This window comes from Psychrobacillus sp. FSL H8-0483 (genome assembly GCF_038637725.1).
GTDB lineage: Bacteria > Bacillota > Bacilli > Bacillales_A > Planococcaceae > Psychrobacillus.
Genome location: NZ_CP152052.1, coordinates 1,686,273 through 1,743,943, shown reverse-complemented (window position 1 = coordinate 1,743,943; position 57,671 = coordinate 1,686,273). Strand labels below are relative to the sequence as shown.

The 57,671-nt window shown below is 36.0% G+C and carries 57 protein-coding genes (2 of these 57 cut by a window edge); 17 read left to right on the top strand and 40 right to left on the bottom strand.

Going from position 1 to position 57,671, the window contains the following annotated elements; translation table 11 throughout:
- From MHB48_RS08165 to MHB48_RS08145, 5 genes are all read right to left on the bottom strand, one after another.
- Positions 1-694, bottom strand: the 5' portion of a protein-coding gene (locus tag MHB48_RS08165) for a nitronate monooxygenase (protein ID WP_342600976.1). Its footprint begins 386 nt before the window's first position; the window shows 694 of its 1,080 coding nt (coding positions 1-694); its start codon is at positions 692-694; the stop codon falls past the left edge of the window.
- Positions 695-1,372: 678 nt separating this feature from the next.
- Entirely contained in the window at positions 1,373-2,485 is a 1,113-nt protein-coding gene (locus MHB48_RS08160) for a conserved virulence factor C family protein (protein ID WP_342600975.1), read from the bottom strand.
- A 17-nt stretch (positions 2,486-2,502) separates the two neighbouring features.
- Complete coding sequence (gene abc-f / locus MHB48_RS08155) at positions 2,503-4,383, bottom strand: ABC-F type ribosomal protection protein (protein WP_342600974.1); 1,881 nt, start codon at positions 4,381-4,383, stop codon at positions 2,503-2,505.
- A complete protein-coding gene (locus MHB48_RS08150) occupies positions 4,380-5,015 on the bottom strand; it encodes an HD domain-containing protein (RefSeq protein ID WP_342600973.1) in 636 nt (211 codons plus the stop codon). The genes abc-f and MHB48_RS08150 overlap by 4 nt, the downstream gene beginning before the upstream one ends.
- 86 nt (positions 5,016-5,101) lie before the next feature.
- Positions 5,102-6,781 (bottom strand): formate--tetrahydrofolate ligase, encoded by a 1,680-nt coding sequence (locus MHB48_RS08145; RefSeq protein WP_342600972.1) that lies wholly within the window; start codon positions 6,779-6,781, stop codon positions 5,102-5,104.
- 150 nt (positions 6,782-6,931) lie between these two features.
- Between MHB48_RS08145 and MHB48_RS08140 the strand changes: the two genes are divergently transcribed.
- Positions 6,932-7,135 carry a cold shock domain-containing protein gene (locus MHB48_RS08140; protein WP_340919854.1) on the top strand — a complete coding sequence of 68 codons (204 nt, stop codon included), beginning with the start codon at positions 6,932-6,934 and terminating at the stop codon, positions 7,133-7,135.
- A gap of 38 nt (positions 7,136-7,173) precedes the next feature.
- On the opposite strand, the gene MHB48_RS08135 is transcribed toward MHB48_RS08140, so the two are convergent.
- Positions 7,174-7,359, bottom strand: a complete 186-nt coding sequence (locus MHB48_RS08135; protein WP_342600971.1) for a zinc-finger domain-containing protein — start codon at positions 7,357-7,359, stop codon at positions 7,174-7,176.
- Between the two features lie 118 nt (positions 7,360-7,477).
- Between MHB48_RS08135 and MHB48_RS08130 the strand changes: the two genes are divergently transcribed.
- Positions 7,478-7,876 (top strand): reverse transcriptase-like protein, encoded by a 399-nt coding sequence (locus MHB48_RS08130; RefSeq protein ID WP_342600970.1) that lies wholly within the window; start codon positions 7,478-7,480, stop codon positions 7,874-7,876.
- A gap of 1 nt (position 7,877) precedes the next feature.
- On the opposite strand, the gene MHB48_RS08125 is transcribed toward MHB48_RS08130, so the two are convergent.
- The 7 genes from MHB48_RS08125 to MHB48_RS08095 all read right to left on the bottom strand — a co-directional run bounded on the left by MHB48_RS08125 (position 7,878) and on the right by MHB48_RS08095 (position 12,705).
- The gene (locus tag MHB48_RS08125; protein ID WP_342600969.1) at positions 7,878-8,477 is read right to left on the bottom strand and encodes a metallophosphoesterase; all 600 of its coding nucleotides are present in this window, start codon (positions 8,475-8,477) and stop codon (positions 7,878-7,880) included.
- The gene (locus MHB48_RS08120; RefSeq protein ID WP_342600968.1) at positions 8,474-8,941 is read right to left on the bottom strand and encodes an SRPBCC family protein; all 468 of its coding nucleotides are present in this window, start codon (positions 8,939-8,941) and stop codon (positions 8,474-8,476) included. The genes MHB48_RS08125 and MHB48_RS08120 overlap by 4 nt, the downstream gene beginning before the upstream one ends.
- 100 nt (positions 8,942-9,041) lie before the next feature.
- The gene (locus MHB48_RS08115) at positions 9,042-9,242 is read right to left on the bottom strand and encodes a cold-shock protein (RefSeq protein WP_053589685.1); all 201 of its coding nucleotides are present in this window, start codon (positions 9,240-9,242) and stop codon (positions 9,042-9,044) included.
- 163 nt (positions 9,243-9,405) lie between these two features.
- On the bottom strand, positions 9,406-10,227 hold the full coding sequence (gene coaW / locus MHB48_RS08110; RefSeq protein ID WP_342600967.1) for a type II pantothenate kinase: 822 nt from the start codon (positions 10,225-10,227) through the stop codon (positions 9,406-9,408).
- A gap of 27 nt (positions 10,228-10,254) precedes the next feature.
- Positions 10,255-10,563: a DUF4870 domain-containing protein gene (locus tag MHB48_RS08105; RefSeq protein ID WP_342600966.1), complete on the bottom strand. Its 309-nt coding sequence runs from the start codon at positions 10,561-10,563 to the stop codon at positions 10,255-10,257.
- Positions 10,564-10,621: 58 nt separating this feature from the next.
- Positions 10,622-12,139: an amidohydrolase gene (locus tag MHB48_RS08100; RefSeq protein WP_342600965.1), complete on the bottom strand. Its 1,518-nt coding sequence runs from the start codon at positions 12,137-12,139 to the stop codon at positions 10,622-10,624.
- Complete coding sequence (locus tag MHB48_RS08095; RefSeq protein WP_342600964.1) at positions 12,136-12,705, bottom strand: DUF1836 domain-containing protein; 570 nt, start codon at positions 12,703-12,705, stop codon at positions 12,136-12,138. Before MHB48_RS08095 ends, MHB48_RS08100 begins: the two co-directional genes overlap by 4 nt.
- Before the next feature lie 133 nt (positions 12,706-12,838).
- Between MHB48_RS08095 and MHB48_RS08090 the strand changes: the two genes are divergently transcribed.
- Positions 12,839-13,486, top strand: a complete 648-nt coding sequence (locus MHB48_RS08090; protein WP_342600963.1) for a hemolysin III family protein — start codon at positions 12,839-12,841, stop codon at positions 13,484-13,486.
- A 42-nt stretch (positions 13,487-13,528) separates the two neighbouring features.
- Here MHB48_RS08090 and MHB48_RS08085 read toward each other — a convergent pair whose 3' ends face one another.
- Both MHB48_RS08085 and MHB48_RS08080 read right to left on the bottom strand, forming a co-directional pair.
- Positions 13,529-13,762: a hypothetical protein gene (locus MHB48_RS08085; protein ID WP_342600962.1), complete on the bottom strand. Its 234-nt coding sequence runs from the start codon at positions 13,760-13,762 to the stop codon at positions 13,529-13,531.
- 66 nt (positions 13,763-13,828) lie between these two features.
- A complete protein-coding gene (locus tag MHB48_RS08080; protein ID WP_342600961.1) occupies positions 13,829-14,272 on the bottom strand; it encodes an OsmC family protein in 444 nt (147 codons plus the stop codon).
- A gap of 84 nt (positions 14,273-14,356) precedes the next feature.
- On the opposite strand from MHB48_RS08080, the gene MHB48_RS08075 reads away from it, so the two are divergent.
- Entirely contained in the window at positions 14,357-14,725 is a 369-nt protein-coding gene (locus MHB48_RS08075; RefSeq protein WP_342600960.1) for a hypothetical protein, read from the top strand.
- A 42-nt stretch (positions 14,726-14,767) separates the two neighbouring features.
- On the opposite strand, the gene MHB48_RS08070 is transcribed toward MHB48_RS08075, so the two are convergent.
- The 9 genes from MHB48_RS08070 to MHB48_RS08030 form a co-directional block, all read right to left on the bottom strand.
- Positions 14,768-16,501, bottom strand: coding sequence for an FTR1 family protein (locus tag MHB48_RS08070; RefSeq protein WP_342600959.1), 1,734 nt, complete (start codon positions 16,499-16,501; stop codon positions 14,768-14,770).
- Positions 16,479-17,753 (bottom strand): iron uptake transporter deferrochelatase/peroxidase subunit, encoded by a 1,275-nt coding sequence (gene efeB / locus MHB48_RS08065; RefSeq protein WP_342600958.1) that lies wholly within the window; start codon positions 17,751-17,753, stop codon positions 16,479-16,481. The genes MHB48_RS08070 and efeB overlap by 23 nt, the downstream gene beginning before the upstream one ends.
- Positions 17,754-17,758: 5 nt before the next feature.
- Positions 17,759-18,610, bottom strand: coding sequence for an iron uptake system protein EfeO (gene efeO, locus MHB48_RS08060; RefSeq protein ID WP_342600957.1), 852 nt, complete (start codon positions 18,608-18,610; stop codon positions 17,759-17,761).
- A 130-nt stretch (positions 18,611-18,740) separates the two neighbouring features.
- Positions 18,741-20,285 carry a sensor domain-containing diguanylate cyclase gene (locus MHB48_RS08055; protein WP_342600956.1) on the bottom strand — a complete coding sequence of 515 codons (1,545 nt, stop codon included), beginning with the start codon at positions 20,283-20,285 and terminating at the stop codon, positions 18,741-18,743.
- Positions 20,286-21,608: 1,323 nt separating this feature from the next.
- Positions 21,609-22,316, bottom strand: coding sequence for an ABC transporter ATP-binding protein (locus tag MHB48_RS08050; RefSeq protein ID WP_342601336.1), 708 nt, complete (start codon positions 22,314-22,316; stop codon positions 21,609-21,611).
- Entirely contained in the window at positions 22,309-23,097 is a 789-nt protein-coding gene (locus MHB48_RS08045) for an ABC transporter ATP-binding protein (RefSeq protein ID WP_342600955.1), read from the bottom strand. The genes MHB48_RS08050 and MHB48_RS08045 overlap by 8 nt, the downstream gene beginning before the upstream one ends.
- Positions 23,087-24,037, bottom strand: a complete 951-nt coding sequence (locus tag MHB48_RS08040) for a branched-chain amino acid ABC transporter permease (RefSeq protein WP_342600954.1) — start codon at positions 24,035-24,037, stop codon at positions 23,087-23,089. The genes MHB48_RS08045 and MHB48_RS08040 overlap by 11 nt, the downstream gene beginning before the upstream one ends.
- Before the next feature lie 11 nt (positions 24,038-24,048).
- Positions 24,049-24,924, bottom strand: a complete 876-nt coding sequence (locus tag MHB48_RS08035; protein ID WP_340919806.1) for a branched-chain amino acid ABC transporter permease — start codon at positions 24,922-24,924, stop codon at positions 24,049-24,051.
- A gap of 88 nt (positions 24,925-25,012) precedes the next feature.
- Positions 25,013-26,191 (bottom strand): ABC transporter substrate-binding protein, encoded by a 1,179-nt coding sequence (locus MHB48_RS08030; RefSeq protein ID WP_342600953.1) that lies wholly within the window; start codon positions 26,189-26,191, stop codon positions 25,013-25,015.
- Positions 26,192-26,583: 392 nt separating this feature from the next.
- Here MHB48_RS08030 and pepF point away from each other — a divergent pair, with 392 nt between their 5' ends.
- Positions 26,584-28,395, top strand: a complete 1,812-nt coding sequence (gene pepF / locus MHB48_RS08025) for an oligoendopeptidase F (RefSeq protein ID WP_342600952.1) — start codon at positions 26,584-26,586, stop codon at positions 28,393-28,395.
- A gap of 299 nt (positions 28,396-28,694) precedes the next feature.
- On the opposite strand, the gene MHB48_RS08020 is transcribed toward pepF, so the two are convergent.
- Complete coding sequence (locus MHB48_RS08020; RefSeq protein ID WP_342600951.1) at positions 28,695-30,164, bottom strand: DHA2 family efflux MFS transporter permease subunit; 1,470 nt, start codon at positions 30,162-30,164, stop codon at positions 28,695-28,697.
- 183 nt (positions 30,165-30,347) lie between these two features.
- On the opposite strand from MHB48_RS08020, the gene MHB48_RS08015 reads away from it, so the two are divergent.
- Positions 30,348-31,223: a TetR/AcrR family transcriptional regulator gene (locus tag MHB48_RS08015; RefSeq protein ID WP_342600950.1), complete on the top strand. Its 876-nt coding sequence runs from the start codon at positions 30,348-30,350 to the stop codon at positions 31,221-31,223.
- Positions 31,224-31,236: 13 nt separating this feature from the next.
- Positions 31,237-31,512 (top strand): hypothetical protein, encoded by a 276-nt coding sequence (locus MHB48_RS08010; RefSeq protein ID WP_342600949.1) that lies wholly within the window; start codon positions 31,237-31,239, stop codon positions 31,510-31,512.
- An 83-nt stretch (positions 31,513-31,595) separates the two neighbouring features.
- Here the strand turns inward: MHB48_RS08010 and MHB48_RS08005 are convergent, their stop codons facing one another.
- Together MHB48_RS08005 and MHB48_RS08000 are read right to left on the bottom strand one after the other, a co-directional pair.
- Positions 31,596-33,695: an RNA degradosome polyphosphate kinase gene (locus MHB48_RS08005; protein WP_342600948.1), complete on the bottom strand. Its 2,100-nt coding sequence runs from the start codon at positions 33,693-33,695 to the stop codon at positions 31,596-31,598.
- Entirely contained in the window at positions 33,692-35,242 is a 1,551-nt protein-coding gene (locus MHB48_RS08000) for a Ppx/GppA family phosphatase (protein WP_342600947.1), read from the bottom strand. Before MHB48_RS08000 ends, MHB48_RS08005 begins: the two co-directional genes overlap by 4 nt.
- Before the next feature lie 213 nt (positions 35,243-35,455).
- Here MHB48_RS08000 and MHB48_RS07995 point away from each other — a divergent pair, with 213 nt between their 5' ends.
- Complete coding sequence (locus MHB48_RS07995) at positions 35,456-36,733, top strand: MFS transporter (RefSeq protein WP_342600946.1); 1,278 nt, start codon at positions 35,456-35,458, stop codon at positions 36,731-36,733.
- A 678-nt stretch (positions 36,734-37,411) separates the two neighbouring features.
- Here the strand turns inward: MHB48_RS07995 and MHB48_RS07990 are convergent.
- Together MHB48_RS07990 and MHB48_RS07985 are read right to left on the bottom strand one after the other, a co-directional pair.
- Positions 37,412-37,894: a PaaI family thioesterase gene (locus MHB48_RS07990; RefSeq protein ID WP_342600945.1), complete on the bottom strand. Its 483-nt coding sequence runs from the start codon at positions 37,892-37,894 to the stop codon at positions 37,412-37,414.
- 70 nt (positions 37,895-37,964) lie between these two features.
- Complete coding sequence (locus tag MHB48_RS07985; protein WP_342600944.1) at positions 37,965-38,744, bottom strand: carbon-nitrogen family hydrolase; 780 nt, start codon at positions 38,742-38,744, stop codon at positions 37,965-37,967.
- An 85-nt stretch (positions 38,745-38,829) separates the two neighbouring features.
- Here MHB48_RS07985 and MHB48_RS07980 point away from each other — a divergent pair, with 85 nt between their 5' ends.
- A complete protein-coding gene (locus tag MHB48_RS07980; protein WP_342600943.1) occupies positions 38,830-39,993 on the top strand; it encodes a pyridoxal phosphate-dependent aminotransferase in 1,164 nt (387 codons plus the stop codon).
- Between the two features lie 300 nt (positions 39,994-40,293).
- Here the strand turns inward: MHB48_RS07980 and MHB48_RS07975 are convergent, their stop codons facing one another.
- Together MHB48_RS07975 and MHB48_RS07970 are read right to left on the bottom strand one after the other, a co-directional pair.
- Positions 40,294-41,187: a manganese catalase family protein gene (locus tag MHB48_RS07975; protein WP_342600942.1), complete on the bottom strand. Its 894-nt coding sequence runs from the start codon at positions 41,185-41,187 to the stop codon at positions 40,294-40,296.
- A 20-nt stretch (positions 41,188-41,207) separates the two neighbouring features.
- Positions 41,208-41,438, bottom strand: a complete 231-nt coding sequence (locus MHB48_RS07970) for a YuzF family protein (protein ID WP_342600941.1) — start codon at positions 41,436-41,438, stop codon at positions 41,208-41,210.
- Positions 41,439-41,545: 107 nt separating this feature from the next.
- On the opposite strand from MHB48_RS07970, the gene MHB48_RS07965 reads away from it, so the two are divergent.
- From MHB48_RS07965 to MHB48_RS07950, 4 genes are all read left to right on the top strand, one after another.
- Positions 41,546-42,103 (top strand): DUF1273 domain-containing protein, encoded by a 558-nt coding sequence (locus tag MHB48_RS07965; protein WP_342600940.1) that lies wholly within the window; start codon positions 41,546-41,548, stop codon positions 42,101-42,103.
- Positions 42,096-42,680, top strand: a complete 585-nt coding sequence (locus tag MHB48_RS07960) for a branched-chain amino acid aminotransferase (protein ID WP_342600939.1) — start codon at positions 42,096-42,098, stop codon at positions 42,678-42,680. The genes MHB48_RS07965 and MHB48_RS07960 overlap by 8 nt, the downstream gene beginning before the upstream one ends.
- Positions 42,681-42,948: 268 nt before the next feature.
- Positions 42,949-43,539, top strand: a complete 591-nt coding sequence (locus tag MHB48_RS07955) for a spore coat protein (protein WP_342601335.1) — start codon at positions 42,949-42,951, stop codon at positions 43,537-43,539.
- 102 nt (positions 43,540-43,641) lie between these two features.
- Complete coding sequence (locus MHB48_RS07950) at positions 43,642-44,301, top strand: HAD-IB family hydrolase (RefSeq protein ID WP_342600938.1); 660 nt, start codon at positions 43,642-43,644, stop codon at positions 44,299-44,301.
- Between the two features lie 256 nt (positions 44,302-44,557).
- Here MHB48_RS07950 and MHB48_RS07945 read toward each other — a convergent pair whose 3' ends face one another.
- A complete protein-coding gene (locus MHB48_RS07945; RefSeq protein ID WP_342600937.1) occupies positions 44,558-44,881 on the bottom strand; it encodes a hypothetical protein in 324 nt (107 codons plus the stop codon).
- 155 nt (positions 44,882-45,036) lie between these two features.
- Between MHB48_RS07945 and MHB48_RS07940 the strand changes: the two genes are divergently transcribed.
- The gene (locus MHB48_RS07940; RefSeq protein WP_342600936.1) at positions 45,037-45,222 is read left to right on the top strand and encodes a hypothetical protein; all 186 of its coding nucleotides are present in this window, start codon (positions 45,037-45,039) and stop codon (positions 45,220-45,222) included.
- A 176-nt stretch (positions 45,223-45,398) separates the two neighbouring features.
- On the opposite strand, the gene MHB48_RS07935 is transcribed toward MHB48_RS07940, so the two are convergent.
- The 3 genes from MHB48_RS07935 to MHB48_RS07925 form a co-directional block, all read right to left on the bottom strand.
- Positions 45,399-45,848 (bottom strand): GyrI-like domain-containing protein, encoded by a 450-nt coding sequence (locus MHB48_RS07935; RefSeq protein WP_342600935.1) that lies wholly within the window; start codon positions 45,846-45,848, stop codon positions 45,399-45,401.
- A 391-nt stretch (positions 45,849-46,239) separates the two neighbouring features.
- Complete coding sequence (locus MHB48_RS07930; RefSeq protein WP_342600934.1) at positions 46,240-46,743, bottom strand: hypothetical protein; 504 nt, start codon at positions 46,741-46,743, stop codon at positions 46,240-46,242.
- A 118-nt stretch (positions 46,744-46,861) separates the two neighbouring features.
- Positions 46,862-47,479 carry an NUDIX hydrolase gene (locus tag MHB48_RS07925; protein WP_342600933.1) on the bottom strand — a complete coding sequence of 206 codons (618 nt, stop codon included), beginning with the start codon at positions 47,477-47,479 and terminating at the stop codon, positions 46,862-46,864.
- 370 nt (positions 47,480-47,849) lie between these two features.
- Between MHB48_RS07925 and MHB48_RS07920 the strand changes: the two genes are divergently transcribed.
- Together MHB48_RS07920 and MHB48_RS07915 are read left to right on the top strand one after the other, a co-directional pair.
- Positions 47,850-47,981, top strand: coding sequence for a YjcZ family sporulation protein (locus tag MHB48_RS07920; RefSeq protein ID WP_342600932.1), 132 nt, complete (start codon positions 47,850-47,852; stop codon positions 47,979-47,981).
- Positions 47,982-48,305: 324 nt separating this feature from the next.
- Positions 48,306-48,482 (top strand): hypothetical protein, encoded by a 177-nt coding sequence (locus MHB48_RS07915; protein WP_342600931.1) that lies wholly within the window; start codon positions 48,306-48,308, stop codon positions 48,480-48,482.
- A 398-nt stretch (positions 48,483-48,880) separates the two neighbouring features.
- Here the strand turns inward: MHB48_RS07915 and hisF are convergent, their stop codons facing one another.
- The 4 genes from hisF to gltB all read right to left on the bottom strand — a co-directional run bounded on the left by hisF (position 48,881) and on the right by gltB (position 56,535).
- Positions 48,881-49,651, bottom strand: a complete 771-nt coding sequence (gene hisF / locus MHB48_RS07910) for an imidazole glycerol phosphate synthase subunit HisF (protein WP_342600930.1) — start codon at positions 49,649-49,651, stop codon at positions 48,881-48,883.
- Entirely contained in the window at positions 49,644-50,264 is a 621-nt protein-coding gene (gene hisH / locus MHB48_RS07905) for an imidazole glycerol phosphate synthase subunit HisH (protein WP_342600929.1), read from the bottom strand. The genes hisF and hisH overlap by 8 nt, the downstream gene beginning before the upstream one ends.
- A 92-nt stretch (positions 50,265-50,356) precedes the next feature.
- Positions 50,357-51,841 carry a glutamate synthase small subunit gene (gltD, locus tag MHB48_RS07900; RefSeq protein WP_342600928.1) on the bottom strand — a complete coding sequence of 495 codons (1,485 nt, stop codon included), beginning with the start codon at positions 51,839-51,841 and terminating at the stop codon, positions 50,357-50,359.
- A 164-nt stretch (positions 51,842-52,005) separates the two neighbouring features.
- Positions 52,006-56,535 carry a glutamate synthase large subunit gene (gltB, locus tag MHB48_RS07895; RefSeq protein ID WP_342600927.1) on the bottom strand — a complete coding sequence of 1,510 codons (4,530 nt, stop codon included), beginning with the start codon at positions 56,533-56,535 and terminating at the stop codon, positions 52,006-52,008.
- Between the two features lie 120 nt (positions 56,536-56,655).
- Between gltB and MHB48_RS07890 the strand changes: the two genes are divergently transcribed.
- Complete coding sequence (locus tag MHB48_RS07890) at positions 56,656-57,558, top strand: LysR family transcriptional regulator (protein WP_342600926.1); 903 nt, start codon at positions 56,656-56,658, stop codon at positions 57,556-57,558.
- 67 nt (positions 57,559-57,625) lie between these two features.
- Here the strand turns inward: MHB48_RS07890 and MHB48_RS07885 are convergent, their stop codons facing one another.
- On the bottom strand, positions 57,626-57,671 hold the 3' portion of the coding sequence (locus MHB48_RS07885; protein WP_342601334.1) for a putative hydro-lyase. 746 nt of this gene lie beyond the right edge of the window; 46 of the gene's 792 nt are visible here — the last part of the coding sequence; the start codon falls outside the window, past its right edge; the stop codon is at positions 57,626-57,628.

Below are 57,671 nucleotides of genomic sequence, written 5' to 3'. Positions count from 1 at the left end.
CCACTATTCCCCTTCCATTCATGACCCCTCCAGCAGCTACAACTGGTATATTGACATTTTCTACTACCTGCGGAATGAGTGAAAAAGTTCCTATATTTGCTCCCAGTGGGTGCTCTTTTATATCAAATGTACTTCGATGACCACCAGCATCACTACCTTGAGCTACAATGACATGAACTCCTGCTTTTTCTGCAATCATTGCTTCCTTAACTGTAGTAACCATCGAGATTACCTTTATTTTTCTTTGTTTTGCAGTTTTCATTTTATCAACTGGTAAAATTCCAAAAGCTGTGCTTATGATTGGTACTTCTTCTTCTATTAAAACTTGAAACCTCTCGTTAAACAGGTCAGGTGTTTGGAACTGTATATGCTCTTCCTCAATCCCTAGATTTTTTCCGAGGCTTATTAACACCTCTTTTATCTCTTGTTCGTGTTTCTTTTCATTTGTGTTGATGATGTCTTCTACACAAAACAAATTGACCGCAAAAGGGCGATCTGTTTGCTGCTTAATATCCCTAATTGTCTTCCTTAAGTCGTCTGGCATCATGTAGGCAGCACCCAAACTTCCCAATCCTCCGGCATTACTTACATTCGCTATTAGTTCCACTGTCGTAGATCCTCCAGCCATGCCAGCTTGTATAATAGGATATTTAATATTTAATACATCACATAAAGGTGTTTGTAGAGTAATCATCTTTCTTCCCCTTTCTTATATTTATTATTTATTTCAAATAAAAATTAAGAAAAAAAGTAAAGTTCAGAATTATAAAGGTGTATTTATTATATTACTTTTACATAGAATATTCTACCTCATGGCCCTTTTCTGGAATAACACCGTCGGTGTTATTGAACAAACTTTTTTAAACTATACTGAGCTGAAGATATTGCCTCATCATCGAACTTCTATATAAAAATAAGAGAAACCGTCATAAAAATAAACGAAAACACTTAAAACAACTTGCAATATAACTTTTGAACTTGATCTTTTAATAGCTTATTCTCTTCTTCCAAGGCCTTAATATGGGTTTTTAAGGACTCTACTAATACATCCTCGGAACAGATACTTTTACTTTGCTTTACGGGGATTTAATTCACTAATCTGCTGTCCTCTTAATCTTTCTGTTCTAACTTGTTTTTAACACGTTCATTAGTTTTCAACCTGAATCTGCTATTGGTTCTGTTTATATCTAATAACTGATTAGTACGTTCTAAGTGTACTTCATGTTCAATTAGAAACTGTTTGCTTGTACAGAAATTTGTACAATCTAAACAAGCATTTGCGTGAACAAAACGTCACACGAACGCGACAAACCATCAAAAAGAAGCTTACTTGCCTAGGCAAATAAGCTTCTTTTCATTATTTAATTCAGACCTACTTACGAGCTTCGCTCATTTGCTTCCAAACAGAGCCCTTTGCTTCTTCCCCGTCTTCAATGCGCGCAATGGCCATACGAATCTGAAGCTTCACTTCGTACTCTTTGTCGTCCATCGCTTCTTTCAAAGTTGGCAGTGCTTCTGCTGTACCAATTTCATAGAAATACATCGCTGCTCTCCAACGAACTAATTTGTTCTTATCGAAAAGAGCAACTTTCATTGCTTCTGCAAATTGTTCAAAGCCAAGATCGCTCATTGCGTCCCCTGCGGTTCTTCTAACAGCTCCACTCTTGTCTTTTAATGCCATCTCTAGATACGGTATAACAGCTTCGTCTTCTATTAATCCTAGATAAACAGTAGCCAATCGGCGAATGGACACTTGTTCATCTTGAACGGCTTTTGCTAGTACTGGTAAATCCTCTATTTCTGGATTGATGAGGTTATTTAGTAATTGAAATCTCGCTTCCCATTCACTTACTTCAAATTGCTCTAAAGTAAAAGGAACACGAACGGCAGACTTCTCATCCACAGGTTTATATTTGTCCGCTATTAGTTGTTGTAGCTTACTTTCTGGGAAGGTCGCTTCTAATTCTTTTACTAGTTGCTCACCGATTTCTTTTTGTTCACCATACCGTACACCATAATCTACCCACTTACGCAACATAAGATAGTTTTCTTTGTCGCCTTCCATCGCTTCATCCAGTGCTTTTGTGAAACGGGCAGATAAACCAAATCTAGATTCTGATTCACTATCAAACACTTTTACTTGAAGTGGGATTCCTTTAAACTGTTGGACATGTACGTATATTTCACCGTAATGATCCACTGGCTTTTCACTAGCATTTTCTTCATTATCTGCTCCGAACACATTCTCAACAGCAGCTAAAATGGATTCCCAGCTGAATTTAGCAATTCGTTCAATCGCTAAAAAATCAGCAACATGGTAAACCCCCTTCACTCCATCAATAGAAAAAATGGCTTGAATTTCATTCGGTGCACCCTCTATATTGTCCTTTTTGTAATTATGGCTCTTCCCAAAAGGAAGCTCTTGGTCAATAATTACTTTCATTGTATTAGGACTTGGTGTTGGTTCTATTGTAATTATTTTCATCGTTCATCCCTCCAGGATTAAGAAGAAGCGATTTCTTCTAAATACGACCATCTTTCGATTAATTGCTCGTATGTTTTATTTGCTTGTTCTAATTTATCTGTCAGCTCTTGCAGTAAAGTAAAATCGGAACCAGTTGTCAGCACTTTTTCTTCTAATTCCACGATTAGCTGCTCTGTTTTCTCTATTTCCGCACCAATCGATTCCCATTCGCGTTGCTCTTTATACGAAAACTTTTTCTTTTCTTTTGTTACTTTTTCTTGAGGTTCTTCTATTTTTACTTCCATAACTTCCGTTGGGTTCATCTTTTCTTCTTCCAAATAATCCGAATAAATCCCAAGCCACTCTTTTACTGACCCATCACCACTTAATTTCCAAAGCTTTTTCGCGATACGATCTAAGAAAAAGCGATCATGAGAAATGGTAATAATAACACCTGGGAAAGTCTCCATAAAATCTTCTAATACAGATAGCGTTTGAATATCTAAATCATTTGTAGGCTCATCTAGTAATAGAACATTCGGCTGCTCCATTAGCATTTTTAACAATACTAATCGTTTTTTCTCTCCGCCGGATAGCTTTCCGATTTGCGTACCGTGTGTATTTAATGGGAATAAGAAGCGTTCTAACATCTGTGCAGCAGAAAACTTCTCTCCAGAGCCAGTTTCGATTAAATTGGAAGATTCCCGAACATACTCAATCATTCTCATTTGATCATTCATCTCTGGTAGTTGCTGTGTAAAATGCATGAGCTTGACAGTAGAGCCAACAATTATTTCTCCTGAGTCCATTGGGATTTCTCCCGCTAACATTTTTAGCACCGTACTTTTCCCAGCACCATTTGGACCAACAATACCTACTCTATCTCCAGCTTGAAGTAGAAATGAAAAATCATCTACTATTTTTTTCGATCCAAATTTCTTGGAAATCGATTTCCCCTCTAAAACTTGTTTACCTAAACGAGTAGTAACCAGTTCCATTTCTAAGTTTTGATTGGAGTTATCCCGTTCAATTTGGGAATCAATCTCTGCAAACCGATCTTTACGTGCTTTTTGCTTCGTAGATCTTGCTTTTGCACCTCTTCGAATCCATTTCAATTCGTTTCGATATAAATTTTGTAGCTTTTGCTGAGAAGAAGCATTCATTTCCTCTCGGATAGCTTTGGACTCTAAGTAATCCGCATAATTTCCGGTATGTGTATAGAGCGTTTTGTCTGCAAGTTCATAAATATGTGTTGCAACATTATCTAGGAAGTAACGATCATGGGTGACAAATATAATGGCTCCTTCAATTCGTTGCAACATTTCTTGTAACCAATCCGTAGACTCTTTGTCTAAATGGTTCGTAGGCTCATCTAAAAGAATTAAATCTGCAGGTTCAATTAATACTTTTGCAAGTGCTACTCTTTTTTGCTGACCACCTGATAAATGTAAAACAGAATCTTCAAATTGTGTTAACCCTAATTTCGTTAACGCAGTTTTGGCAAGAGCATTTACGTCCCAAGCTTGATAGTCATCCATTTTGGATTGTAGGTCCATCAATTTATCTTGTAGTATGCTTGAACTTGGGTCCTCTATCATTGCAGCTAAAGCTTCTTCGTATTCACGATTTATCTTTAGAATCGGAGAATCTCCACTAAATACCGCCTGAAGAACTGTCTCCTCTTTTTCAAAAGTAGGTTGCTGTTCTAAATAAGCGATTCGGTATTTATTTGGATGGTCAAGATCAATCGAGTCCGCTTCCAGTTTTCCTGCAAGTATGGACAAGAACGTGGACTTTCCAGTTCCATTTATACCAATTAGCCCTGCATGATTTTGATTGTTTATCGTAAACGCAATATTTTCGAAAAGCGTTTTCTCGCCAACTGTTTTTGTTAAATTTGAAATGATTAAATGACTCATATATGTTCCCCAGTTTCTATTCTCAAGTTTTGCAAGAAGAGCTCCATAAATGCATGTCTCTCTTTTGCCAGTTCTTTTCCTTTTTCCGTCTGCATGCCATCTGCTAATTTCAATAATTTCTCGTAAAAATGTGTGACAGAGGCAGTCACCTTCGTACGATACTCTTCTACTGACATATTATCTCGCGGCGTTTCCGTTGCGTCATATAATTTGCGGCCTTTAGCTCCACCATAAGCAAATGTACGGGCAATTCCTACTGCTCCAATGGCATCTAAACGATCCGCGTCCCTAACTATTTTAGCTTCAATTGTATCTGCAAATGTTTCATTGCCGCCATTAAAAGAGATAGACTGAATCACTTTCTTTATCTGATCTATTTTTTCCGCAGATAAGTTTAGTTCCTGGATAATTCTATCTTCCTCTAATTTCCCTTCCCCAGACGTATATTTTGGGTCACTTACATCGTGCAAAAGGACCGCTAACTCGATAATTTCTTTATCAGCGGTTGGCTCTGAAATTGCTATATCAAATGCATTTTTGCGCACTCTCTCAATATGTTGAAAGTCGTGACTTGCATCAAAATGCTTATACACTTCTTTAACTAATTGTTCACATTGTTCCATTGTATTCATTATAAACTCTCCTTAATCGGACTCTTCTTCTTTATTATAACGAATAAAACAAAAAAAGACTGCTAAAGTACAGTCTTTTCATTATTTTAAAACAACCCTATTGCATGTCCACCCTCTGTAACGTCCATATTTAGCGCTGCCGGTTTTTTAGGTAAGCCTGGCATCGTCATAATATCTCCAGTTAGACAGACAATAAAACCTGCACCTAGTTTAGGTATTGCTTCTCTAACTGTAATGGTGAAGTCAGTTGGTCTACCTAATAATTTGGGCTGATCCGATAGCGAATATTGTGTTTTAGCCATACAAATAGGTAATGAATCCCATCCATATGATTGTATTTGTGCAATTTGCTTTTGCGCAGCATCCGTAAATACCACGTCTTTACCACCATATACTTGTTGGACAATTGTACGAACTTTATGCTCAATGGAATCTGTCGTTTGATAAAGTGGAGCAAATTGAGTTGGCTTTTCTAATTCATGTAGAACTAAATTCGCTAATTCCACTCCTCCAGTTCCACCTTTCCCCCATACCTCTGTTAATGCAATCGCAACATTTTTCTCCTTACACCAGTTAAGCAATGCTTCTAACTCTAGATCCGTATCCGTGATGAATTTATTTAACGCTACAACCGGTTCAATTCCAAAAGCTCGTATCGTTTCCACATGCTTCTCTAAATTATTTGTACCTCTAAGAAGCGCTTCTATGTCTTCTTCTTTTAACCGATCTTTTTGTTTTCCACCTTGCAATTTCAATGCTCGAATAGTAGCAACGACGACAACTGCATCAGGAGAAATTCCTGCTTGCCTTGATTTAATATGCATGAATTTTTCTGCACCTAAGTCTGCTCCAAATCCAGCTTCCGTTACAACAACATCCGCTAATTTCATTGCTGTTTTGGTTGCAATAATAGAGTTGCAGCCGTGTGCGATATTCGCAAAGGGACCACCGTGGATAAGCGCAGGTGTTCCTTCTATTGTTTGGACTAGGTTTGGCTTTATCGCTTCTTTAAGCAATAAAGTTAGTGCCCCTTCTACACCAAGAGAACGTACAGTTACAGGTTCTTTTTCATATGTATAGCCAATCACAATTTGAGCAAGTCTTTCTTTTAGGTCAGCTAGATCTTTTGCCAAACAAAGAATTGCCATAATTTCAGATGCCACTGTAATATCAAAGCCATCTTCACGAGGAATACCTTGCCCTGGACCACCTAGACCGATTGTAATATGACGCAGCGCTCGATCATTCATATCCAACACACGTTTCCAAGTGATTCTTCTAGGATCTATATTCAATTCATTTCCTTGGTGCAAATGATTATCAATTATTGCCGCTAATGCATTATTTGCAGTCGTTATCGCATGAATATCCCCATTAAAATGAAGATTTATCTCCTCCATCGGTAATACTTGCGCAAAACCACCACCAGTTGCTCCTCCTTTCACACCCATGACAGGTCCGAGTGAAGGTTCACGAAGAGCTACTACGACGGATTGACCAATTTTTTGCATCGCGTCTGCTAGACCAACTGTTACAGTAGACTTTCCTTCGCCAGCTGCTGTGGGACTAATAGCAGTAACAAGTACAATTTTTCCAGGTTTTGATTTTAGTGCAATTTTGGTTGGATCAATCTTTGCTTTATATTTTCCGTATAGTTCTAATGCATCTGCTGGAATTCCTATTTTATCGGAGATAAATTGAATGGGTTGCATTTTTGCATTTTTGGCAATACTTAAGTCGGAAAGAGGTTTTACTTCAATGTTCATCTAGTCCACAACCTTTTTTATTTTATTATACGATTAGATGTTCGTATAAAACAGCTAAAATTCGACATTTTATTGACGTTAGCTGCCATTTAATGTATAGTTTATGATATCCATTATCAGAATTTTTAGTGGATTAAGGGAGGAACGTTTATGCAACATGGGAAAGTAAAATGGTTTAATAACGAAAAAGGCTATGGATTTATCGAGTACAATGATAATGAAGATGTATTTGTCCATTTTACGGGTATTCAGGGTGATGGGTTTCGAGCATTAGAAGAAGGACAAGATGTCACGTTCGAAATCGTTGAAGGAAACCGTGGACCTCAAGCTGCAAACGTCATTAAAAATAGTTAGAAACGGTTCTTCCCGCGGCAACTGGTCGTGGGACTTTTTTATTTTGTACCTTGTAGTTTAGTTCCAACTTGTTTGATCTCTTCCCCTATTGTGCACTGACGAATGCAGAAGTTATGGGCAAATGTTTTCCCTTTTTCTTTTCGAAGATGCGTCCGAATGAAACATCCGTCACAATACGTTTCAAGTAAATAGTCAATTTCATTTATTAGGTGAGTATTTTTCATCCATTTATTCTCCTTGCTATATAATAATTGATTGTACTATTATGTTTCTTTTGTTTGCAAGTATGCTTTAAATCAGTCAAACTAATAGGATAAATAATCCATAAAAAAGGGGATTAGCATGTTAGAAGTATATATTGATGGGTCGACTACTGGAAACCCTGGACCAAGTGGGATTGGGATATTTATAAAAGGGGAGGGTCATCACCTAAAAATTAGTGAATACATAGGAAGTTATAACAATCATGCGACCGAGTTCATCGCTCTGCAAAGAGGGCTAGAGGAAGTACAAAAGCTTTCACCTACCATCGTTTCCGTGAGAACAGATTCACAAATTGTTTGCACTGCTGTAGAGAAACGTTACGCAAAGAATGCTGAATTTGCAGCAATATTAGAAAAAATATTAACGATTAGTGATTCGTTTGATTTGTTCTTCATTAAATGGATACCAGATGACCAAAACAAAGCAGCGCATGCACTTGCTAGAGAAGCTGTATTAAAAAAACTGCCAAAAGGTTAAATTAGATGGCAGTTTTTTTGAATTCTATCGTTTGTGCTGTTGGATCGTAGAGCACCCACTCTCTATTATCGATTACTGAACCAACGTTTACCCCTATATGGGTCGCTAGAGGCATATGCACTCGTTCATTAAAACGAAAAGGTTTGCGTTCACCATTTAAAAATAATGCAGATTGATGACTATGACCAAAGAAGATCGTCTCATGTTTAGTTATTGGTAAAATAGGCGTCCATGGCTCCCCGCTCCATTCCCATTCATGACCATGCTTAACAACCGCCCCTGCAATCGATATATGTCTTGGTAACGTCTTCATATAATGAATGGCCGGATGTTTCTCTAAGCAGATGGAAATAATTCTTTCTTCTTGATTGCCATACACAGATTGGAAATTAATAAGTGGCAATAAATCAATGGGATCGCTTATGACGTCTTCTATATGCGAAAATACTTCTTTCATTGCTCGTTTTTTTCCGATAGTGCATTCAAATAGATCTCCGGTACAAATAATTTCTACACTTGGATTTACCTCATCTATATGCTGCAACACAGAAGTTAAATCTTTTACAGATGAGTGGATATCCCCAAGTAAAGCGTATATCATTCCGTCCCCTCTGTTGCATATGCAGCTTCTATCGTGTCTTTTGTACGATTCATAAATGTAACGATTACTTCATCACTTCCAAACAATTGAAATACACTTAATAAAGGATTTTTAGGTTTATTAATCGATGTGTAAATAAATTTTGTTAAATGCTCCCCTTGGCTTTCTAATTCGTATTCTGTCGTCATACGAAAACGGTCATTTAAAATAAAATTTTCCTGCAGCACTTTGTAAGTCTTTTCGTCTGTATATTTTTTTATTGTAAGTTCATATTGTTCCGTATAAGAACCATTTTGATACGTTTGCCAAATGGTCGTTCCAATAACCTGTTCTGTACGATTTAATATTTCTTCCTCTACTACTTTAGGAAATATCTTTTTCTTTTTTTCCAAATCTCCATAAAAAAAAGGCCACGCATATTCAATAGGCGCATTTATTATTATTTCTTTTTTCCATTTTTTCATAGTATGTGCTCCTTACATAGCAAAATGTAATACTTTCTATTTATCATAACACAAAAAAACAGACCCTCAAATGAGAGTCTGTTAAAGTTTAGGTTTAAAATTAAGCTTTAACTACGTTAGTAGCTTGAAGACCACGTTGGCCTTGCTCGATTTCAAAAGTAACTTCTTGACCTTCGTCAAGAGATTTGAAACCTTCGCTTTGGATTGCTGAGAAATGTACGAATACATCGTCTCCGCCTTCGCGTTCGATAAATCCGAATCCTTTTTCTGAGTTAAACCATTTTACTTTACCTTGTTCCATGTGTGTTTCCTCCTCGCATGCACTAATGCATACATTGTGTTACTATCCTTGCTCAACACTGTTAAGTAAAAGTGTTGCCACCTACTAACTAACCGAACAAAAATAATCCTCTCTAAATATAACACGGCTTTTTCCAAATTGCAACACTTTTACCCAATAAATATTATTTATTTTCTAACAATGCTCCAATTGCTCCACTATAGCCGTGTTTTTCAAGAAAAATCGGATTTTTCTGTTTTAGGATTGTATAAGATTCCATAATTTCTTGTAGCAATTCATTTTCTTCTAAAGTAGAACCGATATATATAATGTCCTCCACATGATGTGCATCCGCTACTTGAATACAAAGTGAAGCTACTACTTCCCCAATAATTCCTTGCACACCTGCTAATAAATCCGCACTACTTCTGTCTTCACCCGACTTCAAAGCAACTCCACCAAAATTGCTTGCAGTAAGTGAGCCATTGATCGGTAATTTATTATTTTTATAAATATCACTGACTGATACATCTATGGAAGTTCTATTACCTTCTTTAGAGAGTGCGATTATCTCCTCATAGTTGGATTTCCCTGTCAAAGCCATTCCTAAGCCTAGAAGAGTTCCTCCACCTATACCGGTTCCACCGAGTCGACTATGCGTATTACCTTCCATTAGATGAATGGATGTTCCAGTTCCAATATTTGCAATGATTGCTGATTCACTTTGGATGGTTTCTTGGCGCATTTGATACATCACGCCATTCATCGTTGCATCAAATTCTACTATGTAAGGGATTTCATCTTTCGAGAGCAAATAACTTTTCAATTGCTCTGCCCGACCACCAGTGAGGCAGATAGAAGCTAACGAGTGATTCGATTCAATCCAATCCTTTACTGCTTGAAAATCGGATGAAGGAAAACTTTGTAACGACATTTTTTTCTTTTCATCCCAATAAGCTATTTTCGTTAACGTTCCACCTGCATCAATACCAATTCTAGTAGTCATTCTAATTCCCCTTTTATGTTACGACACTTACTTAATCCAAGATCCAACGATTGGATAGTTAAATGTGTCTCCTTTAACCGCTTTAATGATTCCGATAATTGGAACAACAAATGCCATTATACCAAAAATAATGACCATCGGAATACCAATTAATACAAAAATTAATAATATGGAAACAAATATAAGTGCAATCATCACTAATTGAAATAATACCGCTTGTATGGAAAGCTTTTTAATTTCTTCATCATCTACAACTAAATATAAAATAAAAGGCACTAAAAAAGGTGCAAACCAAGTACTTGCATGAAGTAAAACTTTTAATCCTGTATTTTCCATCTAAATCATACTCCTTTCTACTCTTTTATTTTTATACGATTGAAGGATATAAATAGTTTCATTCATCTATACCAAAAATAATTTCTCCGCTCACTATGGTCTTTATGACTTTCGCTGTTACAAAGGTATCTCGCGTTAATATTTGATCGACAATTGTAAAATCCGCATCAAACCCACTCCGTATTTTACCACGAACATCTTCTTTTCCAATTGCTTTTGCACTTCCAGTAGTAAATAAAGAGATTGCTTCAAAAACAGTAATAGCTTGCTCAGGTAAGTAAGAATTATTTACTGCAGCGTTCATACCTAGCAGAGGGTCCGCTAACTCTATTGGAGAATCAGAGCCCCCGGAGCATTCAAATCCAGCATGTAGTAATGATTTCCAGGCATATGCCCAAGTTAAGCGATCTTTGCCGAGTCGTTCGATAACCCACGGAAAATCTGATGGGACAAAGATTGGTTGGATATCAAGAACTAGCGGTAGTTTTTGCATTCTTTTCACTAAATCCGATCTTAGAACATTTACATGAATAAGTCGATCTTTTTTTCCGGTTGGTGCGGGATATTGCTCGATTAAATCTAAGATAATTTCTGTCGCTTTATCTCCAATGACATGGACAGCAATATTTTCGTTGTATTTGCGCACAAGCTTTACTAAATCCTTCAATTTCTCCGACTCGTGGACTGCCACCCCTTTCATATTTGGTGCGTCAGAATAGCCTTCAGACAGTAAAGCCGTATGCCCTCCTAATGAGCCATCAACAAAGATTTTCATAGCCCCAAATTCAATAAATGGAGAAGATTTCTCTCCTTGCATTTCTTCGAACGCTTCATGATGCCTTAATATGTGGACCCGAAAATTTTCGTTGATTGCTTCACGATAAGCCTGTAGTGGAACCCGATAGGCACCATAATAAGCCATGTCTTCTGTATGAACACCAGTTAAACCTTTTGATTGTAAATCCTTTACACTGGATACTATTATTTCTTTTAAATACTCAGAGCTAACAGGTGGAATATGAGCAGTAATTAATGGTTGGGCCTCATCGTAAAATAATCCATTTAGATTTCCTAGTTCATCTCTTCCAATTAGGCCACCAGGAGGATTTGGGGTATCTTTCGTAACTCCTGCTAATTCCATGGCTTTTGTATTTGCTACAAGTACATGTCTGCAAATTCTTTTCAACACAATAGGAGTTTCTTCTATAGAGACTAAGTCATGACAAGTAATCGGTCGGCCTTCTACCAATTTGTTATCATTCCATCCTTCTGTAACATACCATTTATGAGGACTTACTCGCGATGAAACTTCCTGAACAATCTTTTTAATAGAAGTAAAAGATGACAAATCTAAATAGGCTAATTTTTCTCCATGCCCAATAAGATGGATATGACTATCTACAAAGCCAGGGTACATAGCAGCACCTTTTAGCGACTGTACCTTATCAGCAAGAGGCAATAAATGCTCCTTTGTACCAATTTGAATTATCTTACCATCTTCCACTAATACTGCTTCTACCATATCTCCATCTGCATGCATCGTGAAAATAGATCCATCTGTCCAAAGTGTTTTCATTGCTTCGGCTCCTGTTCTTTTGCTATTAGGTCATCCACTAACAATTCCGCTGCTTTTCGATAGGCGTTACTCATATTTGCTAAGGATGCGATCAATAAAATATGTTTTAGATCTTCTTCTACTCCAAGCTGATCTATTTCATCCTCATGTCCCCTCATTTCTTCTAAAAAGTCCTCTGCATTTTTTTGCTGCAGTACTACCCAAGCAGAATAGAAATCTTCTAAATGAAAATCTTTCGTTGCCATCTTTTCATTTACAGGATCTAATGTTGATTTAACATCACTAATGGAAAGTGCTCCTTTTAGCTGGTAAATCAAGCTAATTAACATAATATGCTCCTTGGAATATTTTTTATTTTTAATAGGAAAAAATAATTTCCCTTTAGCATAGTTGTTTATCATCGTTTTAGTGAGAACTTTTTCATCTGTATTTCGCAGAGATTGACCAAATTTCGAATCAAATAATTGTATAACCTGATCCATATATAAATCAATGTCTGGTATTTCTTCTTTACGAATGGTAGCTTCTAGGCCTAGTCTATCGATTAGTTTTTCTGATTTACTCATATAAATTCCCCCGTTACTTCAATAAATATATCGTATCGCAAAATAGATAGTACGTAAACATTGACTATCTGTCAACATAGATATATCATTACAAGTAGTTACCAATACTACTTATCGATATGGAGGTATTCAATTGAACAATTATATGAGAGAACCATTTAACGGACTATCCCATTTATTTGGCGCAGTACTAGGAGTCATTGCATTAATAGCGATGATGATGAAGGGAGTAACATTAGGTGCTTCCACCTTAACAATTACTGCACTTATTCTATTTGGAGTTAGTATGATATTACTTTATGCTTCCTCCGCAATTTATCATATGGTCATTGCGAAAGATCATGTTATTCACATGTTAAGACGTCTGGATCATTCGATGATTTATTTGTTAATTGCAGGTACATATGCACCATTTTGCTTAATCGCATTAAAAGGAACGACAGGCTATGTCCTTTTCAGCCTAATTTCCCTAATGGCGTGTTTCGGAATTTTATTTAAAATGGTCTGGTTTAATTGTCCAAGATGGATATCAACAGTATTATACATTGGAATGGGATGGATTATTGTATTTTTGGCAGCCCCACTTGCAGAAATACTCGGAACACAGGGCTTATTCTTTCTAATACTAGGAGGAATTTTTTATACGATCGGTGGGGTTATCTACGGGCTAAAGCCAAATATTTCATTCATCCAAAAGCTAGGATTTCATGAGATTTTCCATATTTTCATTTTGCTCGGAACTATTAGTCACTTTATTTGCGTATTTGCATACGTTATATAATTTAATGTATAGCAAAACCGCTCATTCTTCTGAGCGGCTTTGCTATTTCAATAATTGATGAAATTCTTCTTTTGGAGACTCTAATCTCATCTGTTCTAGCTGAAGTTTCATTTTTTCCGTTTCAATGACGAAGTTTTCATATTTCAACTTTTCTAATTCAAGTTCATTTTCCAGAACTTTTGATTTGATTTTCGCTTTTTCTTCCAAATGAGCTAGTACTAATTTAATAATAGGAACTGAAAAAATAAGAATAACAGCAATCATACCAATCGACATAGCAATGCCCTCACTTTTTAATTACTAGAATACTTTAATTATACAGTAAATGTCATTTGAATGAAACTATTCACTTATTGCTTGTATAGTTGGTTCAACTTCTATATTTACATTACCTCGTAAAGCTTTACTTATCATGCATGTCTGCTCAGCTTTTAAAGCCAGTCTGTTAGTAATTGCCACATCTTTTTCATTTAACAGTGTAATTATAGGTCGATGAATAATTTTTTTGTATGTAAATACACCATTTGTCACATCCACAATAGCTGTTGACTCCATATCTAACTTCTCTTTTGCAATATTACTTCTTTCCATCATGGCTGCAAGCGTAATAATATAACAAGTTGCCGCTGCACCTAGTAACATTTCATCTGGGTTTGTACCTATTCCAGGACCTTCCATCTCTTTTGGTATAGAAATCTTTGTATGTAAGTTTGCTGTTTGAATTTCCCCTACATCATTTCGATTACCTGGCCAATTTGCTTTTAAGTGAAAATAATGTTCTGCCATTGTTTCATCTCCTTATTAAATTTTACTTTGTTGGATTCTCGTTTTATTTCCAGTATGATAGGTATAGGAAAGTAGGCGATTAAGTTGTTAAAAAATTACGGAAAAATTGCAGGTATTACAATTATTCTATCACTCTTTTTATTAATACTAGGTGTTAAATATGTGTTAGGCCAGGATTTAGTCGTTCAAAATTTTATTGCATTTGCAGTTATTTCAGTTCTCGTAGGCACAATAACTGGAGCACTTTTATTTTATAAACTTAAATTTGCTTATTATATTTTTACTGCTGGACTATTAATTGGTTTCATCGAACTTTTCCGATCATTTATTAGCGGTATGGATGGATGGGGAGACTTAATTGGAATTCTCTCCTTGTTTATCTTTACTGCATTTGGTTTAGTTATTGGACTTATAATAGAAGCAATTCTATATTTTATAAGAAAAAACAAGTAAAAAGAAGTTTTTCCGCCGTTTTAGCGGGAAAAACTTCTTTTCTTATTTCTTCCGAAGAAGATTCCAAATAACCACACCAATTAACAAAACTTGCGGTATAATTGTTTCCCAAGTTGGATAAAACCCAATTGAACTGATGACAGGCAGATGATCCACCCTAGTCATTGGAAGCACACTAGTTAACTGCAATGTATGCACACTTACTCCAATAATTTTAAATGCTAATATATATATTAGCACCGTTGCTACGATAAAGAATCGATGAATAGGTATTTTTCCACTTACTTTTATTAATACAATAGCAAAAACAGCTAATAGTGCTAATGCAATTAGAATTCCAATACTTAATTCAAGGGTAGACATTTTAGGTGCGATACCTGCATAGAAAATAATCGTTTCTGCTCCTTCCCTAAATACAGAGAGAAAACTGACAAAGGCCATTGATACAATACTACTAGTAGAAATAGCATGATTCATTTGGGTTTGAATATATTTATTCCATGCGTTTATGCTTGATTTATTATGTAGCCAAACACCAACACCTAACATAAGGACAGCTGCCCCTAAGCCTACATATCCTTCCATTATCTCTCTACTTGTACCGGCAGAAACCGATTGTAAAATTGTAGAAAGTATAATTGCTGCAATAGCACTTACAACTAATCCAGAAAATGCACCAACATAGATCCACTTTTTCTGATTCTCTTGGTTAGCTTTCTTTAAGAATGCGATTAAAGCAATAATAATGAGTAAAGCTTCCAAACCTTCACGGAGTAATATTAAAGCAGAATCCCAATACGTATAGTTCGAAGTCGTTTGAACTAGTTCGATATCTTTAATAAGTGAATCAATCGATTCAGTAATTCTTTGTTGATCCACTGTATCTTTTGAGAGATCACTTACAAGGAGGGGGACTTTACTTTCAATTTCCGTATAAACTGAAGCATTTTTTGTACGAATATCGCCTTCCACATTTGGCCAAATTTCAATAAATTCTACTAAACTATCGGCCGCTTTATCATAGGACTTCTCCTCAATAAAGTCTATACTTTCTTTCAATAAACCTATTAAAGTAGCTACAGAGTAATTTCCAGTTGTGCCTTGTACCACTTTCCCAGCAACAAAATCATCTATTGCATTCGTTAATGTATTGAATTGTCCTTGGAGTTGGTCCAAATCTAATTCGTCCTCCGCTAATGTAATGCGCATAAAAGCTACTTGCGTCTCTATTTTTCCGTAGCTAGCAATATCTAACTCTCTTACTGGACGTTCATTTTTTGTCCATGTAGCTACAAATTTTGTGTACTCTTGCAAAATCGCAGTCTGATTATTTGTAGCTATTACTTCCTTTAGTTTATCAATAGCTGGTTGAATTTCTGTACCGAAATTTGTTCGTTCTGCAAGTTCATCTACTGGATTTTGTTCTTTTTCAAGTGCCGCTAGACCTTTCGCAAGTTGTTGTAAATTCGCTAAACGTTCTTCTGCATTGTTAGCTTCGTATGCACGATTATAAGCATCGTTAATTTGGTTAGCAGCTTCACTATTTGGAACATTCATTTCTGTCCACTGTTTTTCAAACGATTCTAGTGCTTCCTTGGCCTTTACATCGTCTTCTTTTTTAGTTTCCATGATGGCATCACTAATCGTAATATACAATTCACTAATGGTAGTTGTAGTAGTAGCAGTAGTAGCTTGAGCAGGCAAAACACTCACTACCAATATAGTAATAACTACAATTAATGCACTAGATAATTTATGCTTTAAAAAGTGATTCACCGATAAAACTCCCCTTTTGAATACCAGGGAAGCAAGCGAAAATTGCACTGCCTCGATGGGTAATGTATTCATTTAATTTATCTATTCTACCCAAGCTGTTCTGAATATTAATGAATTGTTTTGGATGCTTTTGAAATGAAATAAATAATAGTCCAGTATCAAAAACTCCTGTTTTTGGGTCTATTCCACTCGAATAAGAATATGACCTCCTTAACATGCGATCCTTTACTTGTTTCGCTAAATGCACATGAGAAGTTATTGGCACAATAGGTTCTCCATTCGAATCTTTTCGAGTTAACTCCATATCTTCAAACTCTTCTTTTTTACCTAATGGTGCACCACTATCACGATGGCGTCCAAAAGTAGCCTCTTGTTCTCCTAATGCTGTACGATCCCAAGTTTCTAGATGCATTTGAATTCTTCTTGCTACTAAATAGGTTCCACCAGTCATCCATGGAACAGATTCTTTGGACTGAACCCAAACAACTTCATCCATTTCTTTCTCATCTTTTACATTAGGATTTCCAGAACCATCTTTAAAAGCAAATAAGTTTCTTGGTGTCTGTTTTTTATTTTTTTCTACTGGAATTGAATTAAACCCAGATTGTGTCCATTTTAACGTTACTTTTCCTGAAGCTGCTCGAATTAGATTTCGTACTGCATGAAAAGCAACTTGCGGATCGTCCGCACACGCTTGTATACACAAATCACCATTTGAAAAATTTTCATCGAGCTGGTCTTTAGGAAAATGAGGTAATACTTCTAACTCTGATGGTTTTAAGTTTGCTAAATCTAGTTTTGAATTTTTAAAAAGAGTTGGACCAACACCAAATGTGAGCGTTAAGTTTGAAGCGGAAAGACCAACTGCTTCCCCTGTGTCTTTTGTTGCTAAATAAGAATTGTTAGTTGGCTCTGCAATTTCTTCTCCATTCATCATTCGAACAGCTAATGGTGTCCACATTTCGAATAATTCTTTCAGCTCTTCTTTGGATGTCACAATGACATTTAAAGAGGCAAAATAAATATGTTTTTGTACGTTTGTAATAACGCCAGACTGATGATTCCCGTAAAAAAGTTCTTTATCAGTAGCAGTTAGATCGTCTTCCACTACAGAGTAACCTAAAGAATTCGCTACGGTACTTAAACCCGTTGCACCGATTAGAACACCAGCAGTCCCAGCTCCGGTTAACTTAAGCATTTGTCTTCGATTCATTTTCTGTTTGAACAGACCGTCTTTTTGCATTTTGTCCATCTATCTCACTCCATAATGATCCCCATTTGACTTAACGGTTCTCCTAATTGATTAACAGCTTCTGCAAGAACTTTTGTATCTTCATTCGTTAACTCTTCATAAGAAACAAAAACACCATTGCCATCTTCATATTTTGCTAATAAAGCATTGATATTTTTAAATTTCTCCTCTAATTCACTCACTAAGTTTGCATCTTTTTCTTTAATTTTCTCTTCTAAAATTGTAAATATTTTTTCGGCACCTTCGATGTTTGCTTTAAAGTCGTATAAGTCTGTATGTGAATATATTTCTTCTTCGCCTGTAATTTTGGAAGTAGATACTTCATTTAATAAATCTACTGCACCAGTAATCATTAAATCAGGTGTAACATCTACTGTTTCTACACGTGCACGAAGCTCTTTTGCATCCTTTAATAATTGATCTGCAGTGCCCTCATAGCCTGTAGTAGTGTTTTCTACCCAAAGCCCGTATTCGATCTTATGATAACCCGACCACTCTTTTTCCGTTTTTCCTTCATCTTCTAAATCCGCAAGTCTAGCATCAATTCGTGGATCTAAATCTCCGAAACTTTCCGCAATTGGTTCTGAACGTTCAAAATACATACGTGCATTTGGATAAATTTCTTTCGCTTTATCGATGTCTCCGGCTTTTACAGCTTCAACAAACTTTTCTGTTTCAGTTACAAATAAATCCATCTGTTCAAGGGCAAATGATTTATAATTTTCCAATTCTTTATTTAAGTCCACCGATTGTACAGTTGAATCCTTATCATCTGTAGCCTGTTCATTTGAATTACCACAACCTGTTATTAAAATACTAGTTATTAATAATGAAGAAATTAACACTGATTTTTTCATATTCATCCTTCTTCCTTTTATACTTTCCTTTAATAATGATAATCATTTTCATTTAAATGTCAATCAACTTTTTTTAAAAATAAAAATGGCTTTAGCTAGGATGCTAAAACCATTGTAAAATCTATACTATTTATGTAGCAATAACTGTTTTATTTCTTCCTTGTGATTTCGCCAAATATAAAGCCTCATCAACTCGTTGCATTAAATCACTTAAACTTTCTTTCGTTATTTTGTGTTCAGCCACACCAGAAGAAATGGTTATTTTCTTTTTAGTAGGTGGAATGCTAGTTTCTATTTCTATTCTTAGTTTCTCTGCAAGCATATATGTATCCTGTAGAAGCGTGCCTGGAAGAATAATAATAAATTCTTCTCCTCCAAGTCTTATACATACATCCTTTTTAGTAGAAGTAGACTGCATTTTGTTTGCTAAAAACTTTAATACTTCATCCCCTGCATTATGCCCAAATTCATCATTAACTCTTTTAAAATGATCGATATCAATCATAATTACGGAAAACAATTGATGATGTTCCAATAAATCTGCAAAAAGTAATTCAGAATATCTTCTATTTTTCAAACCTGTTAGTGGATCCGTTAACGATTGATGTTTAAAATCTGCAACTGTTTCTTCCTGCTTTTTATGATAATTCTCAATTGTTTCTGTAAGTTGTTTTGCTTCAAAATACCAAGTCGATAGTTTTAGCTTTTCTAGATTCGTATCTTCATTTTGAGAATCCAATGTAAATAACGCTAACTTTTTCAAAGGAGAGGCTAATCGCTCAGATAGTAAAAATGCTAATACGAAGAATAAGCATACAAACGGTAAGGAATAAAAAAACATTTTAAACATAATCCCATTTAAAGGATTGAGACTGCTTTCATACGGGGTCTGGGATACAACGCCCCACTCACTAGCAGGTATATATGTAAACCCTGCAAGAAATTGCTCACCTTGTGTATTAAATACCTCAATTGAACCACTTTCTTTTTTCATTAAACTTTGAACAACCATATTTTTTTGAACGCTTTCTCCAATTCTATCTTTTTCTGGATGATAAATTAAAGTACCTTCTTTATCGACAACAAATACATAAGAACCATCTTCACTGAAATGCTCTGCTAAAATATTTTGAATGAAGTTGTCTTCCTGCAAATAAATTGTCCCATTTAACATTCCAAGATAATTATTAGCATCATCAAAAAGAGGTGTGGAGATTAGAATTACTAAGCGACCTGTAACAGCTTTATATGGTGTAGTAATAATACTTTCTTTTTTCAAAAGGGCCTCTTGAACTCCAGCAGAATCGATTTTATTACCGGCAATCCCTATATTAGGAGAAGTCGCTATAGCTACCCCATTATTTCCAATAACAGAAAGGGAGTTGAAGTTTTTTCCACTTATTAATAATTGATCTAATATGTTGGTAAGCTCTTTTGGGTCATCCATATGTTTAATCACATCTGGTTTTCTTGCTTCTAAATTTGCTTGCATGGATTCAAACACTTCTTCAGACATCTGCGCAAGCTTTAAAGAATATACTTCATTTTGCTTTAATGAATTTTCTATTAAACTTTTTTTCGTAACAATATAGCTTGAAAATAAAGAACTACTGAGAATTGCAATCATTGAAAAAGTAATAAGAGTCAGTATCCAAAATCTGAGTGTTTTCTTCATTGTACCTCCAAAAAAAACGCATATTAGTCTATAATAACACAAAATATGTCAATAGAACTATAGAAAAATGGAATTTATTCTTTATAAAACCTATCATTACAATTTAGAAAAGAGCATTCGTTCCCTATAAGTGCAAAAACTGTTTTGTATCGTTTTAGGAGGTCTTTGGACAGACTTATTGCTATATCATTACCGATTAATTTTTAAGAGAGGCTGATCGTGACTGATGTCACGACCAGCCTCTCTTTTCTCGGTAATCTTATGGCGTTTGTCTGTCCGTCGCCCTCCTTCAACAAGACGAATAAGGTTAAGATCTTTTTGGATAATGAGTGAATAGATGCTTTCCAACTCATAAAGCTTCTGAGGAGGACAGTCTATGTTCGCGACTTCATGATGCTCCTGCGCAAAGCTCGTCGCAAAATACAAGAACATTTCGCAACGACTGTCTGACCCGCATCGTGCGGGACTCCGTAGATGCAATTTCGGTTGCTCTAGTATTCCTCTATGTAATAGATGCTAACTATTTTTTGCCATATACTCTTTTACCAGTAGAAGAAAATTATCAGAAATGCTCTTCTTAAAGATTCTTGCTAGCTACCAGGTACATCTCCTCTACCTTACCTTGTATACAATCCACTGCATTATACTATCGTTCAAAGTACCAGTGACTTTATGCACTCAAAAACTATATACTTCCTATCTTTTAGTTATCCTTTCTTTTATGATTGATTTGAAAACATTTACTTGATTGTAGTGGAAGACGGCTACTCCAGCGGAGGCCAACAGGATGTTGGTCACGAAGGCGTTGCCACATGAGGTGGCGCTCTTAGCCTTCGTTCCTTTTTAAACACTCTATGGGAATATCACATTTCTCACTTTTTAGGTGATGGCTCATCGCTCACCCCGCGGAAAGCGTCCGCCTGGAACGGAAAATTATATACTTTCTTATTCTTTTAGAAAAGCGCATTCGCGCCTTATAGTTGCAATAACTATTTTAAGACGTTCCCGGATTGATTTTGGAATGGACTTTCGCTACATCATTACCGCGCGATTCTCCTCCCCTTTTTCGGTAATCCTGTGGCTATCGTCCTTCCGTCGCCCTCCTGTAACTTTAGGTAACAGGATAGTGCTGTTTTGGATAATGTGAGAATAGATACTCTCTTATTCATGTTGAAGGCTCCCGAAGTTGATTTCCGGGAGCTTTATTAACTCTCTATAAATGAATATTGTCTATTTTTCGATCACTTGCTCTGTTTGCAAGTGTAAGAAATCATTAAAAAAAGCTTTCATTAAGTTATTACAACTTAATGAAAGCTTTTGAACTTAATGTCCACCTAAGTATGCTTGCCTTACTTCCTCACTACTTTGTAATTCCTTAGCGGAACCAGAAAGTACAACTCTACCTGTTTCAATTACATATCCCCGATTTGCCACAGAAAGTGCCATATTTGCATTTTGTTCCACTAATAAGACTGTTGTGCCCTCTCGGTTAATATCTTCAATTACTTGAAAAATAGTTTTAACCATTAATGGAGCAAGACCCATGGATGGCTCATCTAATAATACTAGTTTGGGCTTCGCCATAATGGCACGACCCATTGCTAGCATTTGCTGCTCACCACCAGAAAGTGTTCCTGAATGTTGTTTTTTACGCTCTAAAAGTCTTGGGAAAATATCATATACCTTTTGCATATCGGTATGAATCCCAGCTTTATCTTTACGTAAAAATGCTCCTAATTCTAGGTTTTCTTCCACAGTAAGATTTGCGAAAACACGACGTCCTTCTGGAACATGTGAAATTCCTGCTTTTACAATTGACTGAGCTTGTTTACCAGAAATAGACTTATCGAGAAATTCGATTTTCCCATTTTTGGGCTTTAGTAATCCGGATAAAGTTTTAAGTAATGTGCTTTTGCCAGCACCATTTGCACCAATTAATGTTACAATTTCTCCTTGATTTACTTCAATGGAAACATCTCGTAACGCCTGAATATTTCCATAATATACATCTATATTTTCTACTTTAAGCATTGTCATCGTGAACTTCCTCCCCTAAATAAGCCTCAATAACCTTAGGATGGTTACGGATCTCTTCTGGTGATCCTTCCGCAAGAAGTTGACCATGGTCAAGCACATAAATTCTTTCACAAACACCCATTACTAAGTTCATATCATGTTCAATAAGTAAAATAGTCAGATCAAACTTTTCACGAATAAATGCGATTAAATCCATCAATTCCTTTGTTTCTTGTGGGTTCATACCTGCCGCCGGCTCATCTAATAAAAGAAGTTTTGGCCCAGCAGCTAGTGCACGAGCAATTTCTAGTCTACGTTGCTGACCGTAGGGTAAATTTTTTGCTAGTTCATCTTTATACCTGTCTAATTTAAAGATTTTCAGAAACTCAATGGACTTTTCCTCCATTTCCTGTTCACCTTTAAAGTGAGAAGGAAGACGTATAACAGAACTCAAGATGGAGTGTTTTGCAAGTGAATGATACGCAACTTTTACATTATCTAAAACCGTAAGTTCATTAAACAAACGTATATTTTGAAAGGTCCTACTAATTCCTAATCTTGTTACTTTGAACGGAGGTAAACCATTAATTCGTTTTCCATCAAACAGAATATCTCCTTCTGTCGGTAGATAAACACCAGTCAATAAGTTAAAACTAGTAGTTTTCCCTGCACCATTTGGTCCGATTAACCCAACTAACTCTCCTTGATTTAAAACAATATTTAGATCCTGGACAGCTTTTAAACCACCAAAACGAATGCCTGCATTTTTAACTTCTAACAACGCTTTACTTTCCATGTTGACCGCCCCCTTTTGGCGTTCTCCAAAGTTTGAAATAATCCGTAATTTCCATCGTCCCCATTAGTCCTTTTGGACGATAAAGCATAACAAGTATTAAGACAAGACTATAAATAATCATTCGTGTTTCAGGATATTCTTGAAGATACGTCGAAACAACAGTGAGTAATATTGCAGAAAGGACAGCACCCGATAAACTTCCAAGTCCTCCAAGTACAACGAAAATTAATATATCAAATGATTTTAAAAAACCAAATTGACTTGGTTGAATGATATAAAAGTTATGTGCATATAATGCCCCGGCGACTCCTGCAAAGAAGGAACCAATGGCAAATGCAACTACTTTATAGTAGGTTGTGTTAATTCCCATTGCATCGGAAGCAATTTCATTTTCACGGACAGAAATCGCTGCAATTCCATGTCTTGAATTAGTAAAGTTTACTATTACCAAAATAGTAATAACCAAGCAGATAAATACATAAGTCCATGTAGTTAAATGCGACACCTGCATCCCAGCGGCTCCACCAACATAGTCAATATTTAAGAATACAATTCGAATAATCTCTGCAAAACCGAGAGTCGCAATTGCCAAATAATCTCCTTTTAATCTTAAACTTGGAATACCGACAATTAGACCAGCTAATGCAGCCACAATACCTCCAACGATTATAGCTACAACAAAGGGAAGATCTAGCCTCATTGTAACGATTGCCGAAATATATGCACCTACAGCTAAAAATCCTGCATGCCCTATGGAGAATTGTCCCGTAATACCAATAACTAAATGTAGGCTTACTGCTAAAATTATGTTAATGGAAATAACTATTAGCGTATTTGAGTAAAATTGATTCAACGTTCCATTAAATATAAGGAATTGAACAATTACATAAACTAAAACAGCTACGGCTATAAATGACCAAAATTGTTTTGATTTTTTCATAATTAAACCACCTACACTTTCTCTCGTGTATTTTTTCCAAAGATTCCTGATGGTCTAAAAATCAGAATTAATATTAAAATGACGAATGCCGCAGCGTCTCTCCATAAAGAGAAACCTAACGCACTAACAATCGTTTCAACAACTCCGAGTACCAATCCACCTATCATTGCTCCAGGTATTATTCCAATACCTCCAAGTACTGCAGCTACAAATGCCTTCACTCCAGGAATAACACCCATTAAAGGATCAATCTTTGTATAATACACTCCAAAAATAACACCTGCCGCACCCGCTAAAGCAGAACCAATAGCAAATGTTGCAGAAATCGTATTATCTACATTAATGCCCATTAGTTTTGCTGCTTCTGTATCATGTGAAACAGCTCTCATTGCTTTACCCGTTTTTGTTTTATGTACAATAAATTGGAGAAGGATCATTAATACTACAGAAACGGAAAGAATTAGTATCGATTGAATACTAATTTGAGCACCCAAAAATTCAAATGAACGATTTGAAAATACATCTGGATACGCCTCTGGTTGAGCCCCTCTAATATAAATAACGCCATATTCAATTAATAAAGATACCCCAATTGCCGTTATAAGTGCTGCAATTCTAGTTGCATTGCGCAAACGTTTATACGCAATTCGTTCAATAATAACGCCAAATAGAGCACATGCTGCCATCGAAATGATGAGCGCAGGGAAAAACCCTAATCCAAAAACTGTAATCGAATAAAAGCCAATAAAAGAACCAACCATGAACACGTCTCCGTGAGCAAAGTTAATTAATTTAATAATTCCATACACCATCGTGTAACCAAGCGCAATTAATGCATATATACTTCCGAGTGAAATACCATTAATCAACTGTTGAATCCATTCCATTAAATTTCACTCCTTTTGTTCAATATTCCAACTAGTATAAAAATAGAAAAGGAGGGACATAATCCCTCCAATATATTACAAGTTAATCTTAAGGATTAACTTTCGTGTTAAATACTTGTGCTCCATCTACGAATTCAATAATCGTAGCAGATTTAATTGGATGATGATTTTCATCAACAGAATACAATCCTGTAACTAGTTCTAATTTATCAGTAGCTTCTAGTGCTTCTTTAATCTTTGTTCCATCAGTTGAACCAGCACGCTCGATTGCATCTTTTAATAGATAAACTGTATCGTATCCAAGCGCATTAAATGAGTTAGGTGCTTTTCCATATTTTTCAGTAAACTTGTCTGCAAATTCTTTAGCTTTTCCTTCTGGATCCTCTGATGAATAAGCAGCAATAAGATACGTATTGTTTAATGCATCTGCACCCGCTAAGTCAACGATTGTAGGAGAATCCCAACCGTCCGCACCCATTAATGGAACTGTAATCCCTAATTCACGGGCTTGTTTAACGATTAAACCAACTTCTTCGTAATAGCCTGGAATAAAGATGAAGTCTGGATTAGATGCTTTAATACGTGTAAGCGTCGAACGGAAATCAGTATCTTTTGCCACATAAGATTCTTCAGCAACAATTGTGCCTCCTGCAGCTTCAAAATCTTTAATGAAAGACTCAGCAAGACCCTTCGCATAATCACTTGCATTATCCGCATAGACTGCAACATTTTTTACTTTTAATTCGTTAGCAGCAAAGTTAGCAGCTACTGTACCTTGGAAAGGATCGATGAATGCCGTACGGAATGTGAATGGATTTACTTCACCTTTTTCTGATACTGTAACAGTCGTACTTGTACCTGAAGGTGAAATCATTGGTGTTTTTGTGTCAGTAGCAATTTGCACTTGAGCCACTGAGTTACCGCTTGTTGCTGCTCCAATTATCGCAACTACTTTGTCTTGATTAGTTAATTTAATCGCTGCACTAGTTGCTTCCGCTGCATCGGATTTATTATCTACTTTAATGAGTTCGATTTGTTTTCCATCAATTCCACCATCTTTATTGATTTCTTCAACAGCTAAGTCGATTGCATCTGCTTCGGATGAACCATATGATGCTACTGCTCCAGATAGTTCTAAGTTAACACCAATTTTAATTGTGTCTCCTCCTTCAGAACTACCCCCCTCTTCTCCAGTGCCACATCCTGCAAGTACTCCCACTAATAAGGAAGAAGCAAGAAATAGTGATGCAAATCTTGATTTTTTCATCTTTTAAACCCCCATTTTTAGTTTGATAATTCTGAAAATATAAGTTATACTACTTCTTTTTTATTTCTCAGCAGTAGTACTTCAGAATCTATCAAGTTGTGTTAACAATCTCATTGTAAAACAAAGTTCATATTCAGTCTATATAAATTTTTAGATTAATTAAGATATTTAGAATATTACTTCAATATAAGGTTTATTTAATATAGTAAAATTCTCATATGACAGTAGAATCTGTTAGCATTTACTACTCCTGAAAATTGCATGATATCATTTTGAAATTCTACTAATATAAAAAAATATTAATTGGAAAATTAGAAAAATGATTACTTTTTAATTTTTGTTCGTTATACTTATCAATAGTTCGACATCCGTAATAATAAGGAGAGATGAATATGGTTCAAAGTATGCCAAATCGTTCAGAAATTAATGTAGAAGAAACGTGGAATTTAAAGGATTTATTTGCAACAGAAGAAGATTTTACGGGCGCTTTAACAGTAATAGAAAAAGAGGTTCAAGCATTTGTAAGCCGTTTTAAAGGCACAATCGATACTCCCGCTACTGTTGTGGAAGCATTAAAAGCATTCACATCCATTTATGAGAAAATTGTTCCAGCAGGTGCTTATGCTAGCCTTTCCCTTAGCACTGATCAAACAAATACCGATGCACAAATGAGAGCAAGTAAATTTGGTTCACTTTCCGCAAAAATTGGTAGCGAATTATCATTTTTAAATAGTTCCTTAGTAGAACTTCCGGATGAAACGATCCAAGAAGCAATTGCTCTCTCCCCTACATTTCAGCATTACTTAGAAAAACTGCTGCAAAAGAAAAAATACCAACTACATCCAGAAGTAGAAAAGACATTAGCAGCTTATTCCGCTTCCTTTAGTGCACCTTATAAACTATATGATACGACCAAAATGTTAGACATTTCGTTCGATAATTTTGAAGTAAACGGAGAAACCTATCCACTAAGTTATGTTTCGTTCGAAAATGACTGGGAAGCGGAATCCGATCCTGCTATTAGAAGAGCTGCATTCGATTCTTTCTCCGCAAAACTAAAAGAATATCAACATACGACAGCAAAAACGTATGATATGCATCTTCAAATGGAGAAAACAACAGCTGATATTCGTGGATACGAAACCATCTTTGATTATTTATTATTTAACCAAGAAGTAGACCGATCATTATATAATCGACAAATTGATTTGATCACGAAAGAACTTGCACCACATATGCGCAAATATGCGAAGCTGCTTCAACAAGTGCATGGTCTAGACAAAATGACGTTTGCTGATTTGAAAATCTCATTGGATCCAACGTATGAGCCGAAAATTTCTGTCGAAGAGTCTAAAAAATATATTGATGATGCTTTATCTGTAATGGGTGAGGAGTACATCGAGATGGTAGATCGTGCTTACAAAGAGCGTTGGATTGACTTTGCACAAAACAAAGGTAAATCGACTGGCGCATTTTGTTCCAGTCCTTATGGAAACCATCCATACATCCTAATTTCCTGGTCAAGCCGTATGAATGAGGTATTTGTGCTGGCTCACGAGCTTGGACATGCAGGTCATTTCTATTATGCAAATAAAGAACAAAATATATTTAATGCACGCCCTTCTCTATACTTTATTGAAGCTCCTTCTACGATGAATGAAATGCTTGTTGCGAATCATCTCTTGGAAAATTCGAATGATCCTAAATTTAAACGTTGGGTTATCTCTTCCATTGTTGCGCGTACGTATTATCATAATTTCGTCACTCATTTATTAGAAGCTGCCTATCAACGTAAAGTATATGACCGTGTGGATCAAGGGTTAAATGTCAATGCTCAAATTCTAAATGAATTCAAACGAAGCGTGCTAGAAGAGTTTTGGGGAGATGCAGTGGAAATAACAGACGGAGCTGAGCTAACATGGATGCGTCAACCGCATTATTATATGGGATTATATCCATATACGTATAGCGCCGGGTTAACCATCTCCACACAAGTTTCAAAGCGTATTCTAGCAGAAGGACAAACAGCTGTAGATGAGTGGACAAATGTGTTAAAAGCTGGTGGGACAAAATCGCCTGTAGAACTCGCTCAAATGGCAGGAGTTGATATAACAACCGACGAACCATTGCGCGATACAATCGCTTATATTGGATCATTAATTGATGAGTTAATTACACTTACAGATGAAATTAATCAAAACTAAAAGCGGCTGTCCAATAAGCCCATAAATTGAAGCAGGTGTAGAAAAACGAGTCTTTTTCTACACCTGTTTTTTTGTATACTTTTTATTAAACTACTATTTTTTGTAGGGAATTGATTGTAGTGGATGACGGCGACTCCAGCGGGAATAGCGTGAGCTGAAGGCCCCGCAGGAGCGAAAGCGACGAGGAGACTGAAGCCATGCCCGCGGAAAGCGTCCGTCTGGAACGGAAATCAATACATTAGAAAAGGGACCATCTCTCAGTCAATGTATGACTTTAGAGACAGCCCCTTTTTATTGAATTAGCTTTTCTTTGTTACAACTGTTCGTTTTACAAAGAGAGATAATATCAAGGCAACAACAGTTACAACTGTTGCAATAAAGAATGTGTAGTTAATTCCTTCTAACATTGCTTGCATACCAATTTGTGCTTGAAATTGTGCAAAAGCATCTGAAGCAGTCGGAACATTTCCTGCAGCTGCGGCATCTGCTGCAAGTACTTTAGCTGTTGATTCCATTTTTGAATTCATAATCGTAATAAATATAGCAGACCCAATTGCACCAGACACTTGTTGTAACGTACTATTCGTCGCAGTACCATGAGGATTTAAATTCATAGGTAACTGATTTAACCCATTTGTCATAATCGGCATCATTACCATGGACATACCGAACATACGAATCGTATAAACTGCCATGATATAGTAGTAATCTGAATCCATTCCTAAATTACTCATCAAATACGTTCCAATTGAAGTAATTATAAGACCTATAACTGCTAATATTCGCGCACCAAATTTATCAAATAGCTTCCCTGTAATTGGAGACATAAGTGCCATCGCTAAAGCACCTGGCAACATTAACAAACCTGAATGTAATGGTGAAATCCCTCGAATTGTCTGTACATATAGAGGTGTTAAAATCATCCCAGAGAACATTGCTGCCGATACAAAGATTGAAATAACAGACGATAGCGCAAACATTGGATATTTATAAATACGTACATCTAACATTGGTTCTTCTAATTTTAATTGTCTCAAAACAAACCAGATTAACGAAAGAACACCAATAATTATTGTTCCATAAACAATCGGTGCATCCCACCCTTTATCTGATGCTGAACTAAATCCATACAGTAGAGCACCAAAACCTATACTTGATAGTACAAGTGAAAACACATCTAATTTTACTTTACTGTTTGAAGTAATATTGCGGAATTTAAAGATCGCTAATAATAAAACGATGATTGCTAATGGGAGAACAAATTCAAATAAAGCTCTCCAATCATAATGCTCTATGATGAATCCAGATAATGTTGGTCCAATTGCTGGTGCCGAAATCATTACAAGTCCAAACATACCCATAGCTGCCCCGCGGCGCTCAATAGGAAATGCTGTTAACATCACATTCATTAGTAAAGGCATTAACATTGCTGATCCAGCTGCTTGAATCATTCGAGCCAAAATCAATACCCAAAACTCTGGTGCAATTACTGCTAAAAGTGTACCTAGAGTGAATAAAACCATCGCTGTAATAAATAATTTTCTATTCGTAAATCTTTGTACGAAAAACGCACTAGCTGGTATCAAGATACCATTTACTAACATGTACCCTGTCGTTAACCATTGAACCATGGATGGTTTTACATTAAATTCAACCATAATTGTTGGTAACGCCACATTTAATAATGTGTTATTTAAAAAGGCGATGAATGCCCCTACAAATAAGATAGCAATCATTGCATATGGCGGTTTTTTTTGTATTTCGTTCATTCTTATGTTCCTCCCATTTAAACTATCAGTATATATTTTGTACATCGAGTATACCACTTTGAACATTTTATACGCATAGTCCAAAAAATGCAATCATGAAAAGCGCTTACATTAATAAATATTTGATATTAGTGCTATTAGAAGTTAAAATAAGAATTATACTAAAGGTCTAAAGGTGAGAAAATGGTGAATAATAGAAAACGAAACGTACTATTAACTGCACAACGTCTCTTTACCGAAAAAGGATATGCAGCAACATCGGTCCAAGATATTATTGATGAAAGTAAAATTTCTAAAGGAACTTTTTATAACTATTTTTCATCTAAAAATGAATGTATTATAGCTATTATTGAAAATGCAGAAGAAGAAACTGCCTTAAAAAGAAGAGAAATGCTTGTTCAACAAGAAATTAAGAATAAGGATATCCTAATTAAACAGTTATCAGTTAAAATGGAATTTTATCGTGAACGTAATTTGATACCTATTTTTGTAGCTATATTTCATTCTCAGGATTCTGATCTTAGAGAGGTTATAAAAAGAAATCATTATGAAGAAGTTAAATGGCTAGCTACCCGATTAGTAGATGTGTTTGGAGAAGAAACCAAAAAAATTTCTGTCGATTGTGCCGTCCTAATGCTAGGCATGATTCAACAAGTACAGCATCCATGGACTGTAAAATCAAGACAAATTTCTGTTTACGAATTAGTTACATATGTGTTGAAACGTGTGGAATCCATCATCTATGATATGGTGAAATCACAAGATTTACTTATTGATTCTTATACATTTAACCACTATTATGACGATGTTCAGGTGACAAAAGGCGAGGTAATTTTACAACTTAATGCTTTTTATAAAACGCATAAAATAGATTTAAAAGTGAAAGAGCAACAATTAATTGAATTTCTATTAGAGGAACTAAATTCTACAAATCCACGAAAGTTTTTATTGGAAACAGTTATCTCTTCCTTTTCCAATTCATTTGACCAGAATACGCTCGATCAACAAGCAAAAGAAATTTCTTCAAATTTATGGAAAATTATTGATTCCATCGGGTAAAGGACGGAATAAAATGTCGAATCCAGTAATTCAACGATATGAGGAAGACGAACAAGTAATGATTCAACTTTATGTACAATGGTGTGTAAATCATGAAATGGATGCGAAAGTATTATACGAGCATGCTTATCCTGCTCAAATAGAAAACGTCGCTCTTTTGAAGGCATTGGGTGAAGTCGAAAAAGATTCCTTACATGTAGACACTGAAACCGTTCTTCAAGTTCTCCAACTTTTTGGAAATGATGACTTAGCTTTTGTCGTTTCAGAGGCTGCACTTCATATGAAATAAGTGAAGACAAGACTATCTATTACGTCGGTCAAAGCCGGCACAAATAGATAGTCTTTTGATTTGTCTTTTGATTTGTCTTTTGATTATTCATTCTTCTGCTTTAATGCTTTCTCTAACAATACTTGCTGACTATCAATTCTCTTCTCTTCTGTTTCTAAATAATGATATTTGCCATTTGCATCCTGCACTCTTGCTTTTGCAGTATCCTGAAGCTCAATATCAAAGATATTCATTACTCTTCTTTGGATTCGAAGGGATAATACAGGGAACAATATTTCTACACGTTTGACCATATTTCTAGTCATCATATCAGCCGAAGATAAATAGGTCTTTGAAGCACCATTTCGATGAAACCAATATATTCTAGAATGCTCCAAAAATCTTCCTACAATACTCCGAACCGAAATGTTTTCACTCACATTAGGAATTTGTGGACGTAAGCAGCATATTCCCCTGACAATCAAGTCAATCCTCACTCCAACAGCAGAAGCTTCATACAGTTTTAAGATTAAATCCTTATCTGTTAAAGAGTTCATTTTCAGCTTAATATGTCCGTTTTGAAAAGCTTTATGAAATTCCATTTCTTCATCAATTAAAGTAAGAAATTTATCCCTAATATCATATGGGGCAACGACTAATTTATCATAATTAGGTTTATCCGTGTAGCCACTTAAGTAATTAAAAAATTGTGTCGCATCCGAGCCGATTTTTTTATCTGTTGTAATAATACTCATATCTGTATACATACGAGCAGTCTGGTCATTGTAATTTCCTGTTCCTAGGTGAACAAATTGTTCTATACAATTATGGCGTCTTCGAACAACTAACGTGATTTTAGAATGCGTTTTTAGATTATGCATTCCATAAATTACAAGGCATCCAGCTTTTTCTAACTCTCTAGCCCAATGCACATTATTCTCTTCATCAAATCGTGCTTTTAACTCAACTAATACAGTAACTTGCTTTCCATTTTCAGCAGCTCTTTTCAATGCCAAAATGATGGGTGAGTTTCCACTAACGCGATACAATGTTTGCTTGATTGCTAATACAGTTGGATCAACTGCTGCCTTCTCTATAAAATCAATAATCGGTTGAAATGATTCGTATGGATGGTGGAAAAACAAATCTTGCTTTAACGCTTTTGCGTAAATTTCCTCGTCACTTGCTAAATCTAACGGTGGTTGGGGAATAAAAGGTTCATAAAATAATCTTGTAAATCTTCCTTCAAGTGTTTTAATAAAAGAAAATAAAAATGTAACATCTAGTGGTCCTTCTACTTTATATACATCATCTGAACAAATTTCTAATTCATCTAACAAATAATGTAATAAATTATGCTTTATCTCGGTTGATTTTACCTCTAATCTACTAACTGCGCCCCATTTACGTTTCTTTAATTCTTTTTCTATTTCTATTAGTAAGTCACGTGCTCCTTCCTCATGAATGGTTAAATCCGCATTTCGTGTGATTCTAAAAGGATTTGCATGCTTGACTTGGTAACCATGAAATAGCTTAGAGACGTTTTCAATTATGATATCCTCTAACAGTACTGCGGCATATGAACCATCTGTTGTAGAAACTTGAATAAACCTCTTTAAAACGGATGGTACTTGCACAATAGCAATTTTTGATAGTTCAGTTCCATCATTTAATTCATCTTCAATCTTAACTAATAGATTAATCGTTTTACTTAATAAAATAGGAAATGGACGATACGCATCTACAGCAATTGGTGTTAAAACAGGGAAAATTTCTTCTTCAAATATCTTATGTAATTCTTTCTTTTGTGCACTTGTTAAGTGTGCATATTTAAGTAATGAAATTCCTTGCTTAGGAAGTTGGATTTCAATTAATTCTTTGTATATGTTCATTTGTCTATTGACGAGCTCTTTTGTAATCGTTGAAATTTGCTCCAATTGTTCTTTAGGTGTAAATCCAGCTTTGTTTTCTGGCTTATTAAAGCCAACATTCACTTGATCTTGAAGACCGGCAACACGCACCATAAAAAACTCATCTAAGTTGGAACTAAATATGGCTAAAAATTTTAATCGTTCAAGCAAAGGGTTTGTTTCATCCTCTGCTTCTTCCAGCACACGCTCATTAAATGCTAACCAACTAATTTCTCTATTATTGTAGTTAGCATAATCATTTATAACATTTTTTTCTAAAACAACTTCATTCATATCATGTTCTCCCCTGTTTCCATAAATACAAGCCTGACTTTCGTGCTAACAATTTTTTCAATATGCTTTTTAAGTTTCTCTGCTTGATATTTCTCAAGCATGCTACTGCCAACTACAGTAAATGTTAGGGTGATAATATCCGTTGTCCTCGTAATCGTGACATGTTTTATATTAGATCTCCCTAACACATCTATGCCTTTTGTAAACCTTAATAATGCCCCGATATCACGTAGTTGCTTTATCTCTTGATCGTTTAACAAATTTTGATAGGGATTCACATATTGTTTGAATGTATCTTTATTTTTGTAAGATGCTAGTAAAGCTAATTTCAAGCGTTCTTTATTAGAAATGCCATCAATTGATAAATTTGTAAGCAAATAAAATGTATGTTGACTAGCTGCTTCTTGATCAATTTGTTCGCCAATATGGAAAAGTTCATACGCAAAGCGCACTAATTCACGATGCTCCAATCGATCTATATACTTCCATCTACTAAATGTCAGATACATTTCATTGAAAATGTTATATAAATGAAGTGCAACCTCTTTTTTGACATTAAATTTCCCTAAAATATGACGGATAGCATTTTCAGTTACTTCGTTCACATTAAAATCTCCAGGGTAATTTTCTATTAATTGAGAAAGTATTATTCCTTCTCGCAATCCTTTTTTACTGTATATAAAGGAAGGAGCTTCCACTACCTCCATAAATATTCGGAAGGTTTCCAGTGCTGGTACAATGATGTCTGCACGATCACTTGATAATCCATCTATTTTTTTTAGTCCATCCAACGAACATTGTGTAAACTGGTAACTGATTTCTTGCAAATCCTCTGATTTTAACTCATATTGATGAACCCCATTTAATGGGAATACTTTTCTTTGCTGATCTACTTGTGCAATATTGCGCGCACTACCACCAATAGCGATGATAGGTACTTTTAAATTCCTTATCCAATCCAATGTCAAAAATTGCTCTTTTACATATTCGATTAATTCCTTATTATCATGGTCTAACATAGTAGTGTCATACATAAATTTTGCTTTAAGCGATACTGCGCCAAATGGAAAGCTAAATGAATATTTTAGTTTTTTATTTTCAAAGTAAGTTACTTCCGTGCTACCTCCACCCATATCGATCGTTACCGCTTTAGGAATATTCGTTGAGTGTACAACTGCTATATATCCAAAAAATGCTTCTTGGTTAGCAGATAAAATGTTGATCGTAAAGCCTATACGATCTTTTACTAATGCTAAAATTTCGTCCCTATTTTTTGCTTGTCGAATGGCTGCTGTTGCCGCAACAAAAACATCCGTCACATGTATATCTTCTAATATTTCTTTAAACTTTGTTAGTGTTTCCACCAACAAATGAATACCTCTTTCATTTAATAGACCGTTTTTGTCAATATACAAACTTAACCTCGCTACAGTTTTAAAATTATGAAGCTCTTTTAAACCTTGCATGGAATTGTAACTATATATTACTAAACGAATTGAGTTAGATCCTATGTCAATAACTGCTTTATTAGTTTTAGATGTGTCCATTATTGTTTACTCCTCTATTAAATAAGTTTACTATCGTTAGTCTTATTTCTTTGTTAAATTTATGTAAATTTTAATAATTGAAAATTCCAATAATATTTATTTAAGTATAATACAAAGCGAATGTAAAATTGATGCAAAATTTCTATTTTCTTCACTTTACATGATTAGAATCATGTACAATATGAGGTAAGCTGAAAGGGGGATATTAGATAGATGAAAAAGTTTACAAAACAAGAAAACAGCTGGGCATTATATGATTGGGCTAGCTCTGCGTACACCTTGACCATTACAACTGCAGTCTTTCCTTTATTTTATAAAGCATCTGCAACTGATGCTGGTGTCAGTGGTGCTAATTCAACTGCTTATTTAGGATATACAATTGCCATATTTACATTCATATTAGCGTTATTAGGGCCCATTTTAGGAACTATTGCAGATTATCGAGGTATGAAGAAAAAATTCTTTACTTTCTTCTTTGTTTTAGGGGTAACATTTACTGCTATGCTTGCATTTGTTCCATATGATAATTGGCTCTTATTATTAATTTGTTATACCGTTGCAGCCCTCGGAGCTACGGGCTCCAATGTTTTTTATGACGGATTCATAGTAGATGTCACAACGAATGAACGCATGCATCGTGTTTCTGCTCGTGGTTATGGACTAGGATATATCGGTAGTACAATTCCATTTTTAATTAGTATTGTTATCATTTTGCTAGCAGGTAAAGAGATCATTCCGTTGTCTAGTATAAATGCGAGTCGGATAGCCTTTCTAATTACGGCTGCATGGTGGGTAGTATTCTCTATACCTATGTTCAAGCACGTTCATCAGGTACATTTTATTGAGCGTGAAAGTAATCCAGTCATTCAAAGCTTTAAGCGTTTAGGGAAAACATTTAAAGAAATTCGTCAATATCGTACTTTATTTATGTTTTTATTAGCATATTTCTTTTATATCGATGGCGTTGGTACGATTATCTCCATGTCGACAGCTTATGGTTCTGATTTAGGATTAAGTGCTACTAGCTTATTAATCGTTCTTTTTGTAACGCAAGTAGTAGCTGCTCCATTTGCTATTATATATGGAAAACTTGCAAGTAAGTTTTCCGAAAAGAAAATGCTTTACGTTGGAATATTCGTTTATATCATTGTTTGTACGTATGCTTATTTCTTAGAAACGATTGTTGATTTTTGGATTTTAGCAATGCTTGTAGCTACATCTCAAGGTGGGATACAAGCTTTAAGTAGATCGTACTTCGGGAAATTAGTCCCAAAAGAAAATTCCAATGAGTTTTTTGGTTTCTATAATATATTTGGGAAATTTGCTTCCATCTTGGGGCCGATACTTGTTGCTTTAACTGCACAAATTACTGGTAAATCCTCTTATGGAGTTTTTAGTTTAGTAATCTTATTTATCATAGGATTTATTATTTTATCAAAGGTTCCTGAACCTACAGAAGCCGCTCCAGTGGATGAAGTGGCTGCGTCTTAAGATAAAATTGAAAAGCATGGGGCTGTCCCTAAAGTCATACATTGACTGAGAGATGGTCCCTTTTCCAATGTATTGATTCCGTTCCAGACGGACGCTTTGCGCGGGCATGGCTTCAGTCTCCTCGTCGCTTTCGCTCCTGCGGGGCCTTCAGCTCACGCTATTCCCGCTGGAGTCGCCGTCTTTCACTACAATTAATTGCCTACAAAAATTAGTAGTTTTAATAAAAAGTATACAAAAAACAGGTGTAGAAAAAGACTCGTTTTTCTACACCTACTTCAATTTATCCGCTTATTGGACAGCCCCATGCTTTTTTGCTTGGCACTGTTAAACTTTGATATCGGGTAGAATCCGCTTGCTTTCCGCGGGCGAAATCAACAAGCCTCCTAGGGCAACAGGAAATTGGTCACAAATCCGTTGCCACATGGATGTGGCCAACTTAGTATTTGTGCTTATCAGCCCGCTTGGGGATCTTCGCAGCCCGTTTTTCCGCAGGAGTCTTGCGGATTTTCGTCAAAAGTAAATTCTTCTAAAAAACAACTGCCACAAAGTAATAGATGTATAATGTGTATCCATTTTAGGTCGAAAAGTACTAGAGTCAGGTTAGTTGATGAGTCGAGAAGGTTATACTTTCTTACTCTGTAAAAAAAACACAGGTAGATTCCCTGTGTCTCTTCTAATCTATTTATTTGTAAAAGATGCTGGCATTACTACTGCAATTACTTCCCCTTTTGCACAAAGCGTGCTACCTGCATAAACTTCCGTCGTAACTTTCCATTTCTTCGGATGAATTTCTTCTACATTTCCAATTGCTTTTAACTCCATTTTTTGTGGAGTTGGCTTAAGAAAATCGACATGAAGGGAGCCTGTGACAAAGCGTGGTGGTACTTCCCCACTACCTGGCTCAAATCCGTTTTTTCGATGCAGAGCAAGAGCAGCAGAACCTGTTCCGTGACAATCAACTAAAGCCCCAATTAATCCACCATACACAAATCCTGGTATCGCAATATGTTCTTCTTTCGGATGATACACAGTCTCCGTCTGTTGGCCATTCCAGTACGTTCGTAAATGATAGCCTGCTTCATTTAATCGTCCACACCCGTAACACCAAGCAAAATCATCCGGATATTCATCTTGGATTGCAATCTTGTTTTCTACCATCATTTCTCCCCCTTTACAAAACCATACAAAAAAGCCTCCTGCACGTCAATGCAAAAGGCAATTTATGATTTACTTATATATATAATTTTTCTCTTCGATCTTGGAAAACGGGAATCCTTTGTCTTACTTTTTCCACTTCTTCTATTTCAATTTCGACTATTTCTATTGTTTCCTCATTATTCCCTGTCCATAGTAACTCTCCCCAGGGACCGATAACCATTGAGTTTCCGTTAAACGAATTATTTGGATCCTCTCCTACACGATTGACCCCTACAATGAAACATTGATTTTCAATAGCTCTAGCTTGAAGTAGTATTTTCCAATGATCAATTCGTTTATCTGGCCATTGTGCTGGTACAAAAATGATTTTTGCTCCATTCAAGGAAAGAGCACGAAACCATTCTGGAAAACGTAAATCATAACAAATAACTCCACCCATTTGCACATCATTTAACGCAAATATATTCTTTTCATTTCCTGCTTCCAAGTAAACATGCTCATCCATTAACTTAAATAAATGTGCCTTATCGTATTCTGCAACGATTTCTCCATGTGTATTCGCGACATACATCGTATTATAGAAGCCATTTCCTTTTTTAGTAGATACAGATCCACCAACTATATGAATATGTAATTCTTTCGCAAGTTTTGACAAAAGGCTTTTCGTTTCGCTTCCTTCTCTATCAGCTATATCTTCTAGACGAGATAAGTCATATGCTGTGTTCCACATTTCTGGTAACACAACAATCTCTGCTCCTTTTTCAGCCGCTTCCCGAATTTTTGTTTCAACCTTTTTAAAATTTTCTTTTGGTTCTCCAAACGCTATATCTAATTGAACACATGCAATTTTCATTTCGACACCACCTATAGACATATTATTAAAAAGGTTATAAGATTTTACTAATATATGCAACTATTATGAAAAAGAGGTTTTATCCATGGAATTTTCTAATCGTTTAAAAAGTTTACCTACTCAATTTTTTGCAACACTCGTTCATAAAGTAGCAAATGCCGTCTCGGAAGGAAGAGATGTGATCAATTTAGGACAAGGAAATCCAGATCAACCTACTCCAGAGCATATTGTGAAAGCATTACAAGACGCTGCAACAAATCCTCAATCTCATAAATACTCGCCTTTTCGAGGAATAAATGAGTTAAAACAAGCTGCAGCTGATTTTTATGCTCGGGAATATCAGGTGGAAATAAACCCGAATACAGAAGTAGCGATCATGTTTGGAACTAAAATCGGATTAGTAGAATTACCATTAGCACTCATGAATGAAAATGAATTAATGCTTCTACCTGACCCAGGATATCCCGATTACTTATCTGGTGTTGGATTAGCTAATGTTCGATTTGATACGATGCCGCTTATAGAAGAAAATAATTATTTACCAGATTACAGTAGATTAACAAAGGAACAAAAAACCGCTGCAAAGTTAATGTATTTAAATTATCCAAATAACCCGACCGGTGCCACTGCTACGAAGGAGTTTTTCGAAGAAACTGTTGCTCTTGCAAAGGAATCTGATATTGCCATTGTGCATGATTTTGCGTACGGAGGAATTGGATTTGATGGAATAAAACCTGTTAGCTTTTTAAAAACGGAAGGTGCAAAAGATGTTGGTGTAGAGATGTACACTCTTTCCAAAACCTACAATATGGCCGGATGGCGAGTAGGGTTTGCAGTAGGAAATCCAACAATAATCGAAGCGATCAATCTTATCCAAGATCATTTATTCGTAAGTCTTTTCCCTGCAGTTCAATCTGCAGCTGCTGCAGCGCTTAATGAGAACCAGCAATGTGTAGATGAATTAGTTTCGCTGTATGAAGGAAGAAGAAATGCATTAGTAAAATCTTGCATGAAGATAGGTTGGGATGTGAAAGCACCAAAAGGGTCGTTTTTTGCATGGTTACCTGTACCTACTGGATATACAAGTGAAGCCTTCGCAGATTTACTTCTAGATAAAGCAAACGTTGCGGTTGCTGCTGGAAATGGTTTTGGTACATATGGTGAAGGATATGTTCGGGTTGGTTTATTAGTAAGTGAGGATCGTTTGATAGAAGCGATTGAAAGAATAGAAAAGCTCCATTTATTTTAATATTTATCTCTATTAAATTAGGTTGTTGTTTTTTTGAAGAATATGTATTGTGACGAAAATCCGCGATACTCCTGCAGGAAAACGGGCTGCCAAGACCCCTGCAACGAGTTTAATGAAACAAATCATACATGCGCCACATCCATGTGGCAACGGATTGGTGATCAACAAACCTGTTACCCAGAGGAGACTTGACAGTTCGTTCGCTGAAAGCGAGCGGATTTTTGTACAAAACAACATAATCGTTTAACAAGCCTAACATTTAAGAGGCTTTCCTTAGTTGGATTGCCTCTTTCATGCGTCCTACATATTTGCCAGTAAACGTTTCGCTATCGCTTCATACTCTTCCGGTCCAATACCTGGAGCAAATTCTTCTGGAAGTGAATCTAAATTTGGAATAGCATAGCCTTTAGGACTTCCTTCTTTTACAATAAGCTGCTCGCCACTTGTTGGGTTCGTACCTTTCCAAATTTGGTTAATGTCTTTGTAGTCCCCGACATTGTTCCAGGTAAATAGGACATTACCATATCCAAGATCTTCATACTTTCGAGCCTGATCAAATGCTCGATTATCTAAATTTGGAATTGGTAGCATCTTTGTTACATCTACACCAGTCGCCATTTCAATTGCCTTTGCGTATGCAAGTACATGCGTACCTCCACGAACGAGTAAATATCCAATCATTTCTCTTGCAGTTGGATGATCGGTCATTTCAAACACACGCATTTTATGCGTTCTTGCACCGCATTCTAAGAAGAAATTATGAAGTAAATCCAACACTAAATTCCCACTTGAGAACACGTAGTCCCCTCTCCATGGACTGCCCATAGAATCCCCTGCCAATGCAGTTTGGGCATTCGCAATAAAAGCATATGTGTTTCGTTTATCTTTTGCAGCCTGTAGAGGTGTAATATTTGGATCACCTGTAAAGCTTGTGTTTTTTTGTAGTAAATTAATGGTATTTGAAACTAACTCAACATGCCCAAATTCCTCTGCTGTAATACTAGCTACAAGGTCATAAAATGGTTTCAGTTTTGTTTTTTCACGAAAGTTAAACGACTGGTACATATAGTTATTCAAAGTAGACATTTCACCGAATTTACCCCCTAATAACTCCTGCACAGCAGCAGCAGCATTTGCATCTCCGTACTCCAAATTAGGCAGTTCAATTACCAATTTATTTATGCGATTAAACAATCAACCATTTCCTCTCACTTTTATTTAGCTGGAGTAATCCAAACGATTTGCTGTGTTCGAATATAAAACGGTACACCACTAACATCCAAAACGAGGTGATCTGGAGCAACATGCGATAGTTTACCTTGTAATGTACTATTAGTCGTTTGTACAGCAATTTTTTTTCCTACTAAGCTATAAGCCGCTTGATACACATACCCTTCGAAATTACTAACAAATTCCACATTGGATAGTGGCTGTTCATTCAACATGTATCCATCCCTTCTTTGCAATCGTACTAGTTTATGAGAAGATGTTTCATATGGATACAAAAACGTGCTAAGATAACATATAAAGGCAACTAAAGAAGGTAGAGCATATGGTCAAACGGCTGGTAGTAACAGGCTATAAAGCACATGAACTTGGCATATTTAACGATAGCCATCCTGGGATTGCAATTATAAAAAAAGCGCTTGAAAATCAACTACGTTTATTAATAGATGATGGACTGGAATGGATCATTTTAAGCGGCCAGCAAGGCGTCGAAACCTGGACAGCCGAGCTTATTTTACAAATGAAAAAAGAATTCCCAGAAATAAAGTATGCCATTATTACACCTTTTCTGGAGCAAGAAAAAAATTGGAATGAGCAAAAACAAGCAAATTATCAAAGCCTTTTAGTACAAGCTGACTTTCAAACGAGTGTTACGAAAAAGCCATATGAGGCTCCATGGCAATTTATTGAAAAAAATAAATTTGTGTTACGAAATTCGGATGGTATACTCATTGTCTACGATGAAGAAAATGAAGGATCTCCGAAGTTTATGAAAAAATTAGCTGAACAATATGCAGAAAATAACGATTATTCATTATTTATTATCGACGCATACGATTTACAAACGATCGCAGAAGAAGAAAGGAACGATTACATTGATTAAAAAGAAATTATCCCAGAAAATTACAGAGGCAACTGATCAACAACTTACATTAACAACAGAAGAAAAGGATTATGCAATTCAGCATCAATTACTTTCAGAAGCAGCGAACATAGTTATAATAGAAAAAGAACAGCTATTTACAAATGCGATCATTGAACGCTTTGATAAAGAAACAGAAGAACTTATTTCTAAAGACAGCTATTCATTTCTTCAAACACCATTAGTTCATTTCAAGGAAAAATTAAATGAGTTTCTGTACTTGGAGTCTCCTAGTTTTGATGTTATTGGTGTAGATGCAATTGCAGTAGAGTATGATGAAGTATTTGAAGTTTATACAGCAATGTTTGGTTTAGCAGTTCAAAAGAAATTTGGACCTGCAATGAAAGACTATTTAAATGAACATTTTCACGCGGAAAATATGAATTATAGTGTAATGTTCGCTGGAAATGATGGACTATGGGAAGTCAATTTACCGTTAAATTACATCGATCAATTCAATGAAAACTTTACAATAGAAGAGGCATACGTCTTTTTATATAGTTTCATCTTTTCACTTGTATCAACAATCGAAAATTAATAGTATTATTCGAACAATCATGAGTACCATACATTCATGATTGTTTTTTTCATTTATTTACAGGTTATTTAGAATTTATTTCAGATTTATTTCAGATTTATTTCAGGTGCCTGGCACTTGTAACATACTTATTACAACTGCCATAAATACCCATGTATTTCTCACATTCTGGTGTTCAAACTAACTAGGATGTTTAACACATCATACTTAAAGGAGGAAAAATGAATTGAATCAAAACACATATGGTCAAAATCAAACGCATCAAAATATGCAAACTGGAAGTGTCTCTCAACAAATGAATCATGGAGGACATGAATTATTTGATGTTCACGAGGTTTTAAATTGTATGGTCGCTGGAATAAATCTTAAAACAATTCTTCGTCCACATGTAAAGGACCAGGAACTGCTAAATATTTTAGATCGACAATATGCATTTGCATTAGATGAATACAATATTACGGTGGAATGCTTTAAAACCGGCCAAGATCCATCCCACCCAACTACTTCTTATAAAATGCAAACTGGTAACGATTTTGTTTATGGGGTGAAGCCTTCACAACCGAAAAAGCCTATACAAAGTGCTAATGAAATTACAGATGAAATGATTTCTGGTTATTTACTTGGATCGGCAAAAACTTCTGCAACGACCAAAACGTCTGCAGCATTAGAAACGACAAACCCGGTTGTAAGAAGAGTACTCGCAGACTCCATTCCAAACTGTATTGAAATGGCCTATGAGCTCTCCATCTACCAAAACAAACATCACTACTACCAAGTGCCACAATTGGATCAGCAAACTTCACAACAAATGTTAAACTCTTATGCAACAGCACAAGGACCCATGTATAAAGTACAATAACCTGTCTCGCCTCTTTTTGGGGCGAGTTTTTATTGTTTATCCGAAGAAATCACGTATAATTTAAACTAAGCGTTCAATTAGGAAAGAAAAGGTGAAAAAATTATGCGTGTAGCAATTTTCGATTTCGATGGTACCTTATATGCGGATGAAACATTTAAACTCTTAATGAACCATTTGAAAGAACATCCCATTTATAAATCTAATTACAAGCGTTTTTACAGATCCATTGTTCCACCTTATATTGCGAATAAATTAAAGCTTTATCCAAATTCAATGATGAAGGAACGATCTATGCAGTTATACTTAGAGGCTTTTGAAGGACGTTCTAAAACGGAAATGAACGTTTATTTTGAGGAACTAAAGGTAATTATGCAAAAAGACTTTAATTCGCAAGTTCTTGAGAGACTAAAACAACATCAACAAGATAACATACATATATTACTCGTTTCAGGTGCTTACACACAGTTTCTTCAACGTGTGACGGAAGGAGTGTCATTTAACCATATTATAGGAACGGATATTTCCTATAAAGAAAATAAAGTAAATACGAAAACACGAGTTAAACATGTGAATGGCACTAGAAAAACAGAAAGCCTTTTACAAGCATTAGAGGGTCAAGAAATTGATTGGGAAAATAGTTTTGCATATGGAGATAGCTACTCTGATTTACCGGTACTAGAGCTAGTCGGAAATCCTGTTGCCGTAAAGCCGGAGGAAAAACTTCGAAGTGTCGCAAAAGCACGTGGTTGGGAAATTATTTAAATCATACATTTTGAATATACTACAATAGAAAAGCGCAAATACCCTGGCCTTTGCTCGAAGCCAAAACATTCGCTACACCATTACCGAGTTTCTACTATGGAGAGAAGAGATTCAGTCAATTCTCTCCATATTTTTTCGGCAATCTTGTTGCGGTTGTTTGTCTTTCGCTTCCCTACATTGTTAGTGGTTTCGAATTAAATTACACCCCTCATATCAAGTTACAGCTCACTGATCGCAAACTACAGCCCCTTTTAATTTATGAAGGGTTATTAAATTCTTTCTTCTGTTTCCTCCGGTGAAAAAAACGCCATATATAAAAGATAGTCCATGCTATTACTAACACTAACAATCGAACATACTGATATTTTTGTTCACCATAAAATATAATGATGCTTCCTATAATAAACGTTGGGACCGCCAAATAAAACCCCATTTTTACTTCCTTGTTTTTAAAACTTAATTCAAATCGTTCACTCACATATTCCACCCCTTCTGTCTTGCCCCATTTGCCAACCAAATTTAAATCATCTTTTTTTTTGCTTCTTTCTTGATAATACGAGCTATTTTTTCTGAATTCCACCACTCTTTGGCAATAGATATAGAAGAACCAAAGGTGAGAGAACACTATTCAATCTTTAAGTATCATTATAAATACACATTTTTTATATTAATTTATCTTTGGTTCAACTTACCTTTCATTTGTTCATATAATGTACTGAGAGGAGGAGTAACAGAATGGATCGATTTATTCTTTTAATGTTAGCTTGTATATTAGCTGGATTTGCATTATTAAAGGTTCCTTTAGCAGGTACTTTCTTAGCAGGTTTAGAGCCAATAACTAACATAATTGGTATTTTAGCTATCGTAATTTTCTCTCTAATCCTAATATTTAAAGGTTTAGTGGCACTAGTGGGGAAATAAAAAGAAGTTATGATAAATTGCACCCCAATTTTTAGACAAAAAATCTAACGATTGGGGGTTTTTGTATGGCGAAATATACAAACGAATTTATATTAAAAGCTGTTCTTACATACCTTGAGGAGGTTTCAACTAAAGCCCTCGTAGTAAAGAAGTTTAACTAACTTTTAAGCAGAATTTTAAATATGGATTGGTAAATAAATCTCAACTTCTTCCTCACCATTTTCCATTGGATGATAAGTCTCAACAATGTAAGAATCTAGATTCCTTTTATATCCTTGTTCTTCTGACCATTTCATCAAATGGTTGTGTAGATTACCGATATTATTTATTCCCCCCCTAGTCGTGGCATAATTTTGGTCTGTTTCGACATAATCCATCCCAACTGGAACTTCTGATAAACGCTCATTTACGATTAATCCTACAAGATAGTGGCCTTTCAATTGGTTTGTGTCCCTTTTAGGCTCGAAAAGAGCTATTTCTGTACCTGAACATTTTTTAATTTCCTCTTTACGAATTAGAATTTTCTTGGCCAATTTTGGCACCTCAGTACCAAAATCAGCATAATCTCCACTACCTTTTATACCAACAACTCTAAAAATCTTCTTAACCTTTTTACAATCCATCATTAACACCCCCTAAAGACTTTATAAATTAAAATTCTCTTCTAATTCAGTGAATTCCTTCTTTTGGATTCTTTTCTTTTTAAATTTAACTTATAACTAATCTTACTACATCATTAAATAACCCCTCCTTTCTATCATTAGAATATTTCGCAAAATATAAAAAAACACTGCTAAAAGCAATGCTAATTTGTACTTTAATTTTGTGTTATATGGATTGATATTTATTTTGTTATTTAATGTTTTGTACGGATTTCCCCTTGTTCATTTTCTACAATTCCACCTACCGCTACTATATGTGTTGGAATTTCCATTCAAATTACCTCCATGCTTTCATCTATCATTTTTGATTTTTTAATGAAATTACCTAGAAATAACAATATATGAAGTAATCTTTTTAATATGATGTTTGAGCATTAAGCTTAATCATTTCTTCTACATAATTTAGGAAATTAGGATATGAGCAGCTTTCTTCCAAGAATTGAGCTACCACAGATAGAGGTAATATAACAAGATCTCTCTTTTTAGAGTAAAGAACGGCCTCTGTTTTAATCGCTTTTTGCACACCATCTAGTTTGGAAGAAGATAGATAAACAGAATCAAACTCATACCATAAAAAATCCTGATTTAGATTTTTTTTAATAACCTCCCCAATATAGGCACCAATTCGAGCCACGAAATTATCAAAATGCTCATTTAACAATGCTGTGCCCATTTCAGTAGTCATTAATCGTTTCGTGTACATATCTATATATCGAATGCTTTCCGTTGAGAAATCTAACTTTTTCTTTGTGAGGTTTTCTTGATCCCAGGCATCGTCTGAGACATCCTGATACATTAGCTTTGCTATCCCTTTTAAATCGTCTTTTATTAATTTTTTTCTACTTAAGAATCCAAACATGTAATGAAATTACTCCTTCACCATTTGATTAAGTTAAACCTATACTAATCATATCTCCCATCCAGCTTTAATAACATCTATTTATTAGCTGAGAAATTCTACCAGAGGACAAAAAGGGTTAATCAAATATCGTTTCTTTTTTAGGGTTCTCCAAGAATTCAAAAAGCGTTATTATTTGAGACTCTGTATTTCTATTAGTAGAAAGCGATGGCAAATTGTTTTTAGAAAAGAATTGTATCCCGCTTGTCTCAATCCCTGTAATTGGATTTCCTCCAATAATCTCACACTGTATAAATACTTTATAATAATGATGGGCTTCTGGAGGATGTGGGTGTTTATCTTTATCTAACAGAGCGAGCAATTTAATAGGAACTACATCATAACCAGATTCCTCTTGTATTTCTTTTACAATATTTTCAGAAGGTGATAAACCTATATCACAAAATCCACCTGGTAAAGCCCACCTTTCGTCAATAGTTTCTCTTACCATTAAAACTTGATCATCTTTAAAAACTACTCCACGAACATCTACTTTAGGAGTCTGATAACCGGTTTCATTTGTAAACAAATCTTCAATCTTTTGCATCTCTAATCCCGTGTGTTCCTCCATAATTTCTGCACTAATAGTACGTAATTCTTCATAACGTTCGATATCATAAATATCTTTTGAAAAAGCTAATCCCGATTGAGACAATGCTTGTATTCTTTTTGCCCATTCCAACCATTTATAACTCATTTGAAACACCAACTTTTTTAGATTTTTTTGAAAAGGTTTAATCAATTCACTTATATTATATTCAATCTAATTATGTAAAAAGCCTATCATCTCATAAAAGACGATAGGCATATTCTACGTTTGCTTAATTTTCAGTTTTTATAGCTTTTATTCATTCTATTATTTATTCCAATAGAGGTCAATCTATATTTTACCATTTATTACTAATCATGTTTCATAAACTAAAATTCTCCAATTGTTCTCCCCAATGAAATCCAAATAATTTATAAATATATTCACAATAGTCCAAGTCCATTTCTATTAATGACATAACATAACATTAAGGGTTGAATCTTTTAATCCTTATTCTCAAAATCGGAGGTGAATATATATGAGTGGATATGGCGGTGGTTATGATGGTGGATCCTATAGCAATTCAGGAAACACGGGCTCAACCTTTGTATTAATTGTTGTATTGTTTATTTTACTTATCATCGTAGGTGCAACATTTATAAGTGGTTAATAAGAGTTAATAAGAACAGCAGTTGTTTCATTCAGAAATACTTTTAATTAAAAGTTGGAAGTTCATTTTCTTTGAAGGATTAGAATCCTTCTTGTGGATATCCTTAAAATCATTGTTCTTCAAGTCTATGTTGACAATTCTTACTGAGTGTTTACTAATTTATATATGTGGAAGAATATTCATATTTTTAATTAATCGATTAGTAGCACAAATAATAAGAGCAATGGGCAGGTGCTAGAAATCCTGCCTATTGTTATGTCTAAATGGAAAATTCGTCTATCACGGATTCAAAAATATGATCAAAAAATAGAAAAGAGAGATATAATGGAATCGTTTGTTAGGAGAAATATGGGACGTCAGGTTATGGTAAGGGAAAGAATGGGTAGAAGACATGTCGGAATGATAGATGGGATTATCCCTGGAAGAGGCATGTTTATTCGAAATCGCTTTAGAAGAATATTTTTGCCATTCTTCTTAATTGCAACTCTATTTTTAATATAGGCTCTGTTAAACTAGTGTTGTTTTTTAGCAGAATATATCTGGTGACGAAAATCCACGAGACTCCTGCGGAAGACTGTCAAAACCCCGCAACTTGCTTGTTGGAACAAATCCTAAATTCGCCACATCCATGTGGCAACGGATTAGTGACCAACAACCTGTTGCCCCGAGAGGCTTGGCAGTTCGTCCGCGGAAAGCGAGCGGATTTTTGAGTGTAACAACATGCTCCTTTAACAGGCACTTCATATAAAATAAACCTAAATTAAGATATAAAATGCGCCAGGTAGGGAAGGGAATTTGTTTCTGAAGAGAAAAAAAGAATATCTTCAGAATTATTTATGTTTTCGTGCAAAATAAAAGAAATCGCAAACAATTAGCGATTCCTTTTCACTGCTCGAAGGCTAGAGGCGAACATTAATACTCTTATCTTGTAGGTAGGATTTGATTTCACCAATCGTATAGTCACCATAGTGAATCATAGATGCTATAAGAGCTGCGTCTGCTTGTCCTTTTGTAAATACTTCTTCGATATGCTCTAGTTTTCCTGCACCACCAGAAGCAATGATTGGCACATTTACTTTTTCAGAAAGTAGCTTGATCAGCTCTACATCATAACCATTTTTCATGCCATCTTTATGAATACTTGTGCAGATAATTTCTCCTGCCCCAAGGTCTGTTGCTTGTTGCGCCCATTCCACGACATCCATTCCTGTTTTTTCATGACCGGAATGTGTGTATACTTCCCACCGAATGATTTCTTCTTCCTTATAAACAGGCATTGCATCTAACCCTAGAACGACACATTGTTTACCATAAATTTCAGCCGCTTCTCTTAAAAGTTCTGGCCGCTGTACCGCTGCTGAGTTTACGCCTACTTTATCAGCACCAGCACGAAGTAAGTTTTTAAAATCATCCACGGTTCTTACTCCACCGATTACAGAAAAAGGGATATACACTTGTTCTGCAACTTTACGAATCCATTCGATTTTTAAATCTTGATTTTTCAAGGAAGCAGTTGTATCTAAATAAATTAACTCATCTGCTCCATCTTCCGTATACTTTTTACCAAGTTCAGCAGGATCTCCGATAATTGTTGGGTTTCGAAATTGTACATACTTAACTGCTTGGTCATTTAACACGTCTATCGCGGGTACAATTCTTTTTCTAAGCATGTGTTTGAACTCCTTGTTTACAGTAATTATCTAATAACTGTATGCCGTATTTACCACTTTTTTCTGGATGGAACTGTACACCCATCACTTGTTCATTGCCAATAGCACAGGCAAAGTCGATTCCATAATTGGTGAACCCAAGTACAGCCTTTTCTTCCGAAGGGTTTGCAAAATAAGAATGAACAAAATAGAAATCGGACTGATCTGGAATATCGTTGAATAAAAAATGCTGTTGAACGTCTTTCACTTGATTCCAGCCCATATGCGGAATTTTCTCGGACTCCATTTTAAATTCTGGAACAGTTCCTTTTAGAAAACCTAAGCATGGAACATTTCCTTCCTCACTTGTTTCCAAAAGAAGTTGCATCCCTAAACAAATCCCTAACAAAGGCATCCCTTTAGCGACCTCTTCTCTTAAATAATCGCTTATACCTGATTCATTTAACACATCCATTGCCACTTTTGCATTTCCTACACCAGGTAAGATTAATTTCGTAATCGAATCATCATGATCACTCGGTTTAGTAATTAGTTTTGTTTTGTACCCTAATCGAGCGATTGCTTTCAACACACTATGTAAATTCCCTGCTCCATAATCTATAATGCCAATCATGCTCTTGCCTCCACTTTTAGTATGCTTTTATTATGACATCTATTGACGAAAAAAAAAACAAAAACTTTAGCGCACTAGCACAGTAAAACCGGTCAAGAAGAAATGACCGGTGTTTTGCTTACATATTCATCTACACGTCTTGCAACTTCTTGGCCTTCTTTAATTGCCCAAACGATCAAGCTTTGCCCTCTTCTTGCATCGCCTGCTGTGAAAATACCTTCTACGTTTGTTGCATAGTCTTTTGTAGAAGCGGATATTTTTTTGTTTACTACATTTATGCCAAATTGTTGGGCTAAGTTAGTTTCAGGCCCTTCAAATCCAATCGCTACAAATACAAATTGGGCTGGCCAAATTTTCTCCGTTCCTGGAATTTCTTTAAAAAAATAAAATCCATCCTCTCCAAGTACTTTCTCCATATGAATAGTATGCAGTTCCTTTAGAGACCCATACTTATCCGAAACGATTTCTTTTGTTTGAATCAAATATTCTCGTGGATCTTTTCCAAATTTCGCATTCGCTTCTTCGTAGGCGTACTCTAATTTAAAAATATTTGGATCTGTTGGCCACTGATTGTCTTCTGCACGGCTGGATGGAAGCTGTGGATGCTTCCCAAATTGAACTACACTTCGACAATTTTGGCGAATAGCTGTTGCCACACAGTCAGCGCCCGTGTCTCCACCACCAATTACAATCACATCTTTGCCTTTTGTATTAATAAATTGCCCATCCGCAAAATTGGAATCTAGTAAGCTTTTTGTCGTCGAACTTAAATAATCCATTGCTAAGTGCACACCCTTTGATTCGCTTCCTTTCATATGAAGCTTCCGCTGCTTCTGTGCACCTATACATAAAATAACTGCATCGAAGTTTGATTTTAAGTCTTCCACTGAAATATCTATTCCAACTTCTGTATTCAAAACAAAATCAATACCTTCTTGCTGAAGTAAATGAATTCGACGTTCCACTACTTCTTTTTCTAGCTTCATATTGGGAATCCCATACATGAGAAGCCCTCCTGCTCGGTCTGCGCGCTCATAAATAGTCACAGAATGACCCGCTTGGTTTAACTCATCTGCACTCGCAAGTCCAGCTGGTCCAGATCCAATTATAGCAATTTTTTTGCCTGTTCTTGCAGTTGGTATTCTTGGTGTAACCCAACCATTTTCAAATCCTTTATCAATTATTGTTCGCTCAATACTTTTAATCGATACGGCAGGGTCTGAAATAGCTAATGTACATGAACCTTCACAAGGTGCCGGGCAAACACGTCCTGTAAACTCCGGAAAATTATTCGTCATTGATAATCTTTCCAGTGCTTCTTGCCACTTGCCTTTATAAACTAAGTCGTTCCATTCTGGTATTAGATTATTAATTGGACAACCAGTAGTTGCCCCCCTTATTTCAATACCCATGTGACAAAAAGGAGTTCCACAGTCCATGCATCTAGCTCCTTGTTTTTGGAGCGCATCATCTGTCAATTTCGTCGCATACTCACCCCAATTTTTTATACGCTTGAGAGGAGTCTCTTCTTTTCCTTTTTCTCTTTTATACTCCATAAATCCAGTTGGTTTACCCATTTATTACTCCCCTCTCTTTATTTTGGCGCTGTTAAGCCACATGGTTGTTATTCGGTAGAATCCGCTTGCTTTACGCGGGCGAACCGACAATCCTCCTCGGCTGCGCCTGCGGGGATTCTCCCGCAAATTATATGCAAAAAAGCAACAGTAAAAGAAAACAACGCTTATTTTTTTATTAGATCTAATTGTTTTTTCTCTTGTTTAACCGAAGCTGACAGAAATGCTTGCATTGCCGCTGCGTCGTCTGTTAGACCATCACGCTTAAAAGCTGCAATTTTATCTAGCATTGTTTTATAATCATTTGGCACAACTTTTACAAACTTCTCGACCATTTCTCCCCAATTATCTAATATATACATTGCTTGTGTGCTTTTTGTGTAATAATAATGATCCATTATTAATTGTCGAACCTCATGCTTTTCTTCTTTTAATTTGATTTGCTCAAAACCAATCATTTCTGTGTTGCACTTTCCTTTGAAGCCTTCTACATCCTCTACGAGTACATACGCAATTCCGCCTGACATTCCTGCTCCGAAATTTTTTCCAACAGCTCCTAAGATGACAGCACGACCACCAGTCATATATTCACAGCCATGATCTCCAATACCCTCTACTACAACATCTACTCCACTGTTTCGAACTGCAAATCTCTCCCCAGCACGTCCATTGATAAATGCAGTTCCACTTGTTCCGCCGTAGAGTGCAACATTCCCAGCAATAACATTTTGTTCGGCTAATCCCTGAATAGGAGAAGTGACAACTAGTTTCCCACCAGATAACCCTTTCCCAAAATAGTCATTTACATCCCCTGTTACATACATCGACATTCCTTTAGGAACGAAAGCCCCAAAGCTTTGACCTGCTGCACCTGTAAATCGAAGTGTGATGGTATCATCTGCCAATCCTCGAGCCCCATATTTTTTGGAAATTTCACTTCCAATGATCGTTCCTACTACACGATCTGTATTAGCAATCGGATATTCTAGTTCAATCTTTGTTTCGTTAATAATCGCTTTCTCTACTTTAGGCAAAAGCTCACGAAGGTCTAACGATTCTTCGATTTGATGGTTTTGAGCAATTTTTTTCGTACGTATCCCTTCTTGTTGGTACAGTAATGCAGATAAATCTAATTGCTTTGCTTTCCAATGTGCTTTCGCGCGACTGCTTACTTCTAGAATTTCCGTACGTCCAACCATTTCCTCTACTGTTCTAAATCCAAGTAGCGCCATATATTCCCGTACTTCTTCTGCGACAAATCTCATATAATTAACGACATAGTCCGCAGATCCCGTAAATTTATCACGAAGTTCTGGATTTTGAGTGGCAATACCAACAGGACAAGTATCCAGATGACAAGCACGCATCATCACACAACCTAAAACAATTAATGGAGCTGTAGCAAATCCATATTCCTCTGCTCCGAGTAATGCTGCCATGACTACATCTTTCCCCGTCATTAGCTTGCCGTCCGTTTCTAATACCACCCTGTCTCGAAGACCATTTAACATAAGCGTTTGATGAGCTTCTGCAAGTCCAAGCTCCCATGGAAGTCCAGTATGTTTAATACTCGTTTTCGGAGATGCTCCTGTTCCACCATCATATCCACTAATGACAATGACATCTGCTGCCCCTTTTGCTACTCCAGCAGCTATCGTGCCAACACCAGATTTCGCTACTAGTTTTACGCTAATTCTTGCGGTTCTGTTTGCGTTTTTTAAGTCATGAATTAGCTGCGCCATATCTTCAATGGAATAAATATCATGATGTGGAGGAGGGGAGATTAATCCAACTCCTGTTGTGGATCCACGAACATTAGCAACCCATGGATATACTTTATTGCCTGGTAATTGTCCACCCTCACCTGGTTTGGCACCTTGCGCCATTTTAATCTGCAATTCATTGGCTTGCACTAAATAATGACTATTTACTCCAAAACGTCCAGAAGCAATTTGTTTGACGGCACTTCTGCGATTGTCTCCATTCGCATCTAGTTCATATCGACCTGGGTGCTCCCCACCTTCTCCACTATTACTTTTTCCTCCAAGTCGATTCATGGCAATCGCAAGCGTTTCATGAGCTTCCTTACTTAAGGAACCAAATGACATCGCCCCTGTTTTAAAACGTTTGACAATCGAATCCACTGATTCTACCTGATCAAGTGGAATGCGTTTCATTTCTTTTTTAAATGTCAGTAAGTTTCGTAAAAAGCCGATTCGCTCTTCATTAGCCATTTCTGCATACTGTCTATATAGGCCATAATCTCCTTTTCGAGTAGCCCATTGCAGTGTATGGATTGTTTTAGGATTAAAGGCGTGATGCTCACCTGTACTTCTCCATTGGAAATCGCTCCCTGACTCAAGTGCCCCTTGCATGGAAGCAATAGCCTGAGCATGTCTGCGTTTCGCTTCTTCAGCTATAGTAGCTAAGTTGATGCCTCCTAATTGAGAGACGGTACCTGTGAAATATTGTTCTATCACTTCTTTACTAATGCCAACTGCTTCAAAAATTTGGGCACCTCGGTAACTTTGGACAGTGGAAATCCCCATTTTCGACATTACTTTTACAACGCCATCTGCGATACCTTTACTATATTTTGTAACAGCGTCCTCATAACTACTTTCAATATGTCCATCTAGAATTGCTTCCGCTATCGTTGCATATGCGAGATAAGGATTAATAGCGTCTACGCCAAATCCAATGAGTGCAGCGAATTGATGTACTTCTCTCACTTCCCCAGATTCCACTACAATACTTATCTTCGTGCGATTTCCTTTTCTAAGTAAATGTTGATGAAGATGACTTGCAGCTAATAAAACTGGTATTGTCACTTGCTTTTTATGGAGCATACGATCAGAAAGTATGATTAGAGACACACCTTGTGCAATTAATTTATCGGCCTGTTCAGAAATATGTTGTAAATCAAATTCTAAATTTTCAGACATCAATATCGGTAATACTTTACTTTGGAAAGAGGCATCTTTATACTGTTTTAATTGATTAAATTGTCCATTAGTCAAAATTGGTGTATTTAAAAAGATTCGCTTGCTATTTATTGCACTTGGTTGAAGTAAATCACCTTCAGCTCCTAAAAGAGTCATTGTCGACGTCACAATATGTTCTCGAATGGAGTCTATTGGTGGGTTCGTTACTTGTGCAAATAGTTGTTTGAAATAATTGAATAACGATTGAGGCCGATCTGACAATACAGCAAGTGGCGTATCATTCCCCATTGATCCAATCGGGTCTTTACCATCCAGTGCAATTGGCACCAAATATTTTTGTATATCCTCATATGTGTAACCAAATGCTTTTTGAAGGAATAGTAGATCGTCGATTGTTTCTACCTCTTCATTTTCAACAGAAAGCATTATCACATTCTCATCTAACCATTGTTGATATGGTTGAGCTTGCGCCATTTCTGATTTGATTTCCTCATCTGAAATGATTCGACCTTGCTCTAAATCCACAAGTAACATTCTTCCTGGACTTAATCGTTCTTTATATAAGATATTTACTTCTTCCACATCCACTACTCCAACTTCAGAGGAGAAAATAATATAATCATCTTTTGTCACATAATAGCGAGCTGGACGTAAACCGTTTCGATCTAAAATTGCGCCAATTTGATTGCCATTTGTAAACGAAATAGCTGTCGGACCATCCCATGGCTCCATTAAGCTACTGTGATAGGCATAAAAAGCTTTTTTCTCCTCACTGATATGAGGATTTTCTGTCCAAGGCTCTGGGATAAGCATCATCGCAGTGTGCGCAGGAGTTCTTCCAGCTAGAACAAAAAATTCAAACGCGTTATCTAACATCGACGAATCACTGCCATCTGTATTGATAATCGGTAAAATTTTTTCTAAATCATTGCCAAAAGCTTCTGAAACAAATTGTTGTTCACGAGCTTTCATCCAGTTAATATTTCCACGTAATGTGTTAATTTCCCCATTGTGAACAATGTATCTGTTTGGATGGGCTCTCTCCCAGCTCGGGAATGTATTCGTACTATAACGTGAGTGTACTAAGGAAAAAGCAGATGTAAATAATTCGTCCTGAAGGTCCACGTAAAAGAGGTCTACTTCCTTTGGAGTGAGCAATCCTTTATAAACGATCGTTTGACTGGAAAGACTTGCACAATAGAATTTAATCGCTTCATGCAAAGCCCAGTGCTCTACTTGTTTACGAATAACGAATAGTTTTCTTTCAAATGCTAGAGAGCTAGTATTCATGGATTTTATGAACACTTGTCGTACAACAGGTACTCTTTCTTTTGCTTTATCACTTAACACACTTGCGTTTATTGGCACTGTTCTCCATCCAATTAGTTCTTGCCCTTCCGCAAGGATGGTATCATTTATTTTCTGTTCAATTGCTTCTCGTTCTTCGTTATTGTCCGTAAAAAATAGCATTCCTACGCCATAACTACCTTTCTCCGGTAAATCCCATTGCTTACATACAACACGGAAATAAACATCAGGGATTTGTACCATCAACCCGGCCCCGTCACCGGTTTGGCCATCGCTTCCTCTTCCCGCTCGATGATCCAATCGACATAACATTTCTAAACCTTTTTTTACGATATCATGTGTTGCCATTCCTTTTATATGTGCATATAAACCTATCCCACACGCGTCATGTTCAAACGCTGGGTCGTACATGCCTTGTGCTTTCGGTAATTGGTGAAATGTCATGTGAATCCCTCCATCTTCTAAAAAAGTGACTTAAGATTATTGTATGTTTGCAAAATAATATAAACAATATATAATTTGGATATAAATCATCTCATTTTGAGATATATTAGGGGAGAAACTATGGAAATTCGCCAGTTAAGATACTTTAAGGAGGTGGCAGAACGTGAACACATTTCAGAAGCTGCTATCCATTTGCACGTTGCACAATCGGCTATAAGTCGGCAAATTGCCAATTTAGAAGCTGAACTCGGTATTGAGCTATTTGAACGAGTAGGTAGGAATGTTAAGTTGACACCAATAGGAAAGATTTTTTTAGAGCATTGCACTTCTGCGTTACAGGCAATTGATTTTGCCAAGAATCAGGTTGATGAATATTTAAATCCTGAAAAAGGAACGATTAAGATCGGATTTCCAACGAGCTTGGCAGGTCATTTATTGCCAACTGTTATTTCTGCTTTTAAGAAAGAACACCCAAATGTCGCGTTTCATTTACGACAGGGTTCATACGATTTCTTAATAGATGCGGTTAAAAACAGGGAGTTGAATTTAGCCTTCTTAGGACCTCTTCCAACAAAAGATGACTCCATTCATACAACTATTTTATTTACAGAAGATTTTTCAATACTTGTACCATCTAATCATCCATTTGCGAAAAGAAAGAGTATACCTTTAATTGATTTAAGAAATGAGGATTTCGTTTTATTCCCAGAGGGTTATGTGCTGCATAAACTTGCAGTAGAAGCATGTAATTCAGTAGGATTTACACCAATGATCTCATCAGAAGGAGAAGATATGGACGCTATCAAAGGTTTAGTTGCTGCAGGTCTAGGGGTAACTCTTTTACCGGAAAGCACTTTTTACGATTCTACCCCTAGATATACAGTGAAAATACCGATTGAGACACCTTCCATTCGAAGAACAGTAGGCATCATTAGTCCAGTGACGCGAGACCTATCCCCATCGGAAAAAGTATTTCACAACTTCGCGATGCAATTTTTCTCTAGATTGGGGCAATATCAATAAAAAGACAGGAAATCGTGAATTTCACGATTTCCTGTCTTTTTATAGCTATCGAATTATTAAATAGTGTTTATAAGACACTCAATTTTTCATCCTTCAAATCACTAATGAACATG

Excerpts from the sequence above, each read along its gene's own strand:
- MHB48_RS08160 (WP_342600975.1), bottom strand. The coding sequence starts at position 2,485 with ATGAAAATAATTACAATAGAACCAACACCAAGTCCTAATACAATGAAA.
- abc-f (WP_342600974.1), bottom strand. The coding sequence starts at position 4,383 with ATGAGTCATTTAATCATTTCAAATTTAACAAAAACAGTTGGCGAGAAA.
- MHB48_RS08150 (WP_342600973.1), bottom strand. The coding sequence starts at position 5,015 with ATGAATACAATGGAACAATGTGAACAATTAGTTAAAGAAGTGTATAAG.
- MHB48_RS08145 (WP_342600972.1), bottom strand. The coding sequence starts at position 6,781 with ATGAACATTGAAGTAAAACCTCTTTCCGACTTAAGTATTGCCAAAAAT.
- MHB48_RS08140 (WP_340919854.1), top strand. The coding sequence starts at position 6,932 with ATGCAACATGGGAAAGTAAAATGGTTTAATAACGAAAAAGGCTATGGA.
- MHB48_RS08135 (WP_342600971.1), bottom strand. The coding sequence starts at position 7,359 with ATGAAAAATACTCACCTAATAAATGAAATTGACTATTTACTTGAAACG.
- MHB48_RS08130 (WP_342600970.1), top strand. The coding sequence starts at position 7,478 with ATGTTAGAAGTATATATTGATGGGTCGACTACTGGAAACCCTGGACCA.
- MHB48_RS08125 (WP_342600969.1), bottom strand. The coding sequence starts at position 8,477 with ATGATATACGCTTTACTTGGGGATATCCACTCATCTGTAAAAGATTTA.
- MHB48_RS08120 (WP_342600968.1), bottom strand. The coding sequence starts at position 8,941 with ATGAAAAAATGGAAAAAAGAAATAATAATAAATGCGCCTATTGAATAT.
- MHB48_RS08115 (WP_053589685.1), bottom strand. The coding sequence starts at position 9,242 with ATGGAACAAGGTAAAGTAAAATGGTTTAACTCAGAAAAAGGATTCGGA.
- coaW (WP_342600967.1), bottom strand. The coding sequence starts at position 10,227 with ATGACTACTAGAATTGGTATTGATGCAGGTGGAACGTTAACGAAAATA.
- MHB48_RS08105 (WP_342600966.1), bottom strand. The coding sequence starts at position 10,563 with ATGGAAAATACAGGATTAAAAGTTTTACTTCATGCAAGTACTTGGTTT.
- MHB48_RS08100 (WP_342600965.1), bottom strand. The coding sequence starts at position 12,139 with ATGAAAACACTTTGGACAGATGGATCTATTTTCACGATGCATGCAGAT.
- MHB48_RS08095 (WP_342600964.1), bottom strand. The coding sequence starts at position 12,705 with ATGAGTAAATCAGAAAAACTAATCGATAGACTAGGCCTAGAAGCTACC.
- MHB48_RS08085 (WP_342600962.1), bottom strand. The coding sequence starts at position 13,762 with ATGTCGATTGGTATGATTGCTGTTATTCTTATTTTTTCAGTTCCTATT.
- MHB48_RS08080 (WP_342600961.1), bottom strand. The coding sequence starts at position 14,272 with ATGGCAGAACATTATTTTCACTTAAAAGCAAATTGGCCAGGTAATCGA.
- efeB (WP_342600958.1), bottom strand. The coding sequence starts at position 17,753 with ATGGACAAAATGCAAAAAGACGGTCTGTTCAAACAGAAAATGAATCGA.
- efeO (WP_342600957.1), bottom strand. The coding sequence starts at position 18,610 with ATGAAAAAATCAGTGTTAATTTCTTCATTATTAATAACTAGTATTTTA.
- MHB48_RS08055 (WP_342600956.1), bottom strand. The coding sequence starts at position 20,285 with ATGAAGAAAACACTCAGATTTTGGATACTGACTCTTATTACTTTTTCA.
- MHB48_RS08050 (WP_342601336.1), bottom strand. The coding sequence starts at position 22,316 with ATGCTTAAAGTAGAAAATATAGATGTATATTATGGAAATATTCAGGCG.
- MHB48_RS08045 (WP_342600955.1), bottom strand. The coding sequence starts at position 23,097 with ATGGAAAGTAAAGCGTTGTTAGAAGTTAAAAATGCAGGCATTCGTTTT.
- MHB48_RS08040 (WP_342600954.1), bottom strand. The coding sequence starts at position 24,037 with ATGAAAAAATCAAAACAATTTTGGTCATTTATAGCCGTAGCTGTTTTA.
- MHB48_RS08035 (WP_340919806.1), bottom strand. The coding sequence starts at position 24,924 with ATGGAATGGATTCAACAGTTGATTAATGGTATTTCACTCGGAAGTATA.
- MHB48_RS08030 (WP_342600953.1), bottom strand. The coding sequence starts at position 26,191 with ATGAAAAAATCAAGATTTGCATCACTATTTCTTGCTTCTTCCTTATTA.
- pepF (WP_342600952.1), top strand. The coding sequence starts at position 26,584 with ATGGTTCAAAGTATGCCAAATCGTTCAGAAATTAATGTAGAAGAAACG.
- MHB48_RS08020 (WP_342600951.1), bottom strand. The coding sequence starts at position 30,164 with ATGAACGAAATACAAAAAAAACCGCCATATGCAATGATTGCTATCTTA.
- MHB48_RS08015 (WP_342600950.1), top strand. The coding sequence starts at position 30,348 with ATGGTGAATAATAGAAAACGAAACGTACTATTAACTGCACAACGTCTC.
- MHB48_RS08010 (WP_342600949.1), top strand. The coding sequence starts at position 31,237 with ATGTCGAATCCAGTAATTCAACGATATGAGGAAGACGAACAAGTAATG.
- MHB48_RS08005 (WP_342600948.1), bottom strand. The coding sequence starts at position 33,695 with ATGAATGAAGTTGTTTTAGAAAAAAATGTTATAAATGATTATGCTAAC.
- MHB48_RS08000 (WP_342600947.1), bottom strand. The coding sequence starts at position 35,242 with ATGGACACATCTAAAACTAATAAAGCAGTTATTGACATAGGATCTAAC.
- MHB48_RS07995 (WP_342600946.1), top strand. The coding sequence starts at position 35,456 with ATGAAAAAGTTTACAAAACAAGAAAACAGCTGGGCATTATATGATTGG.
- MHB48_RS07990 (WP_342600945.1), bottom strand. The coding sequence starts at position 37,894 with ATGATGGTAGAAAACAAGATTGCAATCCAAGATGAATATCCGGATGAT.
- MHB48_RS07985 (WP_342600944.1), bottom strand. The coding sequence starts at position 38,744 with ATGAAAATTGCATGTGTTCAATTAGATATAGCGTTTGGAGAACCAAAA.
- MHB48_RS07980 (WP_342600943.1), top strand. The coding sequence starts at position 38,830 with ATGGAATTTTCTAATCGTTTAAAAAGTTTACCTACTCAATTTTTTGCA.
- MHB48_RS07970 (WP_342600941.1), bottom strand. The coding sequence starts at position 41,438 with ATGTTGAATGAACAGCCACTATCCAATGTGGAATTTGTTAGTAATTTC.
- MHB48_RS07965 (WP_342600940.1), top strand. The coding sequence starts at position 41,546 with ATGGTCAAACGGCTGGTAGTAACAGGCTATAAAGCACATGAACTTGGC.
- MHB48_RS07955 (WP_342601335.1), top strand. The coding sequence starts at position 42,949 with ATGCAAACTGGAAGTGTCTCTCAACAAATGAATCATGGAGGACATGAA.
- MHB48_RS07950 (WP_342600938.1), top strand. The coding sequence starts at position 43,642 with ATGCGTGTAGCAATTTTCGATTTCGATGGTACCTTATATGCGGATGAA.
- MHB48_RS07940 (WP_342600936.1), top strand. The coding sequence starts at position 45,037 with ATGGATCGATTTATTCTTTTAATGTTAGCTTGTATATTAGCTGGATTT.
- MHB48_RS07935 (WP_342600935.1), bottom strand. The coding sequence starts at position 45,848 with ATGATGGATTGTAAAAAGGTTAAGAAGATTTTTAGAGTTGTTGGTATA.
- MHB48_RS07930 (WP_342600934.1), bottom strand. The coding sequence starts at position 46,743 with ATGTTTGGATTCTTAAGTAGAAAAAAATTAATAAAAGACGATTTAAAA.
- MHB48_RS07925 (WP_342600933.1), bottom strand. The coding sequence starts at position 47,479 with ATGAGTTATAAATGGTTGGAATGGGCAAAAAGAATACAAGCATTGTCT.
- MHB48_RS07920 (WP_342600932.1), top strand. The coding sequence starts at position 47,850 with ATGAGTGGATATGGCGGTGGTTATGATGGTGGATCCTATAGCAATTCA.
- MHB48_RS07915 (WP_342600931.1), top strand. The coding sequence starts at position 48,306 with ATGGAATCGTTTGTTAGGAGAAATATGGGACGTCAGGTTATGGTAAGG.
- hisF (WP_342600930.1), bottom strand. The coding sequence starts at position 49,651 with ATGCTTAGAAAAAGAATTGTACCCGCGATAGACGTGTTAAATGACCAA.
- hisH (WP_342600929.1), bottom strand. The coding sequence starts at position 50,264 with ATGATTGGCATTATAGATTATGGAGCAGGGAATTTACATAGTGTGTTG.
- gltD (WP_342600928.1), bottom strand. The coding sequence starts at position 51,841 with ATGGGTAAACCAACTGGATTTATGGAGTATAAAAGAGAAAAAGGAAAA.
- gltB (WP_342600927.1), bottom strand. The coding sequence starts at position 56,535 with ATGACATTTCACCAATTACCGAAAGCACAAGGCATGTACGACCCAGCG.
- MHB48_RS07890 (WP_342600926.1), top strand. The coding sequence starts at position 56,656 with ATGGAAATTCGCCAGTTAAGATACTTTAAGGAGGTGGCAGAACGTGAA.